Source organism: Sporosarcina ureae DSM 2281 (assembly GCF_000425545.1).
GTDB lineage: Bacteria > Bacillota > Bacilli > Bacillales_A > Planococcaceae > Sporosarcina > Sporosarcina ureae.
Window position 1 is genome coordinate 173,015 of the sequence record NZ_AUDQ01000001.1, and the last position, 57,671, is coordinate 230,685.

Annotated in this window: 57 protein-coding genes and 1 other annotated feature (2 of these 58 running past the window's edge); of the genes, 14 read left to right on the forward strand and 43 right to left on the reverse strand. The window is 42.9% G+C overall.

The genetic code is table 11. From position 1 onward, the window contains the following. Positions 1-349, reverse strand: the start of a protein-coding gene (locus H605_RS0100860) for a TAXI family TRAP transporter solute-binding subunit (RefSeq protein ID WP_029052456.1). Its footprint begins 653 nt before the window's first position; 349 of the gene's 1,002 nt are visible here — the first part of the coding sequence; the start codon lies at positions 347-349; its stop codon lies beyond the left edge, outside the window. 623 nt (positions 350-972) lie between these two features. On the opposite strand from H605_RS0100860, the gene H605_RS19175 reads away from it, so the two are divergent. Continuing rightward, positions 973-1,191 (forward strand): hypothetical protein, encoded by a 219-nt coding sequence (locus tag H605_RS19175; RefSeq protein ID WP_211225420.1) that lies wholly within the window; start codon positions 973-975, stop codon positions 1,189-1,191. 18 nt (positions 1,192-1,209) lie between these two features. Here H605_RS19175 and H605_RS0100865 read toward each other — a convergent pair whose 3' ends face one another. Further along, a complete protein-coding gene (locus H605_RS0100865; protein ID WP_029052457.1) occupies positions 1,210-1,761 on the reverse strand; it encodes a phosphatidylglycerophosphatase A family protein in 552 nt (183 codons plus the stop codon). A gap of 106 nt (positions 1,762-1,867) precedes the next feature. Here H605_RS0100865 and H605_RS0100870 point away from each other — a divergent pair, with 106 nt between their 5' ends. The 3 genes from H605_RS0100870 (at position 1,868) to H605_RS0100880 (ending at position 3,639) form a co-directional block, all read left to right on the forward strand. Beyond that, on the forward strand, positions 1,868-2,590 hold the full coding sequence (locus tag H605_RS0100870; protein WP_029052458.1) for an alpha/beta hydrolase: 723 nt from the start codon (positions 1,868-1,870) through the stop codon (positions 2,588-2,590). An 88-nt stretch (positions 2,591-2,678) separates the two neighbouring features. Continuing rightward, positions 2,679-3,194, forward strand: coding sequence for a YjcG family protein (locus H605_RS0100875; protein WP_029052459.1), 516 nt, complete (start codon positions 2,679-2,681; stop codon positions 3,192-3,194). Continuing rightward, positions 3,184-3,639: a GNAT family N-acetyltransferase gene (locus H605_RS0100880; RefSeq protein ID WP_248681190.1), complete on the forward strand. Its 456-nt coding sequence runs from the start codon at positions 3,184-3,186 to the stop codon at positions 3,637-3,639. The genes H605_RS0100875 and H605_RS0100880 overlap by 11 nt, the downstream gene beginning before the upstream one ends. A 55-nt stretch (positions 3,640-3,694) precedes the next feature. Here H605_RS0100880 and H605_RS0100885 read toward each other — a convergent pair whose 3' ends face one another. The 7 genes from H605_RS0100885 to H605_RS0100915 all read right to left on the reverse strand — a co-directional run bounded on the left by H605_RS0100885 (position 3,695) and on the right by H605_RS0100915 (position 6,789). Continuing rightward, the gene (locus H605_RS0100885; protein ID WP_029052461.1) at positions 3,695-4,003 is read right to left on the reverse strand and encodes a hypothetical protein; all 309 of its coding nucleotides are present in this window, start codon (positions 4,001-4,003) and stop codon (positions 3,695-3,697) included. A gap of 84 nt (positions 4,004-4,087) precedes the next feature. After that, complete coding sequence (locus H605_RS0100890; protein WP_029052462.1) at positions 4,088-4,342, reverse strand: stage VI sporulation protein F; 255 nt, start codon at positions 4,340-4,342, stop codon at positions 4,088-4,090. A 15-nt stretch (positions 4,343-4,357) separates the two neighbouring features. Continuing rightward, complete coding sequence (locus H605_RS19525; RefSeq protein ID WP_081657799.1) at positions 4,358-4,498, reverse strand: YjcZ family sporulation protein; 141 nt, start codon at positions 4,496-4,498, stop codon at positions 4,358-4,360. 71 nt (positions 4,499-4,569) lie between these two features. Continuing rightward, positions 4,570-4,932: a stage V sporulation protein AE gene (gene spoVAE, locus H605_RS0100900; protein ID WP_029052463.1), complete on the reverse strand. Its 363-nt coding sequence runs from the start codon at positions 4,930-4,932 to the stop codon at positions 4,570-4,572. Continuing rightward, positions 4,929-5,948 (reverse strand): beta-ketoacyl-[acyl-carrier-protein] synthase family protein, encoded by a 1,020-nt coding sequence (locus H605_RS0100905; protein WP_029052464.1) that lies wholly within the window; start codon positions 5,946-5,948, stop codon positions 4,929-4,931. The genes spoVAE and H605_RS0100905 overlap by 4 nt, the downstream gene beginning before the upstream one ends. After that, complete coding sequence (spoVAC, locus tag H605_RS0100910; protein WP_029052465.1) at positions 5,942-6,397, reverse strand: stage V sporulation protein AC; 456 nt, start codon at positions 6,395-6,397, stop codon at positions 5,942-5,944. Before spoVAC ends, H605_RS0100905 begins: the two co-directional genes overlap by 7 nt. Continuing rightward, positions 6,397-6,789, reverse strand: a complete 393-nt coding sequence (locus tag H605_RS0100915; protein WP_029052466.1) for a hypothetical protein — start codon at positions 6,787-6,789, stop codon at positions 6,397-6,399. The genes spoVAC and H605_RS0100915 overlap by 1 nt, the downstream gene beginning before the upstream one ends. Positions 6,790-6,917: 128 nt before the next feature. Here H605_RS0100915 and H605_RS0100920 point away from each other — a divergent pair, with 128 nt between their 5' ends. Further along, positions 6,918-7,490, forward strand: a complete 573-nt coding sequence (locus tag H605_RS0100920; protein WP_029052467.1) for a CotY/CotZ family spore coat protein — start codon at positions 6,918-6,920, stop codon at positions 7,488-7,490. Positions 7,491-7,610: 120 nt separating this feature from the next. Here the strand turns inward: H605_RS0100920 and H605_RS0100925 are convergent, their stop codons facing one another. The 5 genes from H605_RS0100925 to H605_RS0100945 all read right to left on the reverse strand — a co-directional run bounded on the left by H605_RS0100925 (position 7,611) and on the right by H605_RS0100945 (position 11,756). Further along, complete coding sequence (locus H605_RS0100925; RefSeq protein ID WP_029052468.1) at positions 7,611-8,027, reverse strand: hypothetical protein; 417 nt, start codon at positions 8,025-8,027, stop codon at positions 7,611-7,613. 77 nt (positions 8,028-8,104) lie between these two features. After that, the gene (gene mgtE / locus H605_RS0100930; RefSeq protein ID WP_099692197.1) at positions 8,105-9,481 is read right to left on the reverse strand and encodes a magnesium transporter; all 1,377 of its coding nucleotides are present in this window, start codon (positions 9,479-9,481) and stop codon (positions 8,105-8,107) included. Between the two features lie 84 nt (positions 9,482-9,565). Further along, on the reverse strand, positions 9,566-10,516 hold the full coding sequence (locus tag H605_RS0100935; RefSeq protein WP_051210442.1) for an RluA family pseudouridine synthase: 951 nt from the start codon (positions 10,514-10,516) through the stop codon (positions 9,566-9,568). After that, complete coding sequence (locus tag H605_RS0100940; RefSeq protein ID WP_029052471.1) at positions 10,497-11,330, reverse strand: NAD kinase; 834 nt, start codon at positions 11,328-11,330, stop codon at positions 10,497-10,499. Before H605_RS0100940 ends, H605_RS0100935 begins: the two co-directional genes overlap by 20 nt. Before the next feature lie 42 nt (positions 11,331-11,372). Next, positions 11,373-11,756 (reverse strand): UPF0738 family protein, encoded by a 384-nt coding sequence (locus tag H605_RS0100945; RefSeq protein WP_029052472.1) that lies wholly within the window; start codon positions 11,754-11,756, stop codon positions 11,373-11,375. 159 nt (positions 11,757-11,915) lie between these two features. Here H605_RS0100945 and H605_RS0100950 point away from each other — a divergent pair, with 159 nt between their 5' ends. The 3 genes from H605_RS0100950 (at position 11,916) to H605_RS0100960 (ending at position 14,159) form a co-directional block, all read left to right on the forward strand. Beyond that, complete coding sequence (locus H605_RS0100950) at positions 11,916-12,575, forward strand: lytic transglycosylase domain-containing protein (protein WP_029052473.1); 660 nt, start codon at positions 11,916-11,918, stop codon at positions 12,573-12,575. Positions 12,576-12,945: 370 nt separating this feature from the next. Further along, positions 12,946-13,338: a globin domain-containing protein gene (locus H605_RS0100955; protein WP_029052474.1), complete on the forward strand. Its 393-nt coding sequence runs from the start codon at positions 12,946-12,948 to the stop codon at positions 13,336-13,338. After that, a complete protein-coding gene (locus H605_RS0100960; protein WP_029052475.1) occupies positions 13,335-14,159 on the forward strand; it encodes a DsbA family protein in 825 nt (274 codons plus the stop codon). Before H605_RS0100955 ends, H605_RS0100960 begins: the two co-directional genes overlap by 4 nt. 283 nt (positions 14,160-14,442) lie before the next feature. On the opposite strand, the gene pepF is transcribed toward H605_RS0100960, so the two are convergent. The 4 genes from pepF to spxA form a co-directional block, all read right to left on the reverse strand. Then, on the reverse strand, positions 14,443-16,260 hold the full coding sequence (gene pepF / locus H605_RS0100965) for an oligoendopeptidase F (protein WP_029052476.1): 1,818 nt from the start codon (positions 16,258-16,260) through the stop codon (positions 14,443-14,445). Between the two features lie 49 nt (positions 16,261-16,309). Further along, entirely contained in the window at positions 16,310-17,467 is a 1,158-nt protein-coding gene (locus tag H605_RS17145) for a competence protein CoiA (protein ID WP_051210418.1), read from the reverse strand. A gap of 1,020 nt (positions 17,468-18,487) precedes the next feature. Continuing rightward, positions 18,488-19,138: an adaptor protein MecA gene (gene mecA / locus H605_RS0100975; protein WP_029052477.1), complete on the reverse strand. Its 651-nt coding sequence runs from the start codon at positions 19,136-19,138 to the stop codon at positions 18,488-18,490. A 238-nt stretch (positions 19,139-19,376) separates the two neighbouring features. Beyond that, entirely contained in the window at positions 19,377-19,775 is a 399-nt protein-coding gene (spxA, locus tag H605_RS0100980; protein ID WP_009765721.1) for a transcriptional regulator SpxA, read from the reverse strand. A 435-nt stretch (positions 19,776-20,210) separates the two neighbouring features. Continuing rightward, positions 20,211-20,423: a binding site (T-box leader), on the forward strand. 93 nt (positions 20,424-20,516) lie between these two features. Between spxA and trpS the strand changes: the two genes are divergently transcribed. Further along, positions 20,517-21,503, forward strand: a complete 987-nt coding sequence (trpS, locus tag H605_RS0100985; RefSeq protein WP_029052478.1) for a tryptophan--tRNA ligase — start codon at positions 20,517-20,519, stop codon at positions 21,501-21,503. A 616-nt stretch (positions 21,504-22,119) separates the two neighbouring features. Here trpS and fabF read toward each other — a convergent pair. Beyond that, positions 22,120-23,355: a beta-ketoacyl-ACP synthase II gene (gene fabF, locus H605_RS0100990; RefSeq protein WP_029052479.1), complete on the reverse strand. Its 1,236-nt coding sequence runs from the start codon at positions 23,353-23,355 to the stop codon at positions 22,120-22,122. Between the two features lie 44 nt (positions 23,356-23,399). After that, positions 23,400-24,332 (reverse strand): beta-ketoacyl-ACP synthase III, encoded by a 933-nt coding sequence (locus H605_RS0100995; RefSeq protein ID WP_029052480.1) that lies wholly within the window; start codon positions 24,330-24,332, stop codon positions 23,400-23,402. Positions 24,333-24,522: 190 nt separating this feature from the next. On the opposite strand from H605_RS0100995, the gene H605_RS0101000 reads away from it, so the two are divergent. Continuing rightward, complete coding sequence (locus tag H605_RS0101000; RefSeq protein ID WP_233208487.1) at positions 24,523-24,693, forward strand: DUF2929 family protein; 171 nt, start codon at positions 24,523-24,525, stop codon at positions 24,691-24,693. Between the two features lie 57 nt (positions 24,694-24,750). Here the strand turns inward: H605_RS0101000 and H605_RS17150 are convergent, their stop codons facing one another. From H605_RS17150 to H605_RS0101020, 4 genes are all read right to left on the reverse strand, one after another. Further along, positions 24,751-26,889 carry an ATP-dependent Clp protease ATP-binding subunit gene (locus tag H605_RS17150; RefSeq protein WP_418347014.1) on the reverse strand — a complete coding sequence of 713 codons (2,139 nt, stop codon included), beginning with the start codon at positions 26,887-26,889 and terminating at the stop codon, positions 24,751-24,753. Positions 26,890-27,043: 154 nt separating this feature from the next. Further along, positions 27,044-27,523, reverse strand: a complete 480-nt coding sequence (gene rraA / locus H605_RS0101010) for a ribonuclease E activity regulator RraA (protein WP_029052482.1) — start codon at positions 27,521-27,523, stop codon at positions 27,044-27,046. A 642-nt stretch (positions 27,524-28,165) separates the two neighbouring features. Continuing rightward, positions 28,166-28,480: a metal-sulfur cluster assembly factor gene (locus H605_RS0101015; RefSeq protein ID WP_029052483.1), complete on the reverse strand. Its 315-nt coding sequence runs from the start codon at positions 28,478-28,480 to the stop codon at positions 28,166-28,168. A gap of 46 nt (positions 28,481-28,526) precedes the next feature. Further along, complete coding sequence (locus H605_RS0101020; protein ID WP_029052484.1) at positions 28,527-29,303, reverse strand: prolyl oligopeptidase family serine peptidase; 777 nt, start codon at positions 29,301-29,303, stop codon at positions 28,527-28,529. A gap of 172 nt (positions 29,304-29,475) precedes the next feature. Here H605_RS0101020 and H605_RS0101025 point away from each other — a divergent pair, with 172 nt between their 5' ends. Next, positions 29,476-30,300, forward strand: a complete 825-nt coding sequence (locus H605_RS0101025) for a Cof-type HAD-IIB family hydrolase (protein WP_029052485.1) — start codon at positions 29,476-29,478, stop codon at positions 30,298-30,300. Positions 30,301-30,312: 12 nt separating this feature from the next. Further along, entirely contained in the window at positions 30,313-31,170 is an 858-nt protein-coding gene (locus tag H605_RS0101030; protein WP_029052486.1) for a DegV family protein, read from the forward strand. Positions 31,171-31,495: 325 nt separating this feature from the next. On the opposite strand, the gene H605_RS0101040 is transcribed toward H605_RS0101030, so the two are convergent. From H605_RS0101040 to H605_RS0101080, 8 genes are all read right to left on the reverse strand, one after another. Next, positions 31,496-32,866, reverse strand: a complete 1,371-nt coding sequence (locus tag H605_RS0101040) for an alpha-amylase family glycosyl hydrolase (RefSeq protein WP_029052487.1) — start codon at positions 32,864-32,866, stop codon at positions 31,496-31,498. A gap of 180 nt (positions 32,867-33,046) precedes the next feature. Next, the gene (locus H605_RS19325; protein WP_233201620.1) at positions 33,047-33,178 is read right to left on the reverse strand and encodes a resistance to Congo red protein; all 132 of its coding nucleotides are present in this window, start codon (positions 33,176-33,178) and stop codon (positions 33,047-33,049) included. Between the two features lie 30 nt (positions 33,179-33,208). Then, positions 33,209-33,583, reverse strand: a complete 375-nt coding sequence (locus H605_RS0101050) for a YisL family protein (RefSeq protein ID WP_029052488.1) — start codon at positions 33,581-33,583, stop codon at positions 33,209-33,211. A 92-nt stretch (positions 33,584-33,675) separates the two neighbouring features. After that, positions 33,676-34,572, reverse strand: a complete 897-nt coding sequence (locus H605_RS0101055) for a fumarylacetoacetate hydrolase family protein (protein ID WP_029052489.1) — start codon at positions 34,570-34,572, stop codon at positions 33,676-33,678. A gap of 55 nt (positions 34,573-34,627) precedes the next feature. After that, on the reverse strand, positions 34,628-35,815 hold the full coding sequence (locus H605_RS0101060) for a DUF418 domain-containing protein (RefSeq protein ID WP_029052490.1): 1,188 nt from the start codon (positions 35,813-35,815) through the stop codon (positions 34,628-34,630). Then, on the reverse strand, positions 35,812-39,516 hold the full coding sequence (addA, locus tag H605_RS0101065; protein WP_029052491.1) for a helicase-exonuclease AddAB subunit AddA: 3,705 nt from the start codon (positions 39,514-39,516) through the stop codon (positions 35,812-35,814). Before addA ends, H605_RS0101060 begins: the two co-directional genes overlap by 4 nt. Beyond that, positions 39,500-42,991 (reverse strand): helicase-exonuclease AddAB subunit AddB, encoded by a 3,492-nt coding sequence (addB, locus tag H605_RS0101070; protein ID WP_029052492.1) that lies wholly within the window; start codon positions 42,989-42,991, stop codon positions 39,500-39,502. Before addB ends, addA begins: the two co-directional genes overlap by 17 nt. A 974-nt stretch (positions 42,992-43,965) precedes the next feature. Next, positions 43,966-44,598, reverse strand: a complete 633-nt coding sequence (locus H605_RS0101080; RefSeq protein WP_029052494.1) for a TVP38/TMEM64 family protein — start codon at positions 44,596-44,598, stop codon at positions 43,966-43,968. Positions 44,599-44,705: 107 nt separating this feature from the next. On the opposite strand from H605_RS0101080, the gene H605_RS0101085 reads away from it, so the two are divergent. Then, positions 44,706-45,428: an AzlC family ABC transporter permease gene (locus H605_RS0101085; RefSeq protein WP_029052495.1), complete on the forward strand. Its 723-nt coding sequence runs from the start codon at positions 44,706-44,708 to the stop codon at positions 45,426-45,428. Beyond that, the gene (locus tag H605_RS0101090; RefSeq protein ID WP_029052496.1) at positions 45,428-45,730 is read left to right on the forward strand and encodes an AzlD domain-containing protein; all 303 of its coding nucleotides are present in this window, start codon (positions 45,428-45,430) and stop codon (positions 45,728-45,730) included. Before H605_RS0101085 ends, H605_RS0101090 begins: the two co-directional genes overlap by 1 nt. Positions 45,731-45,842: 112 nt before the next feature. Here H605_RS0101090 and H605_RS0101095 read toward each other — a convergent pair whose 3' ends face one another. From H605_RS0101095 to secA, 11 genes are all read right to left on the reverse strand, one after another. Beyond that, on the reverse strand, positions 45,843-46,094 hold the full coding sequence (locus H605_RS0101095) for a CsbA family protein (RefSeq protein ID WP_029052497.1): 252 nt from the start codon (positions 46,092-46,094) through the stop codon (positions 45,843-45,845). Between the two features lie 14 nt (positions 46,095-46,108). Further along, the gene (locus tag H605_RS0101100; RefSeq protein ID WP_029052498.1) at positions 46,109-47,281 is read right to left on the reverse strand and encodes a PDZ domain-containing protein; all 1,173 of its coding nucleotides are present in this window, start codon (positions 47,279-47,281) and stop codon (positions 46,109-46,111) included. Between the two features lie 174 nt (positions 47,282-47,455). Next, positions 47,456-48,883 (reverse strand): S41 family peptidase, encoded by a 1,428-nt coding sequence (locus H605_RS0101105; RefSeq protein WP_029052499.1) that lies wholly within the window; start codon positions 48,881-48,883, stop codon positions 47,456-47,458. Positions 48,884-48,953: 70 nt separating this feature from the next. Next, positions 48,954-49,541 (reverse strand): redoxin domain-containing protein, encoded by a 588-nt coding sequence (locus H605_RS0101110; protein ID WP_029052500.1) that lies wholly within the window; start codon positions 49,539-49,541, stop codon positions 48,954-48,956. Then, on the reverse strand, positions 49,538-50,191 hold the full coding sequence (locus H605_RS17155) for a hypothetical protein (protein ID WP_051210419.1): 654 nt from the start codon (positions 50,189-50,191) through the stop codon (positions 49,538-49,540). Before H605_RS17155 ends, H605_RS0101110 begins: the two co-directional genes overlap by 4 nt. Before the next feature lie 73 nt (positions 50,192-50,264). Next, positions 50,265-51,593 (reverse strand): murein hydrolase activator EnvC family protein, encoded by a 1,329-nt coding sequence (locus tag H605_RS0101120; RefSeq protein ID WP_232321210.1) that lies wholly within the window; start codon positions 51,591-51,593, stop codon positions 50,265-50,267. A gap of 25 nt (positions 51,594-51,618) precedes the next feature. Continuing rightward, positions 51,619-52,503, reverse strand: coding sequence for a permease-like cell division protein FtsX (ftsX, locus tag H605_RS0101125; RefSeq protein ID WP_029052502.1), 885 nt, complete (start codon positions 52,501-52,503; stop codon positions 51,619-51,621). After that, positions 52,493-53,179, reverse strand: a complete 687-nt coding sequence (gene ftsE / locus H605_RS0101130; protein ID WP_029052503.1) for a cell division ATP-binding protein FtsE — start codon at positions 53,177-53,179, stop codon at positions 52,493-52,495. The genes ftsX and ftsE overlap by 11 nt, the downstream gene beginning before the upstream one ends. A 195-nt stretch (positions 53,180-53,374) precedes the next feature. Continuing rightward, positions 53,375-53,716, reverse strand: coding sequence for a cytochrome c551 (gene cccB, locus H605_RS0101135; protein ID WP_029052504.1), 342 nt, complete (start codon positions 53,714-53,716; stop codon positions 53,375-53,377). A 1,052-nt stretch (positions 53,717-54,768) separates the two neighbouring features. Continuing rightward, a protein-coding gene (prfB, locus tag H605_RS0101140) for a peptide chain release factor 2 (RefSeq protein ID WP_099671640.1) occupies positions 54,769-55,870 on the reverse strand; the annotation gives its coding sequence in 2 pieces (ribosomal slippage) (positions 54,769-55,797 and positions 55,799-55,870; 1,101 coding nt in all). 33 nt (positions 55,871-55,903) lie between these two features. Continuing rightward, positions 55,904-57,671 carry the 3' portion of a preprotein translocase subunit SecA gene (gene secA / locus H605_RS0101145; RefSeq protein WP_029052506.1) on the reverse strand. 731 nt of this gene lie beyond the right edge of the window, so the window shows 1,768 of its 2,499 coding nt (coding positions 732-2,499); the start codon falls outside the window, past its right edge; its stop codon occupies positions 55,904-55,906.

Genomic DNA, 57,671 nt, shown 5'->3' on the forward strand with positions numbered 1-57,671 from the left:
CTTTAGAAGCGTAGTATGCGATGTCTGTTTGTACGAATGCAATGTTTGCATCACCATCTTTAAGCGCTGTCATGTTCGCAGCAGATGCTTGAGATACTTCAGCAGTCGTCTTGATTCCTGTCTCTTGGGTAATGAATTCAGCAAATGATCCACCTAGTGGATAATAAGTTCCTTGTGTTCCCCCAGTAAGTAAGCTTAAGAATTTGTAGTCTTGCTCTGCCTTACCTTCTTCTTTGTTTCCGTCTGCGTCTTTGTTGCCATCAGCTTTTTCGTCGTTACCGCAAGCTGCGAGCACAAGAAGCGCGAGCATGGAAACTAACGCCAGTAGGCGAAGTGAGTTTTTCTTCATGTGACCATCTCCCCTTTACAATTTGTAGTCATAGACATTACCATTCTACCATGAAAGCGCTTTAACTTGTCAATATAATAATATATATAATTTTTATGTACCATTCATGCTATTCATCCTTGTCAGTATAATGCTTTTACCACATGTCGGATACCCTGAATTAGTATCTTTCAGTCTTTTGGATTCATTTAGGTGAGAACAGTAAATTCATATAGTACCCGACGAACAAACGCGTTTGATAGAACGACTATGTGGCTGCGTGTCTTTATCACTTTTTGTTGGAGTCGTTGCTCGACTGGTTGTTGGGCACTGGTGCCACCGAGTGTCTGCTTTCTGGACCCGCGCAGGCACGTGGGGGATTGCCTACAGCCATGAGCCAGCTGGCGGTGGTGCTGCCAGTTGTCTCATGGCCACGGCCTACCCCGCAGTTGTGCCTGCGCTACTGAGTGCTGTTTATTTTGGTTGTGGTTCTAATAGGAAGAAGATCTGCGACTTGGTGATACTGATTTTCTGCTTTTGAAAAAGATGAATATGAACTGCCTTGCACACAATCCAACGAAGGCGACTGCTGTGATAGGCGTAGCAAGAAGACAGAGACAGGCGACTTTCCTGTCTGCGGCTCATTGCGAAAGCTTTCCACCAGCGTCGTAGCGGGGCCAATGAACTCTCCACTAACATTGGCGGCAAAACAGCAAACTTCTGACCATGCACAAATAGAAAAAGTACGTGCAAACGTCACAATCCAACACCCCTTAATTCGCACTACTAACAGAACCGTATTCAAACAAGCACTCAACAACTTCACTTTAAACAAAAAACTGCCGCTAGAAATAATGATCTAGGGCAGTTCGATTCCGATATTAGCTCTTGCCATTCTGCACATCTTTAAACGTTAGGCCTGCTTCTTGCAGATCACGAGTTCTGTGCGCGATTCTTGACGCTGCACACGCCGCCACACTTGCTACCAAATCATCTAAGAACGTGTGAATACCAATTCCTTTTTTGGTATCCAAATCGTTAATGATGCCCACTTTGTTCTTATCTAAGTGACCAAATGTAGTCACCGCGATTGAACCATACGTGTATACCGCACCCAACGCGATCGTTTCATCGACTCCGAATAGACCCTCGTCTGATTCAACGATTTGTTGAAGTGGTTCCGATAACTGACCTCTTTCAGCCATTTCATCCAATTCAACCCCGACCAAAATGGCGTGCTGCAATTCACGTTTGCGAAGAACGCTTTCTACTGAGTCAACACACTGTTCCAGTGACAAACCTTTGTTATAGGGTACTTGCAGTTCATAAACAATTTTTGCGATATCTTGAATTGTAACCCCACGACGGATCAGCGCGTCTTTTGTTGCTGCTGTCACGACGTCCGAATGAACAATATTTTTACCTTCATCCATATTATTTCTCCTCTCTCTTCATACATAATAGTTTTCACTAGCTTTACACTGTTATTTATCGGTATGATATTTACTAAGTGTACATTAATTATGGAGGTCCTACAAAATGAATCCAGGAAAAATTGAAGAAATCCGTTTTTACAGCAATGAACTACAGGAAGAAATGGAACTGTTAATATATTTACCAACACGCTACTCCCCTTTGTACAAACACAATGTCATGCTTGTATCTGATGGCAAAGACTATTTTCAATACGGACGGATTGGCCGAATTGCCGATGAATTAATGGAAGAAGAAATCATAGAACCTGTCATCATTGTAGGTATTCCATACAAAACGGTACAAGAACGCAGACGTATGTATCACCCAGAAGGCGATCGACACAAAGCGTATATCCGCTTTTTAGCACACGAGTTAATTCAGTATATTGATGAAACCTACCCAACATACCAAATGGGCTCTTCAAGAATGCTAATGGGTGATTCATTGGCAGCATCCATCTCCTTATTGACCGCTTTAAAATATCCAAATTGCTTCGGAAAAGTAGTGTTGCATTCACCATTCGTTAATGAGCAAGTACTTGAATCAGTGAAAGCCAATCAAAACCCAGCCAACCTTTCTATTTATCATGTGATCGGTGATAAAGAAACTTATGTACCCACAACCGCTGACGGCAGATTGGATTTTCTAACACCTAATCGTGAATTGCATAAAGTCATAAAAGAAAAAAGATTTCCTTACTATTATGAAGAGCTGGACGGAGATCATACATGGAAGTCATGGCAGCCTGATATTCGTCGCGCGCTGATCGAAATAAATAGCCTTTAGTAATAGAAGGAGACACGTTGGACTATTTTCTGATATACTTAAAGAGATGTACCTAAAATTCAGTCAATTCACAAGGAGGCAATCTTAAATGAAATACGGTATTGTTGCATTCCCTTCAAAAAAACTTCAAGATTTAGCAAATGGCTATCGGAAGAGGTATGATCCCCATTATGCGCTGATCACACCTCATATGACGCTGAAAGATCCATTCGAAGCGAATGATAAGGAAATTGAAGAAGTAGCAAATGCGTTAAAAGAAATTACAATTAAAAACAGCCCTTTTGAGTTGAACGTTACAAAAGTCGGCTCATTCGCGCCGACTACGAACACTATTTACTTTAAAGTTGTACCAAACGACGAAATTCTCGCGTTACACAAGGATTTAAATGTAAACTTCTATCATGATGAAAATAATTATGCTTTTGTTCCGCATGTTACAATTGCGCAAAACCTGACTTCTGGTGAACATGATGATGTCATTAACCAAATGAAAATGGTAGGTGTTGACCATTCGGAAGTCATCGATCGTATTCATTTACTTTATCAACTAGAAGACGGGTCGTGGACAGTGTACGAGACATTCCGTCTTGATCGTGAGTCTTGATTTGCAGATCACTGTAAAAATCGTCTCAGATGAAATAGGACAGCAGGATGCATATACTGTCCGCAAGAAAGTATTTGTGGAAGAACAAGGCGTCCCGCTGATTCTTGAGTTGGACGAACACGATCAGGAGGCTATCCACTTCGTCGTCTATGATGAAGTGGATCAACCAATCGGCGCCGGCCGAATGAGGGGTCTAGTAAATGCACACGGTAAGATAGAGAGAATTTGTATTTTACCTGAACATCGCGGTAAACATCTTGGGTTTTTGATTATGAACACATTAGAAGAACATGCTCTAAAAAACTCCATGAAGAAACTTGTTCTGAATGCACAGTCCTATGCTGTGCCCTTTTACGAAAAACTAGGCTATGTTGTAACATCCCCTGAGTTTATGGATGCGGATATTCCTCATCGCGCCATGGAAAAAAGTTTGAAAAACGACTAATTGCGCAAAAAATCCCCTTCGCCGCTTAAAAGTGGTGAAGGGGATTTTTACTGTATCAGACGTATTTGTTAATCGCTCGGCCCTTTCCTACTACATCTGCAATTTCAGGCGAGAATTGGGCTGGATTTGGAGCAATGAATCCTTTTTTCACTAAAGGTTGAGGTGCGCGCTTTTTTCGCTGCTCCATTTGTTCTTCACGACGTCTTGCTTCATCTGCTAGAACGTCTTCCCAATAGCTCGATTCCTCATTTTTCAGACGCACAGGATTTACTCGTCCGATATAAGCAAAATTATGCCGTTCGTTATTCATACGTTCTGCATACTGCTGCGCTTGATAGTTTTGTATTGGTAGTATATAACCCATAACGCACACCTCTCTCTCCACTATATCATCATTACTAGTTTATCCACTTAGCAAGCATCCTAAACATCTTTTAGTAAATTTATTTTACTTACCGCCAAGCATTTGTGAAATATCGTTCAAATTCAATCCTTTACCACTTGTTATGATAGAGTTGACTAATTCATCTTCTACTGATTGCGGCACGTCTTTGTTTGCTACTTGACTTACTTTTTTAATTATTTTTCTTACTTGTTTTTCGTCTTTGAAATCGGCGTATTGGATGGCATTCGCTAATGCAAAGACTTCTTCCATTGGCACACCCGTTTTAGATTCTATTTTTTTAAAGAATGAATCGTTCATATTCAGTTCTCCTCCTTAGAAATAGCTTCTGCCTACGATGATCAATAAAATAAACAGAACTACAATCAAGACGAATGAAGAACCGCCATATCTTTCACCGCATCCTCCGCCGTATCCGTAACCGCCGAAACCTTGAGATGGATAACATCCGTACATGAAAAACCCCTCCTTCCTATCTCCTCTACTATATGCAGAGAAGAATGAATTGGAGAGGGCGTTTGAGTAGTTTAGACATTTCCTTTTGAAGTAAAGAGCAATGCACCTATTAGTCCGAAAATGATTGCCGCACTGATTCCTGAACTTGTCACTTCAAACATTCCAGTTACCACACCGATCAGACCATGTTTCTCTGCTTCCGCCATTGCGCCGTGTGTCAACGCGTTACCGAACGACGTAATGGGAATCGTAGCGCCCGCACCAGCGAAATCAATAAATGGTTCATACCAGCCAATGCCGTCCAGCACCGACCCTGCCACAACCAACGAAACTAATGTATGGGCAGGCGTTAATTTGGCGACATCCATTAGTAATTGTCCAATGACACAAATCAAGCCACCTACTATAAACGCAGTGATGTATATAGATATCATTCTGCCGTCACCTCATCCATGGATAATTCAATCGCGTGAGCAATACACGGAATTGTATCCCCTTGTTGAAATGACAAAGGAGATAGCAACGCACCAGTTGCCAACAATAAAACCCGCTTATACTCTCCCGTCAGCATTTTTTGATAGACGTCCGAAAGAAACACCGCTGCTGAACAACCAGATCCACTTGCTCCCGCTTTGAAGGACGGATCATTTCCATAAAACTCTTCTCCGGCATCCCGAAAGTTTTTCGTATGTGGTAAACCATTTTCATTTGCCAACGCTTTAAGTATTTTGAAACCATTACTCCCTAGATCTCCAGTGATAATCGTGTCATAGTCATCGATCGTCCTATCATGTCCTGTTAAATGATTCATCAATGTATCACAGGCAGCTGGGGCCATCGCAGATCCCATATTCAAAGGATCTGTCATTCCCATGTCTATCACTTTACCTACAGTAGCGCAGGTAATAACTGGAGTCCCCTGTTTATGTTGTCCAATCAATACTGCACCAGCTGCCGTGACCGTCCACTGTGCGGTTGCTTTTTTTTGCGATCCATACTCCAGCGGATATCGAAACTGTCGTTCGATTGCGTTATGTTGACTAGATGAACCTGCCATGATCCAGTTCGCTTGCTTAGCATCCGCGAGTAATGCCGCAGTGATCATAGAAGAGACTGAAGTAGCGCATGCAGAAAACAGACCGATATATGGAATAGCTAGTGCATGGGCTGTAAAATTTGAAGGGGTCATTTGATTAACCAAATCACCAGTTAAGAAAAAGTCGATTTTCTCCGGCTGTTTCTTTGCTTTACTGAGTGCAATCAATACGGCATCATACATTAACTGCTTATGACCGTCTTCGTTGGTCGGTAAATCACAACGCTCATCTTCGTATAATTTATCGAATTGCTGTGCAAATACGCTTTTCTTATTTTCCAATGGACCTGCTGTTACGCCTGTTGCGTAAATACTTGGCTTGGAATGAAAGGTTAACACGCCTCGTTTTACCATGAGACCACACCAAATTTCACTAAGATGGTCTTGATCAGCGCTACAACGAAGGCAGAAAAAACACCGAATAAAATAACTGAACCCGCTAATTTAAACATATTCCCGCCAACACCTAGTACATATCCTTCTGACTTATGTTCTATAGCAGCCGAGACGACGGCATTACCGAATCCTGTAATCGGTACCGCTGCCCCTGCTCCACCAAATTGAGAAATCTTTTTATATAATCCAAAACCCGTTAACAACATCGCAATGAAAATCATTGTGGCAACAGTCGGATTACTCGCGGTCCGTTCCGTAAAGTCAAAGTACGTAATATAAAAGAGTGCAATGAACTGTCCAACTAAACAAATCAAACCACCTGTCAAGAAAGCTCTAATTACATTTTTCAAAATGGGAGGTTTAGGTGATAACTCTTTCTCTATTTGGGCATACTTTTCTTGTTGCATTAGGTTTGCTCCTTTTCGATTGATTTGATTTTATCTATTTTCTTTTGATAATCTTTTTCCCCTTTTTTACGGATCAACTTCTCCGTTTCCAACAGAATTTTACTATCTGCTGAAACCGTAATTTTTAAATCAGGATACTCTTTTTCCAACTTTTTCTTAATGTCAGTAGCAATAGATTTCTTTTGAAATCGGGAAAACGTATTGACACGAATACCTGCCAGCAATTCATCTTCAAATAACAGTACCTTTGCTAGCTTCACATGTTCATTATTCATTATGACTTTCTCTACCGAATTCTCATCCTGCGAAGTTGTATTTTTAATATACGTTCCTTTTTCACTGCAACCAGTAAGTAGACCAAGAATAATTAACAATATACTCAGCTTCTTCAAATGCAACGCCTCCCTTCTGTCTAGCATGTATCTTTTATGTCGGATTTATGCATATTGAGGAATGCGCCCTGTCATGTCGATTACCCATGCATAAAGTATAGAGAACGACAAACAGGAGGTGGACAGTAGTGGGATGTGAAAAGAAAGACAACAAACATGATGGTTGTCATAAGTCGAATTGTATTTGTGAAGTAGTACGCTTTATCCAACGCGTCCAGAATACGTGTCCGGAAGTGGATTGTGTAGAGTGTGATACAGATTGTTTCATGGCACCACTTGGCAGTTTGGTTAGCCCAGTTAGAGGCCGTGTCAACACACGCGTGTTCAGTTTACTGACGGGTAACGGGGACTATTTCAAGGCAGTATTCCGAGGTGGAAAACGTAAGTATTATCCTAAAATGATGGCAGAGGAGTCATTAGCTGATCACAAGTCAACACCTCATAAGCATACGAGCTGTGTTTCCGTATTTTTCCGCGTACAGACAGTGTTTGATTCTTGCTGTGCTACCATTCAAGTATTGCAACCTTTATATAACGGATTGCCGTTTGATATTACTACGGACGGAAAGATCTGTTATGAAAAAATTTGTAAGGTGAATGGTTTCGGACCTACGAATACGTGTTTGACGGTTGACTTGAGTTGTTTCTGCGGTATTCAGTGTATCGATGATGTGTATATCGATTTCTGCGACGAAGATTGATTTGTTACTTGCAATGCTAAATGGCGAATCCTATATTCATAGGGTTCGTCCTTTTTTAGGTATAGAAAAGAATAAAAAGACGAACCCATTTTTATAGGTTCGCCTTTTAAGTAGTAAGAATTAAATAGTAAATGATTGCTGTTTCCAGAGGATATCTAAGATTTCTTCAATACGGATTGACGTTATTTCTTTGTTCGAGTTGATCCAGACAATTTCGTTTTCTAGATTGTGCAGCTTGCCTTTAATGACACCGTTCTCGGTGATGATTTCTAATGGAGCGTATAATTCTTTGCGGAATGGGTGTTGTAAGTATTCTAATCTTTCACGGAATAGTTGAGTAGCTTCTAATTCTTGTTGTATCATTGGTGACTCTTGTGCCAATGAGTTTTCAGAAACGGTTAAATCGTTGATACGTTCCACTGCTCTTGTGTTCTCCGGTTGGAAAACGGACGTGCTTTCTTCTTCTGTAATAGGCGTAAACCGATATTTTCTAATAATCGGGCTTGAGATGAACAGTAACGGCTTTTCATGACGCATTTTCATCACTTCCTTTTAGTTAGCATATGTGAGCTAAACGCCTAACGTTCCGAAATAAAAAAAACAATATTCCCAGTTCATAAAGAACTAAGGAATACTGTTGCAAGTCCTAGATAAATGACGACACTGATCACGTCGTTAAGAGTTGTAATAAATGGTCCTGAGGCAACAGCCGGGTCCACTTTGAGTTTATGCATAAATAATGGAATAAATGATCCTGAAATGGTTGCAACGAAAATAGAGACCATCATCGCTGCTCCTACAAGTAAAGCAATAACTAATTCATGCTTCCAGATAAAGATTAATAGGACGACGAATATCGCACAAATCACACCTGTAATAATCCCAGTGCCCGCTTCTCGTATGAGTAACTTTATCTTACTTTCATCCTCAATATCACGCGTTGCAATACCACGAACCGCAACAGCCAGTGACTGTGTCCCACTATTTCCGGCAGTTCCGGCGATTAAAGGGATAAACGCTGCTAATAGTGCGACTTGGGAAATCGTTTCAGTAAATAGGTCAATTAAGTTGGCTGTTAACATTCCAAGAATTAATAAAATTAGCAACCAGGGAATCCGTTTTTTTGCAGCAGAGAACGGGTTCTTATCAAATGTATCCATTGTCGAGACACCAGCAAGCTTAGAATAGTCATCCGATGCTTCTTCATCGATAACATCGATAATGTCATCAACTGTGATAATCCCCAAAATATGTTGCTGGAAGTCAACAACAGGCACAGCCAAGAAATCATAGTCCTGAATCGTGCGAGCAACGTCTTCCTGATCATCGGAAACAGATACGCTAACGACGCGATCACTCATAATGGAACGAATTAATGTATCTTCATCCGCAATAATTAAGTCACGTAACGAAACGACCCCTGTTAAACGTTGAAAGTCATCTACAACGAAAATATAGTAAATCGTCTCGGCGCTTGGTGCTTCACTACGCAAAATGGTCATAGCGGAACGAACAGTTGAATTCTCAGAAACCGTAACGAATTCTGTCGTCATGATCGAACCGGCTGTATATTCCTCATAGTGTAGTAATGCTTTAATTTGAATCGCAGCTTCTTTATCCATCAACGTTAGATAGCTGACGACTTTCTTTTTATCTAGTTCTTTCAGGACATCTACCGCATTATCCACAAACATGTATGAAATCATCTCTGCGGCATATGTCGCGTCCATCTCCTCAAGGAACTCTTCGTATTCATCTTCTTCAATTTCACTTGTTTCAAATATTTCCGCAAGTTCTTTTGGTGATAGATAAAAATACATTAATTCCCGAAGCTCTGCACCAACTTCTTCATAAAAAGTCGCTCGATCATATGGATGAAGTGCAAGATATTCCTGTCTGAACGAATGGATGTCTTCGTTGTTCAGCAATTCTCGCAACTTATCTATATCCAAAACAATTTCACTTTTCATTTGTTCTGGTTGAGTAGTCATGATTTCACACCTTCCCTTCTGCACATACAGTACGCTCTCACGTACTAGTAAGTTCCTATACACCGTACATGTTTTTTTACATTTTCAGAGTTGTTGCTGTTGAGAGAATCCGCACACTTGCTGACTTTTCCGTAAGTAGTATTTCATATCTTCTGGCAACGGACTAGTAAAATGCATTCTCTTCCTCGTGATTGGGTGAAGTAAACTGACGCCCGAGCAATGCAATGCTTGGCGTGGGAATACATCTAGGTTCGCACCGTATAAATCGTCACCCACAAGCGGATGACCGAGCCATTGCATATGCACACGTATTTGATGCGTACGGCCTGTGTGCAACGTCAAGTCTATGACGGAGAAACAGTCTTCTGCATTACGATAATGCGCCTTTACTGAAACATCCGTTTTTGAATACTGACCATCTTGCCGTACAATTCTTTCAATGATACTACCTTCTTTTCTGCCAATCGGTTGTTCGATCGTCACGAATGGTGTAGTAATGATACCTTGTGCGAATGCAGTATATTGGCGTTGAAACAAATCCTGCGCCATCTGCTTGCTCAACAGATGATGGATATGGCGGTTTTTCGCCACACAAATAATTCCTGATGTATCCGTATCAAGGCGTGTCACCATATGAGCAGTTGAAAGAATACCTTCTCTTTCAAATTTTCCACAGACAAAATTCGCAAGCGTTCCAGAAGGATGATTGCGAGAAGGTATCGTGCTCTGTCCAGCTGGTTTATCAAGCACCAGAAGGGTTTCATCTTCATACAAAATGGATAAAGCACCCTCTTGTGGAGTCAACCCATCACTCACCTGTTCTGGAGGGAACAATACTGTCACTTGATCATATGGCTGCAACTTATGACGCACGTTTTGAGACTGTCCATTCACCAGAATCTCTCCGCCGCGATATTTAATAGCCGTTAACGTCGTTTTGGAAATTTCATGCTGTGCCAAAAATTCACGAAGCAGTCCACTTTCCTTCACAACGAATTGTAATTGAAACAACGTATTATTTTTTCTTTTCATCATCTTCACGTTCATAGATTAAATCACTCGCTACGAATGATTCTTCTACACGTTTCCAGAATGGGAAAGGACGGAAGCGTGCAAAGCCCATTTTTTCATTGGATACTTTGTATTCAATGGATTTAACATCTTTATGAAGGAGCTGCAAATGATCGACTGTTACCATGAAATCAGGGCCTTTTACAGGCGTCAATGTACAGATGTGATGATCCGGTAAAATGAGTGGAGATCCGACTGTACGGAATACACGATTATTAATCGATGCCATTTCTGTCAATTGCATGGATGGCAATGAAGGATGGATAATCGCACCACCAAGAGATTTACTGTAAGCAGTTGAACCAGACGGTGTTGACATGCAAAGTCCATCTCCCCTAAAGCGTTCAAAGTGTTCTCCATTTAACTCAACATCCATCACCAAAGTAACTTCAGGTGACTTAACTGTGGATTCATTCAACGCTAAATAAGATGCACTTTTTTCAGAATGACGATAATTAATCGTTACTTCGATCAAAGGATACTCGATGACTTCGTACTCTTGTCTTGCGATCAAGATCACCAATTTTTCTATTTCAGATGGTTTCCAGTCTGCATAAAACCCTAAGTGTCCCGTATGAATCCCCACAAACGATGTCTTATCTAAGCGGTGTATGTATTTATGGAAAGCATGTAATAGCGTTCCATCCCCACCGATGGACAAAACAATATCCGGTTCTTCCTCATCGTATTTCAAACCGAAATCGCGTAAATACACACGTGCTTCTTTCATTAACTTATTGGATATCTCGTCATTTCGCGACTGAATTGTGAATTTCATTACGTCACTTCCATTCTTTTTGTGAATTTGTTTCGCCATATATCAATTCACCTTTTCCAGCACCGGCCTGAATATTTCTTCGACAGCTGTACTGAATTCCTCGCCATAGTTATCATTACCCTCAATATTGAAAATCAACGCCTGCAATTCGTCTGCAGCACCTGTTAATAATATTTTCTCGTCTTGCCAAACCAACACGGGTTCAGCTTGTTGTAACAGCATATCCACTAGTCCGTTCCAGCTGTCTTTTGTGAAATATGCATAACGATAGCCGGTCTCGTGATCAAATATATATACAAAGGATTGACGATCTGTGTCTGTCAACATTGTTCCAGTTGGGGAACCTAACGGCCACTCTGCCTCAGGATTCAATATAAATTGAATTTCATTATCGTTTTGACTTGTTTCAATGATCACATTTTTCATATCCAAGACATTCACTTCCTTAATTAAAGACTTTACGTTTAGTCTACCATATGACACACGTAGTTGCATTTCGTTACTGTGCATTATGGTAAGAAAGTTGGTATAATAGATATAATAAATGAATTTATTTAATACCTTTACTAAACAGGAGGAAAAAGTATGAATCTTGACCCAATTAACACTCGGTTACTCCTTGAAATCAATACGCTACAAACTCTTGGAGCGGTCCAGTCCTTTAGTAACAATCCACCGACTAGCTCCAATGAATTTCAAATGATGCTTACACAATTAATGGAAGGCAATCAATTGAGCCCTGAACTTGCAAAACAATCGGAACAACTATTTAGCCAAGGAAGCAACGTAATACCGTTTGGCATATCCACAAACCCAGTTGAAGAATTTACCGCTACATCACCCGCCACCTCGTCACCAGGAACGAACAATCCATATGCAGACATCATCAAACAAGCTGCCGACAAATATCAACTACCGGAAAAACTAATTGCCGCCGTCATCAAACAAGAATCCAACTTTAAAAGCAACGCAAAAAGTCATGCAGGCGCAGCCGGACTCATGCAACTAATGCCAGGCACAGCCAAATACCTTGGTGTATCCAACCCCATGGATCCAAAACAAAACATCATGGGCGGAGCCAAATACTTGCGCAACATGCTTAACCAATTCGGCTCAAACGAAATGGCACTAGCAGCATACAACGCTGGACCGGGGAACGTAAAAAAATACGGAGGCATCCCTCCCTTCAAAGAAACCCAGAACTACGTAAAAAAAGTCATGAACTACTACCAGCAAATGGTTTAATATTCTGTATTATATCAATAATTCCGCATACTATTTCTAAAAAGCTAAACAGTTGAACGGAGTGCAAGGCGACTCCAGGAAAAACGAGAGCTGAAAGCCCCGCAGGAAGAGCCGTTGCAAAGTACGGCTTATGCGAGTAAAAGCGAAGCGTTAGGAGCACATCTTTGTACTCGAAGCGGACAAGGAGATTGAAGCCGTGCCCGCGGAACGCAGGTCAACGGCGTCCATCGAATCACTAGTACCAATGGTTTATCCGACTCCAAACAGTAAATCTGCTATATAACAAGAAATAAAATAAGTTCTTTTATTTGTATAGAAATTCGTTCGTTGATAGAATACAGATACAGATGAACGAAGGGGTGTGAATTCAATGACTCGAAAACCTGTCATCCCTTTTGAGGAGATCGGCGAGAAAAAGTTACACGAACTAATTGAAACATTTTACGCAAAAGTGGCTGTTCACCCAGACCTCATTCCAATATTCCCTGATGATTTATCCGAAACCATTAGGAAGCAAAAACAATTTCAAACACAATATCTAGGTGGACCCAACCTGTTCACTGAAGAACATGGACATCCTATGATGAAAGCCCGACATAACCCTTTCCCTATCACACCTACACGCGCGGAAGCATGGCTAGCTTGCATGGCTGAGGCAATGGACGACGTAGGACTGGAGGGTCCACTTCGGGAAGTCTACTATAAGCGCCTTGTCTTAACAGCCAACCATATGGTAAATAGGAACGAGGAGGAAGATCAGTGAACTATCTAACTGTTATTGATGATACGTTACACTACTCTGCTTCAGTAAAGCCCATTGAACTCTATGTATTTCTAGATCCTTATTGTAAGGATTGTTGGTCACTGCAACCATTGCTACGTAAAATGCAAGTCCAATACGATCATTATTTTACGTTACGCATCGCGTTGAGAACGCCTATGACAAAACTGAATCCACCTTCTTTAATAGATCCGAACGATGCCAAGTCAACGAAGCGGTCAAATCCTTGTTTTCCTAATATTGCAGTAAAAGCTGCTGAGTTCCAAGGTAAGAGAGCTGGATTCCGTTACTTGTCCTGTTTACTTGAGTATTCCTTTTTGAAAAAGCGTGACGTCGCATCCTATTCAGTACTCATTGAAATTGCTGCACGCATTAATTTAGACGTAGATGAATTTATTGCAGATTTTACTTCTGAAGAAACATCACGTGCTTTGCAAGTCGATATGTATTTAGGTAACGAAATGGAAGTGGATGAAGCTCCAACTTTCGTCTTCTTCAATAGCAACATTGAAGACGAAGGATTGAAAGTGAGCGGTCTCTATGACTATGCAATCTACGAACAGATTTTAGAAGAACTAGTCGGAGGACAACTTCTACCAGAGATGCCCCCTTCTATTGATTCTTTGTTCAATCGCTTCGATCTACTCACCACGACAGAAATTGCAGAAATGGGTCATGTGACAGAAAAAGAAGCTGAACGCGAATTAAAGAAACGCTTACTGAAACAGGAAATCGAACGGATTCCATTTCAAGATCGTACGTTATGGCGCAAAAAGCAACCTAATTGTTCACTAATTAAATAGCCCTTATACTTGTCGAAGCCCACCAATTACTTGGGGGCTTCGACTTTTTACTATGAAAATAACATAAAGAAAAGAGCATCCGCTCCTGGGGGGGAGTGAATGCTCTTCTTCAAAGGGAATGGGAGAAATGTTCACGTTCAAACAAAAGGGGTGTATGTTTGGTATGTGATTTATTCCACATTAACACCATATCATAAATGACTTATGACTTCAACAAATTATAACAGCTTTCATTTAAATGTCACGGTATTCGCAGATGTCTGTCGAAACACGGAATCGAAAATTACCCTCTTTTTGCTAATAAACGTTCCAGCTCATCTAATCGCGCTTCAAATACTCGGCAAGCTTCTTCGATCGGTTTTTCAGATGTCATATCGACACCCGCTTTTTTCAGTACTTCGATAGGATAATCCGATGATCCCGCCTTCAAGAAGTTCGTAATATAACGTTCTACTGCAGGCTCTCCCTCTTCTAGAATCTGCTTACTGAGTGCTACAGCTGCACTATATCCTGTCGCGTATTGATAGACATAATAATTCATATAGAAGTGAGGAATACGTGCCCATTCTAAACCGATTTCCTCGTCACTAACAATCGCGTCACCATAATACTTTTTATTTAACGCATAATATTCCTCTGTTAACTTTTCAGCCGTTAATGGCACACCTTCTTGATCCAGCTTATGGATTAAGTGTTCGTATTCCGCAAACATGGTCTGGCGGAACACCGTCGCACGGAATCCATCTAGCCAATAGTTCAACAAGTAGATTCGCTGATCTTCGTCTGTCGTCACTTTCAATAAGTGATCATTCAGCAATGCTTCATTGACTGTCGACGCCACTTCGGCCACAAATATAGAATAACCACTATAAATGAATGGTTGATACTTACGTGAATAATAACTGTGTACACTATGTCCGAACTCATGTGCTAGCGTAAATAGATTGTTCACATTGTCTTGCCAGTTCATTAAGATGTATGGGTTTGTTCCATAAGAACCTGAGGAATACGCGCCTGAACGTTTCCCTTTATTTTCACGAACATCAACCCAGCGATTATCAAGACCTTCTTTTACAACAGCCTGATAATCTTTACCGAGCGGATGGAAGCTCTCAAGCATAGTTTCTTTCGCTTCCTCGTATGTGTATTTCATCTCTGTATCTTCCACTAGTGGCGTGTAGATATCCCACATATGAAGCGTATCTACTTTCAATATTTTTTTACGCAATGCTACATAGCGATGCAATAAACCAAGATTCTTATTTATAGTAGACAACAGGTTTTCATATACTTGCTCGGGAATATGGTTATTGGATAATGCTGCCTCTCTTGCTGAACTATAATTTCTAATTCTTGCATTCACATTATGCCCTTTTACGTTACCGCTTAACGTCGAAGCAAATGTATTTTTGAACTCTCCATATCTTGAATACATTTCTTTAAATGCCGCTTCGCGAACTTTTGGATCTTTGCTCTCTAGGAATTGTGAATAACGACCATGTGTTAATTGCACGTCATTGCCGTCTTCGTCTTTGACCAAACCGAAAGTTAGATCCGCGTTGTTCAACATACTGAATGTTTCAGAAGATTTTCCTGTTACTTCAGACAACTGCGCGATTAATTGTTCCTGTTCTGAGGACAAGACGTGAGCACGTTCTGCATTCAACTCTTCAAATTCCTGTTTATATAAACGCAAGCCTTCATGTGACTCAATTGTTTCATTCAATTGCTTTTCATCGATGGAAAGTAACTCTGGAGTGAAATAAGATAACGCTGTAGATATTTTTACAACTAACGTTCGAATTCGGCCATCCATTGCCTGATAAAAGCTGTTCGTTGTATCTTGATCTGTTTTCAGATGCGCATACGTATACAATCTACGTAGTCGTTCTGCCAATTTATCACGATAGGTTAACGCTTCAAAAAGTGGACGAGCGCCATTGCCAAGAGTGCCTTTATACTGTTCTGCATCTTTAGCCATCTCTTCAATTTTGCTGTATTCTTTATCCCATTCTTCATCAGAAGAAAATATATCTTCCAAGCGCCATGTTTCCTCTTCCGATACCTCATCGCGCGTCAGTACTTTGTTATCATTCGTCAATCCAATTCCTCCTTCTGCATTTACCGTTATTTGATTCTATTGTATTTTCTCAATTCCTAGCATGCATTGCAAGAAATCGCCCTGAAAGTATTTCCAGTACAAAATCTCTCCTCATAAATTTATCCATCCGATAAATATCTATGCGTTGCTCTCTCAAGAAATCCACATAGTTTTGACAAGCTTCCAACTGTAGGCTTGAATCCCCTTCAAATGTTTTGACAAATGAATGAAGAGTGGAGCGATTTAATTGAAAGGGCGTACATCTCGTTTGTCGGATAGCCGCAATCAGTAGTAATTGCCATTCACAATCAGACTCTGTAAATGCCGCTTGTCCAAATGTCGGAACACCAATCCATGCGGGTAATTGAATGGGCTGCATACGCATTTCATAACACGCACGCAAAAAGCGATGATGGATACCTCTTTGATTATACCCAATTACCGACCGAAGATACTTTCGGCGTGCAGATTGATATTGACGCGTCAGGTCTTCTATATCTTTTCTGGAAGGAGTAGCAGGAATAGCAAACGGAATCGTTTGATGTTTGATTCGCATAACGGAGTGACACATCGCAAACGCGGTGCCGCGAAGATGAATGAAGTGACTGAGATAGTGAAATTGTTGCTTTGACGGATTGTACGTTAAGAAAACTGACAATTTTTCTTTAGTACTTGAATGAATGTGGCGGATAAAGTGTTGTTGGAATTGCGTCAATTGATAGGCAAGAACAAATGCCGAAGAGTCTTGGATTTTTGGTGGCGTTAAGACGATCCATATAGGGAGCATATTTACGGTATGGTACCCTGCATTACGCTCGAGGATACGTGCAATGGGAATCGTACTGCATTGGAATTCGATCGGAATTTGTTCGTTTTGCCATGTTACTAGCAGATCGGGACGTTGCCGAATAGCGGGCAGATATGGCTCCATTTTAGTTTGTAGGTGTAGTTGTGAAAATAGTTCATAGAGTTGGATTTTACCGAGCAGATGGGTTGGGGACTCCCCTTCTGAAAAGCTGTCCCGGCAGGTGGTTTGCTTCAGATGAGCAAAGTGTGGGATGACAATGTCGCCGACTTTCAGGAGTACTTGTTCTTTGCATTGAGGACAATAATAGGTTTCGTTTTTACGCCACTCTCGTAAGCTGGTCAGGGATGACTGCCGTGTTAGCACGACTTGCTTCCCGCCACTTGTAAGAGCTGTTAACAAGGCTTTCACACTCCTTCTCTTTTATACTACGAATTTTCTGATTAGTTGGCAAGGGGCAAGTTTTATATTTTTTCGATTTTGACTAGGTTAGTCAGTTGAGGAGTTGCCTATATTCCCCAACTTAGAATCTTGGTTGGCGTAAAGACTAGGCGGCTGCGGGGCTTTGTTACTATTTGTTGGGGGCGTAGCTCGACTGGTTGTTGGGGATGGAAGTTAGTAAGTGTCTGCTTTCTGGACCCGCGCAGGCACGTGGGGGATTGCCTACAGCCAGGAGCCAGCTGGCGGTGGTGCTGCCAGTTGTCTCCTGGCCACGGCTTACCCCGCAGTTGTGCCTGTGCTACTGAGTGATGTTTATTTTGGTTGTGGTTCTTAGAATATTCAATTGCTTACCTTACCCAACCTGCAAGCGCGGTTGACAGAGAGACTAGGCGGCTTCGGGTCTCTGGCACTTTTGGTTGGGGGCGTAGCTCGACTGGTCGTTGAGGATTGAAGTGGCTGAGTGTTCGTTTTCTGAACCCGCACAGGCACGTGGGGGATTGCCTACAGCCAGGAGCCAGCTGGCGGTAGTGCTGCCAGTTGTCTCATGGCCACGGCCTACCCCGCAGTTGTGCCTGTGCTACTGAGGGGTAGTTATTTTCGTTGTGGTTCTAATAGTAAAAAATATCAGCTACATCATGATATCTCGTATGTATTGCTTGCGAAAGAAGTCTACGAACTGCCCTACACTCGACGCAACGAAGGCGCCTGCTGTGGCGGCTCATCGCGAGAGCCGTCCACCAGCGCCGAAGTGGCGGCAATGAAGTTGCCACTTCGATTGCCAGCTAAACTACAACCCCTAATTGAATAGGAAAAAGAAAAGTACGTGGCAGAACCACAAGCCAACTTCGATTATTAGGCCTGCTAAATAGAAATGTAATCCAACAAGTACTTGAACTAGCCCCATATACTACCAAACGAAAAAGCTAGCGTTGGTTGGCAAAACAAAAAAGGCTACCAAGTTACTGGTAGCCTTTTAGAGTATTATGAGAAATATTTATTTACTTGTTCAAATACGTCAGATCCCATGACTTCCTTGCCGTACTCACCTATACGATGAATAGACATCTTAGACACTGCACCGTATTCTGTTACCATGCTGGCAATGTCCTTCGCACGTTTCTTCTCAATGAGAGAATAGTCGAAGCGTAAGTTGAGATAATAACGATCCTCGAATGCATATAGTTGCGAATCAAATTCGTCTTCGAGTGAAATCATTTTGCTGGCCAATGGTATGATCTGGTCAAACTCATTGAAAACAAATAATCTATCTGTAACTTGTAACTCTTCTTCACTTTCCTCTTCAGACTCAGTAATCGCATCGAAAATTGGGTCGAATAATTCTTCTGGATCTTCAATTCCAAAAGGAAACTGTGATGATTCTGCGTTCTTCGGAAGATGTGCGCGAGTTACAATCACTTCAATGCCTTCATTCATAGCGTTGACTTGAATCCAAAGCGGTCCTTCTACTTCAAATTCCGTATCATCACCAAGTTCATCCATCATATCCCAAAAAAGCTCTTCGCTTTTATCGCGGTTATACCAGACGTCTTCTTTACTAAAACCACGGGCTTCAATATCTCCATAGGATAAATTAAACTTTACCGTGTTTTCATTAATGCGCTCTATTTCCATCCCTTATCTCTCCCTTCTGTAGAACAGGCCCTCCCCTGTCATATACTAATACACACTTGCAATGCTTATTACTACTATATGTCGGCTCCGACGTTTTCGTAAGGGTTAATTGTATTTCATTTTACCGATGTTTGCATTGAAGTGGCTCATCTAGAGGAATACAAGGGAATATCAATTCAAAAAAGCTGATAGGCACAATTGTATCCCGTGTCATCCCTATCAGCTTTTGTTATTAAGATTAGTTTACCATCCGCCGCGCTTCGAGCAGCTGATAGGCTCTAACTTTTCTCGGTAGGAAACGACGAATCTCATCTTCATTATACCCTACTTGGAGTCTTTTTTCATCTAGAATGATTGGTCTTCTTAAAAGACCAGGATGTTCTTGTATCAATTCATATAGTCTTTGAAGCGGAAGACTTTCTACGTCAACATTTAGCTTTTGAAATATTTTGGATCGTGTTGAAATAATTTCGTCAGTACCATCTTCCGTCATGCGAAGAATTTGTTTGATTTCTTGAATATTTAATGGCTCAGAGAAGATGTTACGCTCTGTATAAGGAATCTCATGTTCCTCCAACCATGCTTTTGCTTTTCTACAAGATGTACAACTAGGCGATGTATAAAGTGTGACACCCATTTATTGACACGTCCTTTCTCACGGCTTACGCTCATTAGTTTTAGTATATTTGCAATTCGTGTAATTCACTTTAGAATTATTATAATTAATGTCTATACTGTTCATTATACACATAATCATTCTCAATTAATATAGTTTTTTGAAAAAACTTTTCTGGAATACACAATTTCTTATTTTTCAACATTCCAGTAGAGAATCATGCATTTTTCTGCGATAAATGAACATCTTCTTCTTTTATACCCAGCGCAGAAATGTTTTAAACATTGCATTTGTAAATAAATGCATTCTCATTTAGAAAATACTTCTACTAATTATTCCCTCTCTGTATAGTACGTACAGGTGTACTAAAAGGTTTCATGTTGTGCAAATCTTTTTCTTTTCATCCAATCAAAGTTGCATTCTTTACAAGGTATCGATATAATCTTAAGCAATAAGTGAATGGCATTGAAGGAATAAGTATTTTTGTGGTGGTTTTTGTAGAGAGCTTGTATAAGGTGAAAACAAGTAAAACCTTACAAAAAGAATGGGCTCCTGAGCTTGATGGATGAAAACAGTACTCCATCACGTCTTCCCACGTTACGGGAATTGAGTGGCTATTAGTAGCAATTCGGGTGGTACCACGGTTACCTTTCATCAATCGTCCCTATTTACAGGGGATGACTGATGTTTTTTTATGCCATTTTTCACGTATGATACAGACTGTTTCGTTCCAGTCGACAATTAAAAGGAGGAAACATTATTATGAAAACTATTTTTTCGGGCGTACAACCAACAGGTGTCATCACATTAGGGAACTACATTGGCGCATTCCGTCAATTCGTTGAACTACAAAACGACGAGGATTGTATTTTTTGTATCGTAGATCAGCACGCAATCACAGTACAACAAAATCCAGATGACCTTAAACAAGCGATTCGTTCATTAGCTGCAACGTATATCGCAAGTGGCATTGATCCAAATAAATCCACATTGTTTATCCAATCAGAAGTTCCAGCTCATGCACAAGCTGGATGGATCATGCAATGCATATCGTACATTGGTGAACTCGAACGTATGACACAGTTTAAAGACAAATCAGATGGAGCAGAAGGTGTATCTGCCGCACTTCTTACCTACCCTCCATTAATGGCTGCGGACATTTTATTGTATAATACGGATATTGTGCCTGTCGGGGAAGATCAGAAGCAACATTTAGAGCTAACTAGAGATCTAGCAGAGCGTTTCAATAGCCGATATGGAAAAGTATTGACCATTCCAGCCGTTCGTATTCCTAAAAATGGTGCTCGTATAAAATCTTTACAAGATCCTCTGAAGAAAATGAGTAAATCTGATCCAAATAAAAAAGCGACGATTACGATTTTAGACACACCAAAAGAAATCGAAAAGAAAGTCAAAAGTGCTGTAACGGATTCTGAAGGTATCGTGAAATTTGACGTAGAAAATAAACCAGGTGTCTCCAATTTATTGATTATTGAATCTTCACTAAGTGGTTTGTCGATCGAAGAATTAGAAGTAAAATACGAAGGCCAAGGCTACGGGGCATTTAAGGCCGGTGTCGCTGAAGCTATCAACCAACACTTAGCTGGAATCCAAGAACGTTATCACGAACTAATCAACTCTCCTGAACTCGATGCAATCCTCGACCAAGGAGCAGAAAAAGCAAACACCATCGCTTCCGCCACACTCAAAAAGATGGAGGCCGCGATGGGCTTGGGACGTACACGGTAAGCAGCAATAAAATAATTGCACCTACCAACATCATAAAATCCGTCGACTGCAATATGAAAATCAAAATCTGTCGATAGTTATAACCAAGCGCAGAATAATTCAAGTAAAACAACAAATTAGCTAACGTCACGACAATCACACAATAACTACAAACAAACACAAAAAAACGCGTCACAGACATCTCGTCCTTTACCCTTTTCTTTCATCCTATGTTCAGACCAGGTGTAATTAGACGAGTCCCGTCGCCCACAACCAAAAAGACTGAAAACATCTCCCGAAAAACCTTCCATGGAGCATGTCTTCAGTCTTTTTTATTATAAATTGGTTTTATTTGGTTTCGGCTTTGGCTTCAAGTTTTAATGCGCCGATGTTCACTTGATAGAACAACACACTAGTTGACCGTAAGTGGAAGGCGGCGACTCCCGATGGATCAGCCCGATCAGGTGAGACAACTATAGGGAGCTTGCGACCTAGTTGGCTCACCGCGGGCCCATGGGAAAGCGTCCGCCTGGAACGTCGGTCTACGGCGCTATCCACCTTGAGCATGGCCTTTGACCTTGAATTTCTTCCATAAAAAAAAACGGAAAGGAGTCTAAACGACCCTTTCCGTCCATCTTTATATCTTCTTAAACACCAACGAAGCATTATGCCCGCCAAAGCCTAGCGAATTACTCATAGCATACGTAATATCTGCTTTACGCGCCTCATTCACTACATAATCCAAATCACACTCTGGATCCGGCGTCTCGTAATTCATCGTAGGAGGTAAAATCCCTTCCTGCAACGCCTTCACAGTAAAGATCGCCTCAATACCGCCAGCCGCACCAAGCAAATGACCCGTCATCGATTTAGTCGAACTCATTGCCAACTTATACGCATGATCACCAAACACAGTCTTCGCTGCCAACGTCTCAAATAAATCATTATACGGCGTGCTCGTGCCGTGCGCATTAATATAATCCACTTGCGTAGGTTCAACGCCCGCTTTTGCTAATGCCTGTTGCATCGCACGCGCTCCACCTTCTCCGCCTGGTGCAGGTGCTGTAATATGGTGTGCATCTCCAGTGGAACCGTATCCAACGATTTCTGCATAGATCTTCGCGCCACGGGCAACCGCATGCTCATATTCTTCCAAAATCATAATTCCTGCACCTTCACCCATTACGAAACCATCACGATTTTTATCGAACGGACGGGAAGCTTTTGTAGGATCATCATTTAAAGATAATGCTGTGCTTGCGATAAAGCCTGCTACTGCAAGTGACGTGATAGGTGCTTCAGTTCCACCTGTAATCATCACGTCTGCATCTCCACGCAGGATCACTTCAAATGCATCCCCGATAGAGTTTGTACCAGATGCACAAGCTGTTACCGAACAAGAGTTGATTCCTTTAGCACCTGTGAAAATGGATACTTGTCCTGCAGCCATATCGGGAATCATCATAGGAACGAAAAATGGACTGACACGTCGATAACCTTTTTCAAGGAATGTATTAAATTGTGTCTCGTGTGATTCCATTCCGCCGATTCCAGAACCGATCCAAACTCCTGTACGTAGCGCTAAGTCGCCTTCAAGTTCCAGGTTCGCATCTTTCATTGCCATCATCGAAGACGCGACTGCATAGTGCGTGAACCGATCCATTTTACGGGCATCTTTGCGGGAAACGTATTCCTCGATATTGAAACCTTTAACTTCTGCCATCACACTGACTGGGAATTTTTCTTGATCTAGTCTTGTCATGACGTCAATTCCAGATTTTCCTTCTAACACTGCTTTCCAAGATTCTTCAGCCGAGTTACCGACTGGCGAGATTCCACCGATACCCGTTACTACTACACGTCGTTTTTCCAATTTCAAACTTCCTTTCTATTATCAACTTTTGTTTTCCAGGCTAATTACTTACCCCATTTTATACATAAGCCGCCCCATGTCAAGCCGCCACCGAATCCTACCAGAACAATCACATCATCATCTTTCACTCGACCTTCAGCTAAATCGTCCGTCAATGAAATTGGTATAGATGCGGCCGATGTATTCCCGTACTTATGAACCGTTTTCGACATCTTCTCAACCGGCAAGCCTAAACGCTCACGCGACGCTTCCATAATACGGATATTCGCTTGGTGCGGCACAAGATAGTCCACTTCGTCTGTCTTCAAACCAGCTTTTTCCGCAACGTTGACTGCTGTTTCTCCCATTTGGCGGACCGCAAACTTGAATACTTCACGGCCGTTCATTTCTAGATATTTATCGTGATGGAGATGTTTTCCACCCGAACCGTCTGCTCCCAATTCAAATGATAGGATTCCTCTTCCTTCACTGACTTTACCAACGACTGTTGCTCCAGCACCGTCACCGAACAGGACAGCGGTATTACGATCTTCCCAGTCAACGATTTTTGATAACTTTTCCACGCCTACTACGAGGACATAATCATATGTGCCTGACTCAACAAATTGCTTCGCTGTTACGATACCATAGATGAACCCTGCACATGCTGCAGAAATATCCATCGCCGCTGCGTTTTTAGCACCTAAACGTTCTTGGATCATCGTTGCGACAGACGGGAAAATCTTATCTGGCGTAACTGTAGCTACCAAAATGAGACCGATTTGATCGGCACGAATATCTGCTGACTGTAATGCGTCTTTCGCTGCTTCAAACGCCATGTCCGATGTATCAATAGTATCTTCTGCGATTCGACGCTCTTCTATTCCCGTACGCGTGCGAATCCATTCGTCTGATGTGTCTAAACGTTTTTCTAAATCATGGTTTGTTAAAACAGTTGGTGGAACATATTTCCCCATTCCTAAAAGTCCAGCTCTCATCTCATCTACCCCGTTCCTTATCATCTAATATTAGTACCTGGTAGTAATTATAGAAGAAAAAACATGCTTTTTCAAGACGAGGACACTTTTCCGTCAAATATAATGTGTAATTTCATTTCAACGTTTTAGCTTACTATGGTATGATGTACTATGAAATAGACTAGTCGAGGTGAAAATCATGCACTATATTATGACATTTGTTTGGTCGTTCCTCTTGGTAGCTATGTTAAACTATGTTGCTGGCTCCATTGGGGGCAATGCATTTGACTTCATGGCGGGCGTTACCGTCTCAATCGTTTTGGCTATCCTTGTATTGATTATCACTACAATCATTCCAGACGAATCACCAGCAGACGTTTGATTTACGACCAAAAAGCGTAAGAACTGTTCAACAGTTCTTACGCTTTTTATTTTGATCTCATCGGACAACTTCCACAACCAATTCTCCTTCTTGCATGGACAATTTGATTTGCTGTCCTTCCACAAGACCGCCTCGTATAACCTCTTTCGCAACTTTTGTTTCCACATGTCGCTGAATGAATCGTTTCAATGGTCGCGCACCAAAGTCCGCATCTGCCCCTTCTCGAACAATCCAGTCGAGTACCTCATCATCATAGACGAGCAATAAATCTTGCTCTTCCAGACGCTCAACCAAATCACCAAGCATCTTGTTGGTAATTGCTTTAAATGAATCAGTGGTCAATGAATGGAAGATAATAATATCATCCATTCGGTTCAATAACTCCGGTTTGAAATGACTACGAAGTGCTGCCATGATCAAATCTTCTTTGGCATGCTCTGTATCTTCTAAATCATTCTCGAGTAAATAAGCTGACCCGATATTCGATGTCATGATGATGACAGTGTTCGTAAAGTTTACTAAACGCCCTTGACTATCAGTAATACGACCGTCATCTAAAATTTGCAGTAAAATATTCGCTACATCAGGATGCGCTTTTTCAATTTCATCCAATAATACAACAGCATATGGATTGCGTCGTACCGCTTCCGTTAACTGACCGCCTTCTTCATAGCCGATGTATCCTGGAGGTGCGCCGACTAGACGTGACACACTATGTTTCTCCATATACTCAGACATATCGATTCGTACGAAGTGATCTTCCGAATCAAATAACGTCGCTGCCAATGTTTTCGCAAGCTCTGTCTTCCCTACGCCAGTCGGTCCAAGGAATAAGAACGACCCAATAGGCTTATTTGGATCTTGAATCCCAGCACGCGCACGCCAGACAGCTTCTGTGACAAGTTGTACTGCATTGTCTTGTCCAATGACGCGTTCTTTCAATGTTTCATGCAAGCGCAATAACTTCTCACGCTCTCCTTCAACTAGTTTCGTTACCGGAATACCTGTCCAACGAGCAACGATTGAAGCGATCTCTTCTTCCGTCACTTCTTCACGTAACAGACGTATATCCTTCGTTCCTTCTAACGGACTTTCCAATGCTTTCAATTCTTTTTCCAACGCGGGAATTTTACCGTACTGTAATTCAGCGGCTTTGTTCAAATCAAAACTACCTTGCGCCTCTTCAAGTTCTCTACGGTAACGATCCAGTTCTTCACGTTTACTTTGAATAATTTTCAATGCAGCTTTTTCTTCATCCCACTGCTCCCGCATACCTTTTGATGAATCTTTCAAGTCTTCTAACTCTTCTCGTAAAGTTTGTAGACGCGACTGACTCATCGTATCTTTCTCTTTACGCAATGCTTGCTCTTCAATCTCAAGTTGCATGATTCTACGAGTCACCGCATCCAGCTCGGATGGCATTGAATCAATTTCCGTACGAATCATCGCACTCGCTTCATCGATTAAATCAATTGCTTTATCGGGCATGAAGCGTTCAGTTAAATAACGATCAGATAATGTTGCAGCGGCAACTATTGCACGGTCATGAATACGCACACCATGGTGCAATTCAAAACGTTCTTTTAGTCCACGCAAAATAGATACCGTATCTTCAACAGATGGTTCACGCACCATTACTTGCTGGAATCGTCTTTCAAGTGCCGCATCCTTCTCGATATACATCCGGTATTCATCGAGTGTAGTCGCACCAATACAATACAATTCACCGCGTGCAAGCATCGGCTTCAACATATTCCCCGCGTCCATCGCACCTTCTGTTTTCCCAGCTCCAACTATCGTATGAATCTCATCAATGAACATAATGATTTCGCCATCGCTATCTTTCACTTGCTTCAAAACACTTTTCAGACGCTCTTCAAACTCTCCGCGATACTTCGCACCCGCAATCAGTGCACTCATATCCAGCTCGAAAATCTGACGGTCTTTCAATCCTTCTGGCACATCCCCTTTTACAATACGCTGCGCCAATCCTTCCACAATTGCAGTTTTACCAACGCCAGGCTCCCCGATGAGAACAGGATTGTTTTTGGTCTTTCTTGATAATATTCGGATTACATTTCGAATTTCTTCATCCCGGCCAATAACCGGATCCATTTTTCCGTTTTTCACTTCTTCTACAAGATTACGACCGAATTGCTCTAGTGGTGAGCGCTGATCTTCTTGCATTCCGTCCATACGCATATACATCCGCCTCTCGTTTATTTGACTTTGACTATCTTTGATTAATTTAATTATAGAATATTTTTTGTCTGAAGTAAAAGATTAACACTCGAATTAGCCAACTATTTCAGACATAAAAAGTCGCCCGCAAGTATGCGAGCGACGTGTATTACACTAGTTGGCGTGGCGCAACGACTACCCCATCTTCGTCTGCGTAGACATAGTGACCTGGTGTCCATTCAACGTTTCCGAAGCGCAGAACTTCGTCTTTCTGCCCTTCGCCACGTTTGATACTCTTGACCGGCATGCTACCGATCGCCATGACACCAATTTCCTGTGTGCCAAGATCCGCAGTGTCGCGTGCACAGCCATAGATAATGACGCCTGCGAGTTTACGGTCTTGTGCGATTTCGCCGAGCATGTCCCCCATGAGTGCGCAGCGCTTTGAACCCCCGCCGTCTACAACCAATACATGGCCTTCTGGAATCGTTTGAAGCGCTTCTTTGACCAGCACATTGTCTTCAAAGACTTTCACTGTCGAGATCGGCCCCGAGAATCTCTTGTGTTTTCCGTAAGATTTGAACTCCACTGTACATACTTGCAGTTCGTCGATGAAGTCATCGCAAAGGTCTGCTGTTTTAACTGACATTTCCCATTCCCCCTAGTACATTCTGTTTGACGCTACCCTATTCCTATTCGACAAAATCCTGCATTTCCTTTTTTAAATCTATATATAGTCATAGAAGTTACAGATATTTGCTAAGAATAATTACAGGGCGTCCGTAAGGGGATTGAAGCTCCAGCTGGCGGACGCTTTCCCATGGGCGTGGCCTTGAGCCTCCTCGTGCGCTTCGCTTCTGCGGGGTCTCAAGGCGCACGCTGATCCATCGGGAGTCGCCGCCAGCTTCCGCTTCAATCCTAGTTACAAAGTGGTGGTAACTAGATTACATACTGTGAATAGAAAGTGAATGATTGTTGTGGTTCCATTAGTTCAAGTTTAAATCAGTCCAGATTATAAAACGATTACAAGCCAAATTTCACTGAATAACAGAAAATGTCACCCACTCAGCTTATAAGGGATTGGCGCGTAGGAGGGGCGACTCCTAGAGGATCAGCTCGACAGGTGATACAACCAATAGAGAGCTCGCGACCTGGTTGGCTCACCGCGAGCCCTCAGGAAAGCGTCCCCTCCGAAGCGCCAATCCCTATCCCAACAGCCTGACAGCCTAACCACCTTTTCCAATCCATAAAAAACCACACCGCTTGAAAACGGTGTGGTTTGTATGATCTATTAACGTACGCCTAGTGCAATCTTGGCATAACGTGACATGTTATCGCGGGACCATGGTGGATTCCAAATGATATCTACCACTGTATCCTTCACCTCTGGGAGTTCCATTAGCTCTTGCTCAATATTCGCTACAATCTGTGGACCCATTGGGCAACCCATTGACGTCAGCGTCATCGTAACTTTCGCGACTCCTTCGTCAAGCAACTCTGCATTGTACACCAATCCAAGATTGACGATATCAATACCCAATTCAGGGTCGATGACGTTTTCCAACGCACCAAATAAATACTGCTTAATCTCTTCTTCTGTGTTCATTGAAATGCTCCTCTCTGCTGTGTAGTAATCTTATCTTACCAACATACTACCTTGCACGCAAATGCAGTGCAAGCCAATCGACTGCTGCAAGCATTCCCGGACGTGAAACAGTGTGCCCGGCATTTTCATCAGGCATCCATTTCAATAGCTCCGGCTCGTCTTCGTAATCCTCTTGAATTTCTTCGTAAAATTCTTTCGTAAACTCAAATGGCACCATCGTATCTTGTTCCCCGTGCCAAATGAAAAGTGGACGATGATGCAATCTGCCTGGATTTTGTGATAGATCCACTTGGTCAAGGGCTGCGAATAGTTGCTGCCGTTCTTCTTGAGACACTGGAATTTCCCTACCACCACGCTCTGCGTAAGAAATTTGTCCTTTGGCTAGGCGCGTGAATGCAGGTGAACCCATCATCACGGAAGTTGCGTCGATCCAATCATAATTCGCAAGGCAGCCGAATGTCGTGATTCCGCCCATTGAGGTGCCCCCCATGCCAATTAGTGTATCATCATCAATCAATTGTTTTTCATAAAGTTCAGCATGTAAAACATCTGCTTCTTTAATAGAAGTCAGCACGATGTCCCAAAAGCTTAATGCTAATTGAAATTCATCTAAGGATTCCGAGCGATCACCATGCAGTTTGGCTTCGGGTAAGATGACACGAATTCCTAGTTTAGCTAGGTTATATGCGTAGTGTAAATTATGTTCTTTCGCACTAGTGAATCCATGAAAAAATAGTACAACAGGAATGCGTTCTTTCTCTTTTGACTCTTCTACGATGTGAAGTACCGGGATCTCTTGCCATCTTTCTGAACGAATTAACATGACGATTCCTCTTTTCCTACAATCATTTACTGTTATGTTAGAATAGCAACATATACCAGATAATACAAAACCTTCACCTCATTGCTCATTCTTTTGACTTACTTACACGGTTAACGATAAACTATAAAGACATAACACTCTGGTAGTATAAGCTGTAATAGGAGAGGATTTCTTGAAGCCACATTTGATAGTAGTAGACTTAGATGGAACGTTATTAACGGATGAAAAAGTAATTTCACCCAAAACAGAACAGACACTTCGCACAGCTGTGTCACAAGGACACCATGTGATGATTGCGACAGGAAGACCATACCGTGCTAGTGAAATATATTACCAACAGCTTGGTCTGACGACACCAATCGTCAACTTTAACGGCGCTTTTGTCCACCACCCTACGGACCGTTCATGGCAAACGATTCATGAAACGATTGCGTTGCCAGTCGTCAATGAAGTAGTAGATGCTATGCAGAACTTCTCGGTGGAAAATATTATCGCGGAAGTGATGGATGACGTCTATGCGCACTATCATGATGAGCGCTTTTTGGATATTTTAAACTTTGGCAACCCACTCATCACATCGGGAGACATTCGGAATTCATTAAAAACCGAACCAACTAGCTTGTTAATCCAAGCCGATTCTCTAACAGTTGATCCGATTCGACAGCATCTAGAAGACATACATGCGGAAGTCATCGATCACCGCCGTTGGGGGGCTCCATTTAATATTGTGGAAATAGTGCGTCACGGCCTCAACAAAGCAGTAGGTATTGATGCGGTTTCGAAATGGATGAATGTGCCGAAAGATCGCATCATCGCCTTTGGAGACGAAGACAACGATCTCGAAATGATTGACTATGCGGGTACAGGTGTCGCAATGGGGAATGCCATCGACCGTTTAAAATCCATCGCAGACGAAATAACAGGCACGAATAATGAAGACGGAATTTCACGTATACTGGAAGAACGATTATCCTTACAGAAAAACATCGTCGTATAAGGGGGAAAAGAAATGAAGATTTTTGCGGATAGCGCATGTGATTTACCTTTAGACTTCTTTGAAGAAAACGAAGTTGAACTATTCCCATTAAGCGTTCTTCTAGACGGCAAAGAATACGAAGATATCGTCGAGATCAACTCTAAGGAAGTTTTCGATGCGATCCGTCAAGGGCAGCAACCAAAAACTTCCCAAGCTTCACCCGATCAAATGATGACAACTTGGAAAGACCTTGCAGCATCCGGAGAAGACGGTATCTATATCGCCTTCTCTTCCCAACTGTCAGGAACATACCAAACGGCAGTCATGACGAGTGATCAAGTGAAAGAAGACAACCCTTCTATGAACTTGGCAGTCATCGATACACATTGCGCTTCACTTGGCTATGGTCTACTCGTCAAAGAAGCCGTACGCTTGCGCAATGAAGGCATCGGCATGCGAGAAATCGAACAAGAAATTCGCACAATGGCCACACATATGGAACACCTTTTCACAGTAGAAGACCTAGACTACTTGGCCAAAGGCGGACGCGTATCCAAAGCAAGCGCATTTTTCGGCGGACTACTTAACATTAAACCGCTACTTCACGTAGAAGACGGAAAACTCGTGCCAATTGAAAAACACCGTGGACGCAAAAAAGTTCTACGGCGCATGATCGAAATGATGGAAGAACGCGGCAGCAACCTACAAGAACAAACCATCGCCATCAGCCACGGCGACGATCTAACCACTGCCAAAGAGTTCCAAGAAATGATCCAAGAAGTCATCCAACCAAAAGCAATCGAAATCCACCAAATAGGCTCCGTCATCGGCTCCCACGCCGGCCCCGGAACCATCGCCCTATTCTTCCTCAACAACACAAAAAGCGAATAAAAAAACAGCCCGCATAAACCGCAGACTGTCAAAGACTCAAGAAGAATTCCAATGTTAGGAACTCATCTTGAGTCTTTATTTTCTATTAATTTAACTTTGTAATTTCAATAAAATATGATAGTTAATCGTAAGTGGAAGGCGGCGAGTGCCAAGATGTGCTCCTAACGCTACGCTTTTACTCGCAAAAGCCGTTCTTCGTAACGGCTCTTCCCGATGGATAAGCGTGCGCCTTGAGACCCCGCAGAAGCGAAGCGCACGAGGAGGCTTAAGGCCACGCCCATGGGAAAGCGTCCGCCTGGAACGTTGATCAACAGTGCCTTACCCCTTACTTCTTCTCTCTAACAACTTCTTCAGTCCGTCCCTGCTTGCCCTTCCGTATAACCATATACAAAAACAACGCAAACAGAACAACTACCATAATAGAAGCTATTAGATAAGGCGTATTAAATCCTTTATCCTCTTCAATGATATAAACTTCCGCTAACTCACGATCAAGTACGACATGATACTTATTATCCTTCGTCTCCTTAATCAAATCCTGACCTATTACACCGCGAAGCTTCTTTTTCTCCCCAATCACCGAAGGATCCAGCTCAAAGCTCTGCACTTCCGACGTATTATTGAGCGCAATAATCCACGTCTCCTCTTCAGAAGAACGTTCAAACACAACAAATCCATCTTCATTATGCAGGAACTTGAAATCTCCTGTACGAAGAGTTTCCGAGTCATTACGAAGAGTGTTCAGATCTCCAATCCACTCGTGTAACTCCATATCTGTCTTAAAGTTAAAGAACGGATGGGTTTCTGGTGCCTCTTTACCATTCACTGCAATTTCTGTTGCATAGGGAACTAATGGAACGCCCGGGAGCATGAATTGTGCAACCGTCGCTACTTTCCAACGTGTCGGTGGGAATTGACGAAGTTCCACCATTTTATATGTAAAACGTGGTCCAGTTAAATCATCATACTGCAGTAATTTCCCTGCGTCTTCATTGCTAAACTGATCTAGTGAAGACGTATCCGGGTCTACTTGCACAAATGATTCTTGGATCGCTGCACTTCGTTTTTCAGCCGGCATACTGTCAAATGATGCATCACTCTGTTCATTTGTAATTACGTACAGACCTTCGTTCGCATCTTTCACTGCTTCGATCATTTTATTCAGGAACTCCGTATCCGCATCATTAAGCAATGTTAAACGAAGCCCGTCCAATTCATAATCCGAAACAAATTGCACAGCGAATTCCAGCAGTTCTTGCTGTACAGCAGGATCGCTTACTTCACCTACTAGTGGGAAATCTGCCATGATTTTCAAGTCGCTCGCATGCATTTCTTCAATTAACGCGGTGAACTCTTCCGCTGTACCGAAGTGCGGTTCAATCTCTTGATAATCAAGAACTTCATTTCCATCATACGAAGCCGTTTTAAAAACCGGTCCGACAGAAATCATCGTAAAGTGCATATCGATCAAGTGTTGCAATCGATTGCTGATTCCTGCAAAGTCGCCACCGTTAAAAATAGCTGGATTTTTTGCGTCGGCATCAAAATCATTAGATTCAATCCCATTATTGAAACGGTCGACAAGTAAATCATAGATACTTTCATCGCTGAAAGATCGATCGGTATCTGCAAAAGCGGGTTGTGCTATCGATAGGGCAAGCATACAGGTTGCCAGTAGTCCGATTATTCGTTTCACTTTAGTAAATCCTCCTCATACAAACTCTTCTTTTAGTTTATCAAACGGTAGCAAGCCATGCTATTCTTTCTTATGAAAACTATTGACGCGTTCTGTAAATACGGCAATCTTGTGAAAGTATGATGCCCATGTCAATTTAAAAAAGCAGTGGAGGAAAAACCCTCCACTGCTTGCGCATAGTCATTCGTTATCGTTTTCAGTAAAGAAATTCGGATCCCGCTGTCTACGCGCACTAACTACAACGGAGACCGCAAACAACGCGATCAGCAACAGGATTACCATCAAAAATATCCAGCCGGCCTGTGTTGCCATTTGCTCATCTCCTCTAGTAGTCAGTAGTTATTAGGCGAAAAAGTTGAAGCCCATTGGTAATTTGAAACCTATGAACATCGTAGCAAGTAACGCGATGATGAAGAGAATCCACATAAGCCCCGTGTTCTTCCCTTTATTTCCACGAACAAGAACCATTTCCATAAATCCGATTGTCAAAATACCGAGGACAAATTTGATGCCATATAGCATGGAATCAATAGTCATATGCTTAAAGAATAACGCAGCTCCTGTGATGATGATCAAGACATAGAACAGTCGTAAAATCATATGTGTAATCTTTTTTCCTTTTGTTCCATTTGCCATACTTGCCGCTACTAAAAATAGTACAATACCTACTACCCATGTAAAAATATGCATGTGGGTTGTATCAGTTAAAAATCCCATTACTTCCACCTCATCATTAGTATAGTCGATTGATATTCTACCATATCTTTCAAACTACGACTATTCTGTTGCTTATTTCATAGACCTGCGTATTATTCGAAACGGTTAACTAGTGTTCCGATTCCTTCGATGGATACTTTTACTGTATCGCCTTTTTTCAAGTACGTTGGGGGTGTCATACCTTTACCAACACCCGCTGGCGTACCTGTTAAGATTACATCACCCGGCTCTAATGTGACGTACTTAGAGATTTCAGCGATCAATTCATCTATTTTAAAAATCATATTGGAAGTATTGCCGTTTTGGCGCACTTCATCATTCACTTTTGTTACGACGGATAAATTTTGCGGGTTTGGAATTTCGTCTTTTGTCACCACATAAGGCCCCATCGGACAAGAGTCGTCTAAACTTTTACCTAAGAAGAACTGTTTGTGCTCCGTCTGGATATTGCGTGCTGTAATATCATTACCAATCGTGTAACCAAATACGTAATCATATGCCAGTTGCTTTGGAATGTTTTTGCCTGTCTTGCTGATCACGACAGCCAATTCTCCTTCATAATCCAATGAATCCGTCACTTCACTATGGATCGATAACGTTTGCTCGTCCCCTGCGATGGCTGTTGGAGATTTGGTAAATAGCATCAATTTCTCGGGTGCTTTTGATCCAAGTTCCTCCGCATGGTCAAGATAGTTCTTACCCACACATAACACGTTTTTAGGTGTGCGTGGAATTGGAGACAACCATTCGATGTCAGTAAACGCACGCTTAAACTCCTCTACGTTTCCTTCAGCTTCAGTTTTCTCTACCAATTTCCGAACTTCCTCTAAAAAATCCATACCATGGGAAACGCCTTCAATCATCGTTTTCGGGAAATCAGTTTGTTCCAACGCTTCAGCCATTGCGAGTAAATCCCATACAGCTTCCTCACGTTTAACTTTTGGTCCGAATAAAGTCTGTCCTTCGTAACGGAATGACAATAATTTCATTTCAATACCCAACCCTTTCCATGTGAATTCACATATTCCTATGTTACGACAAAATCTACTTTTTTTCCTCTTTAACGACGAAATTCTTTCCGTAAGACCACTTCCGCCACACAGCTTCAAGTGGTCCCATTCGGAATTTCGTTAACCAAACCTGCGCTACAATGAGCTGAATCGCAAAAATTCCGATTGCCAACCATGTGCCGGTCACTATATCTACTTTACCATATAGACCGACTCCATATGAATAAAATACCATCGTCGCAATCACTGACTGCATAATATACGTTGTAAATGCCATTCTACCAACATTTACAAAAGGTTGCGTAATATTCTTTAAAAATGGAATTTGAAACAGTAATAAAAATAATGCCCCATATCCAAGCGTCAAAATTGGTCCACCAAATATGGATTGAACGAGTAAGATATTTTCGAATTTCGGACCGTCCCAACTCGGGATGTTCTTCAATACGACGCCAATCGGAATGAATACTAGCATGGCCAGTAGCAACTTCCCTTTCAGCGCATACATACGCTCGATGACTTTGAATTTCGATAATGCAGCACCGAACATAATCAACGGTAAAATGATAAAGACCGCTGTGATCGACCCGATGATTTCAAACGTGAAAAATTCATTCAAACGGAAAGCGAAAATATCACCGAACGCACCGTTTGCATAAGCAGCAATCGCTCGTTCGATTTGCTGAACATCTTCAAATCCATCCAACATATTTGATGAAGTTGCACTACGAGTAAGTGCCAAAATACTGTATAACAATAATGTCGGCACAAAATAAATAACGAACGAAAGTGCCAGTAACCATTTCTTCGGAATTCGAATCACCGCAATCATGATGAATCCCATGAGCGCATACGTAAACAAAATGTCACCTGACCAAATGAGTACCGCATGCAACACGCCAAAGATCAGTAGAATTCCCATGCGTCGTGCCATGAATGGTGCGAACTGTGTATTGTTTTTCAATGATTTTTCATACTGCATATTCACACCATAGCCAAATAACATGGCGAATAGTGGATAGAAACTAGCTTCTATAAACACATCGATAAAATGAAACATCGACTGCTCATGCGGAACGGTAAACCACGAATATGGATCCATATACGCATACGGCGAATGGAAATGTAGCATATTCGCAATCAAAATCCCGAGTAACGCAATTCCTCTCAAGTAATCGAGTGCTTCCACCCGTTCAGTTAGAGGTGTAGGAGTCAATTTCAAACGAATTCCTCCTGTAAGCTAATTATTTTTGCTTCGCTGAATAAATAGAGCAACATTTCTTTAATCTCAATCGAAAGAATGGATTCCAGTACGTTTTTATACAAATTCAACTGCGTACCATAACGGACTTGCATTTCTTTTGCAATCGCCTGATCAGAATGAAACTTACTCATATCATCCGTTTTATAATCAACAAGTACCCACTCGCCGTCTTCATGGAACAGACAGTCGGCAATACCTTGTAGCAACTGGAACTCGCCTTCAACAGCAGGAAGTGCATAGGTGAACGGTGTTTCCCGCAACACTTGATCGGCTTGCTTCATCCGTTTGCCAAGTGTCGTTTGGAAAAATGCCACAATCGCTTGAATATCAATCGCAGCCGCTTCTTCTTTCGTCAGCAGTTCACGTCTTTCGAGCTGCTTAACAAATTCCGTTGCACTCGCATGATCTAGTTCCGCCTTCAAATCAAGATGCTGCATGACAGTATGCATCGCCGTTCCAATTTCTGCTTTCGTTAATGAACGCTTCTGCAGAAACGATGGCCGTGAATGAAGGTTCGAGATACGTTTTGTGACGTCAGGTTCCATTTCTTCAAACGGATCGGCATCTCCTCGTTCAATCTCCAGCAACGCAATCCGTTTCAACTCACTGACGGATTGTTTGGAAGACAGTTCCACTGCAAAGTCAAACGGATAATGTGCATCAAAACGACTTTGCACTTCTTCCACCAACTTCGGATCCGCCACGGCTGTTTCTTGATCGACAGGTATCCAGTCCTCAATCTCCACTTCATTCGTACTGTGGAAAGCAGAAAACGGGTAGGCATTTACTTCCCATGATGACGGATCATCCATCAGTGCTCCACCAGTCGTCTTACCAAACTTACCAAAATCCATGTGGCGCGCAACGGCTGGACCTATCCAGTCGAGATAACCGGTTGCCCGTGAACGTGTGTATTCCGGCAGTGGTTCATTTTCATCCAACAACTGTGCTTCTTGCCACTTGTTCATCGTCTTTTCAATGTCTTTAACGGAAGCAATCAATTCCAAATGCTCTTTAGCACGTGTCATCGCTACGTAGAGCACGCGCATTTCCTCTGCCCGCATCTCTAGTTCCTTTTTTTCTTTAATCGCTAGGAACGGCAGCGACGTGAACATAATTCGTTTATCCGGATCGATCGCTTTGACAGCGAGTCCGAAATGCTGATCAAATAAATACGGATTATGGAAGTCCATTTTATTGAACGGACGTCCCATTCCCGCTAAAAATACATACGGGAACTCCAACCCTTTTGATGAGTGAATGGTCATGATCCGCACGACGTTTTCCTTTTCGCTCATGAACCGTGCTTCCCCGAGATCATCGCCGCGTTTACGCATGCGGTCGATAAAGCGAAGGAAACGGAACAATCCACGGAAAGACGTCTTTTCATAAGCCATCGCCCGGTCATGTAACGCACGTAGATTGGCTTGGCGCTGTTTACCGTTCGGCAAGATTCCAACCATTTCATAATAATGCGTATCTTGATATACTTGCCAGATCAATTCGGATAACGAACCGTGCCGCGCCATATTCCGCCAGTCTTCAAGTAATAGGAAAAAGCGTTGAAGTTTTTCCTGTGTAGCAGGGTTCACTCCTGCACCACCTGTCTGCATGAATAATTGCAGTGCTTCATAAAACGTGGCATTACGATTGACGAGACGAATTTGCGCTAACTCATTTTCGGTCATGCCTACGAATGGCGCACGTAACACCGACACAAGCGGAATATCTTGGTATGGATTATCGACGACACGCAATGTATTGAGCATAATCATCACTTCAATAGCGTCAAAATAACCCGAAGATAAGGAGACATAAACAGGTATCCCAGCGGCTTTTAGTTCATCCGCAATTTCACTCGACCATGTCATCGAGCGCATGAGTATGACAATATCCCTGTATTCGAGTGGACGTTGCTTACCGCTGAATGCATCTGCCACCTGCGCCTGCTCATCTTTCCACGCCTTAATCTTCTGTGCAATACATCGCGCTTCTACTTGAGACTTCTTCAGCTCTTGCTGTGCTTCTTGCTCTTCAGACATGTCCTCTTCTTCATTTTCATACAAAATCGTCAATCCAGCTGAAACGTCTTTTTCGGGATATTGCGCACCGTACTTTAGCGCAGCCGCATCGTCATATTCAATTTCTCCAACACGTGTCCCCATGATCTGCCTAAAAATAAAGTTCGTTGCATCGAGCACTTCTTTACGGCTACGGAAGTTGGCATTTAAGTCGATTTTCAATCCTTGATCCCCTACATCTGATGTAAACCGATCATACTTTCCTAAAAACAAGCCGGGCTCTGCCAGACGGAATCGGTAAATTGACTGCTTGACGTCCCCTACCATGAATAAATTGCCGTCTGTTTCTCCGCCTTGCTTCACTAACTGCAATATCGCTTCCTGCAAGAAGTTCGTATCTTGATACTCATCCACCAATACTTCTGCAAATCGATTTCGGTAATCGTTCGCAATATCAGAAGGAACGCGCTCACCGTCTACTTCTTCGGATAAAATCTGTAACGCATAATGCTCGAGATCCGAGAAGTCCACTAAGCCGCGCTCTTCTTTCAATGCTTGGTAACGCGTGGTGAAATCTTCTACCAATCCGACAAGCGTGTGCATAAGTGGCGCCATCAAACGGATTTCTTCTAATAATCTTGCAGGCGTTCGAGTAAAGTAGGTATCTTTCAATGCATTGACGATTTTCTTCACTTGATCACGCATCGATTTACCACGCGCAGCCAAATCTTCGTCACATGAATCTTTACGAATCGTACCTGCCTTGACCCACTTCAACGTCTGGAAGTATGCAAAGGCATCTTCCCATTTGCCGTGAAGCATATAGTCAAGTGCTCCATCAATCCACGCTTCATCGGCTTTCGCAGTTTCAAGCAAAGGTAGCGGTCCATCATTCATTTCCGCCACTCGTTGTAAATCACGCGTAACCGTTTTCGCCTCTTCAAGCGTATGCTGGATCGATACTTTCAGCGAATCGATGAACGATAAGCCGTCGATCGTCGCATCATCTCCAATTTCATATTGTTGCGGGATGAGCTCTAGCCACTGTGATGGATTCGGATGTACACGGGAGTAATCATAAAGTTTATCAATCAGCGTCTCGATCGCCTGGTCATTACGGTCTGCAGTGAAACTATCACTTAGACGATAAATTGCTTCGGGATCCGGCTGACTGTAGGCATCTTCCAAAACAAGTGCAATCGTATCATCACGTAAAATCGCTGCCTCGGTTGCATCGGCAATACGGAACCCAGGATCTATATCGAGAACATACGAATACTGCCGAACAACTTGCAGACAAAATGAGTGCAAGGAAGAAATCTGTGCTTTATTTAGTAGATTCAACTGTCTGCGCAAATGGACGGAAGAAGGATCTTGAACGATCGCTTCCTCGAGCGCACTGGCCATACGATGACGCATTTCGGCCGCTGCCGCATTTGTGAACGTCACAACGAGTAACTGATCCACATCTATCGGCTGTTCCGTGTTCAATACTTTTTCAATCATCCGCGTGATGAGGACTTTTGTTTTCCCTGAACCTGCCGCAGCAGATACGAGAATATCTTTCCCGGACGCGTGGATGGCTTTCCATTGATCGTCCGTAAAGGTCTCATGTGGCGGCTTATCTGGAATTCGCATCTGGATCGATCTCCTTCCTCATCTTTTCTAATGAATCTTCCGGCTTATAGGCCGTATAGTTTCGTGTAGGCTGTGTCGGATCAGTGCTGTCAAACTGACAAATCGACTGATACGAACAGAACGTGCACGGCATATGTTCTTTCAGGCGGTACGGATAGACTCGTGTATCACCTGACAGCATGCCGTCCCCTGCCTGCTGATGTTTCTTACGGACATATGAACGCAAAATATTAATATCTTCAGGAGGTACGACTTTTGAACTCGAATAAAACGAGCCGTCTTTCTTTAAGCGCGCTGGAATAATTAATGACTCACTTTCGATGTTGTCATCCATTGCCAACGCAACGTCTGCATCTTCCAGTATATAACCTTGCATTTTATAGGATTTCAATAATTCTTTTTCCACAGCATCTTCGTTCAACTCTTTCGTCAAACGCAGCATCGGATTGTGAACGTACATATACAACACACCAGCGGGATTTGCGTAGACGCCAAGCCAATCTTCCGCATGCTCAAGTGCAACGTCTAAATACGTCAGCATTTGCAACGATAAGCCGTAATACACTTCGGTCAAGTCAAGTGCACGAGCCGACGATTTATAATCGACTACTCGCAAATACGTTTGTTCGTCTTTTTTCATCGTATCAATTCGGTCGATTCGCCCTCGAATATGCATCTGTTGACCATTTTTTAGATTGATTTCAAGCGGTGCAATTTCTTCATCCGGACCAAAACCTGCTTCGATCGCAATTGGCGTGAAGCTTGAATTACGCGCCTGCGACTGTAAGGCACGGATCGTCCGTTGAATGATTTGCATCAACTTTCGTTGAATATATGCATAGCGTTGACTCGACAATAAAATTCGATGGAAGAACTTCGGCGCGAGTGCATCGATCGCTTCACGGCCTAACTGCCAGCACTGTTCTTTCGTTAACGCAGCCCAAGACAAACCTTGGCGCATGACTTCATCGGAAACCCACTTCAATGCCGCATGGAATAAATCCCCGATATCCGGTGCTTCAAGCTGGAATTCAAAGCGCTCTTGCAAATTCAGTCCATACGTCGTGAAATGTTGGAACGGACAACTGTAATACGATTCTATTCTAGAAACACTCGTTGTAAAGGACGATCCGTATAAACCTGCCGTCAGTTCTGTATCGAGCAATTCGGTCTTCTGTCGCTTCAATGCTGGTTGTACGATTGACTCTATAACCGAAGACCATAGTGGATCTTCTTTATAATACGCAAGAACCGCTTGCCATTCAGGTGCGATTTCTTCATGAGTTGACGCTTGTCGCATAATACGAATTGCATAAGATAGAGCTACATCAGGATGTTCGATATAGGCAAGCTTGTCTTCTACTTCGGACAATTCCGTTGGCTCCATGACAGCGATCTCGGTAGGTATATTCGATACAATCTGCTGTAATCTAGGAATGTAAAGAGAGGGAATCAACGCTTTCCCTTCCTCATCCGCAATGGGATAGCTAACAGTCAAACGCGCACTCGCTCCGGTAAACGCACGATATGCCATATATGATTCGCGCATGAGCTGAAGCTTTGTCGTAGGCGCAAGCGTAATGCCAATTTCACTAAACAACTCTCGGTCACTGTCCGACAGCAACCCTTCGTGATCATTGCGCAGTGGTAATACCCCTTCATTCGCACCAAGTACAAACACTGCTTCAACACCCATCGAATTAAATAACTCCATAGTTGTCACAGTGACTTGATCGAGCGAAGGCGGAATCAATTTGAATTCAAGTGTATCGAAACCTTCATCCAATATTTTAATCGCTTCTGCAATCGGTAGTTGCTTCTCTCCAAACATCAGGACAAACTGATCCAACACATTAATCCAACTCGTCCACGCTTGTTCATGTTCCGCTGCTGCTTGCAAACGATTATTCGTATGTTCTGTTTGTTGTAATTCTATAATCTTATCGTAGATACGAAGAGACTCTATTGTGTAAAACAATGCTTCCGCCACGTCCCGACCAGTACGAGCAGACTGTAACTTCTGCTGCAATTGCTCGATCGGCTCGCGAATCATATTGCGCGTCTCAGCAAACTCCGCTTGTGTCGCCAGTTCTTCATCTGTCTGTACAGTACGGACTTTTTCCAGCCCTCTATAGCGACTAACTTTCCAACGCTCTTCATCTTGCCAGCGAGATTTGCCATGAATTCCTTTAGCCAATACGAAATTCTCCAAGCGGTCTGCCCGCTCTCTCCATACTTGCTTGCTTTCATTTACAGGGAAAAACAGGTCGGTCTTCACTGCTCTAAACACCGCTTCATATGACCAATCGGTACGCACCGCCTCAAGTAATGAACGCACAAATTCGATCAATGGATGATGAAGCATCGGTTTCTTCTGACTAATGAACACCGGAATAGCATATTGCGTGAATATGTTCTGAATCAATTCGTTATAGACATCCGGTTGTCGGTTTAACACCGTCATCCCTCGGTACCGCTTGCCTTCACGCATCATCTTGCGAATCGAACGCGCTACTGCATGAACTTCCGCACGGCGATTCGACGCTTCGATGATCTGGATCGCCCCTTCCGATTCAAACGATTCAGGAGGATAGTGATCAAACTGCTCTTCCAAATGCGCCAATTCTTGATTCGAAAAGCGCTGCAACTCCGTCAAATGAACGCGTTCTTCACGATCGACAGACTCACTGTATGCTAGTTGCTGAAGCGTTTCGTACTGTTGCTGCGCAGTATGGAATAATTCATGCGCCCCGTTATGCACTTTTTCCTCCATTGGCAACACGACCGTCACACGTTTCGTATATTTCATTAATTGCGTAATAATCGTATATTCCTGAGTCGTGAAATCACCGAAGCCGTCTATGTAGATCGATGCATCTTGTAGCCACTCCGAATGTGCCAACTGATCTGCTAGCGCATTGAGTTGCCCTTCGCTGTCCATATTGGTCGTGCCAAGACGTTCTTCAATTTTCTCTAGCAACAACTGCAAGTCATGCGCCTTATCCTGCAAAATCCGTGGTGCTTGCTTATCCGCAAGTGACGCCTTCAGTTCACTAAACGCTTGCTGATCGATACAATATTTACTGAATTCCTTCATGACGTCACTAATCTGCTCAGCGAATCCATGCTTCGAAGCCGCTTGTTTAAATAACTTGAACGAGTCTTTATTGTCTTCAAGCACACTGCGGACGAGCATGCGATAGCCGAAGCTGTCTACTTCTTCGCGCGTGATGCCACCCACTTCTTGCAGAACCCGCCACGCCAGTCGTTTGAATGTCAGGACTTGGGCACGAATCATGCCGGACAGTCCAGATTTGACGGACAGGCTATATTCCATAGAATAAGATAACTGATCGGGTACGATGACGATAATAGGCGCCCCCATCGGTCGTTCTTTCAATTCTTGCGCGATTTCTCGCTCAATAAAAGTCGTTTTCCCTGTTCCGGAGCGACCGGTAATAAAGCGAAGCGTCATGTTTCTCTCCCCTTTCGTTGGATGTTGGATTTATATAAGGTTTTTAAAGTAATTAGTTGTTTTAATCGTCCAAGTGCTTTTGTATTCCGTTTCTATTTAACCTGCCTAATAAGCGGCGTTCAGTTGTGGTTCTTGCACGTGCTTTTCTTTTTCCTGTTCAATTAGGAGGTTGTGGTTTAGCTAGCGATCTAAGTGGCAAATTCATTGTACCCACTTCGGCGCTGGTGGATGGCTTTCGCGATGAGCCACAGACAGGAAGTTCGCCTATCTCTGTCTCATCGCTACGCCTACCACAGCAGGCGCCTTCGTTGCATCGGGTGTAGGGCAGTTCGTATACTTCTTTTTCAAAAATAGAAGATCAGTATCACTAAGTCACTGATTTTATTCTTGTTAGAACCACAATCAAAATTAAAACTACTCAGTAGCACAGGCACAACTGCGGGGTAGGCCGTGGCCAGGAGACAACTGGCAGCTCCACCGCCAGCTGGCTCCTGGCTGTAGGCAATCCCCCACGTGCCTGTGCGGGTCCAGAAAGCAAACACTCAGCGACTTCAGCCTCCAACAACCAGTCGAGCAACGACCCCAACACCATATATCTTTATATTCACTTGAACTTTCTATAAGAAGATAATTTTCCAAAACACAATGACCAAAACCACCCTGTAGTTGATCTGCGTGGAAGGCGGCGACTCCCGCGGGAATAGCAATCACTTCTGCGATTAAAAGCGAAGCGTTATGAGCATGAGCCTTGAGACCCCGGACAGATGCCTTAATTTCTGCAAGTACACAGAAATACGGCAAAGCGAACCCTTCGCTGTTCGCTTGGCTCAAGCCATGCCCGCAGGAAAGCGTCCGCCTGGAACGAAGATCAACGGTGCCTCCCCCATCACTCCTCTTTATTTCAGAAAGCAAAAAATCCTGCCACTCTTTCTTCCATTGTACCGAAAGAAAAGAGAGACAGGAACCGTTAACCTCTATTCTTTTTCACCATTACCATGCACACTAGAAAAACTCCTAAAATCGTCCTCCACCTTCCGCGTCAACCTACGCTCAAACCATTTCCCTACCAACCACAGCAAGAAAATCACAACGAACATAATCAACGTCCGGATCGGCTGCGTAACGAGCGCTCGCACATCATAGCCGATAAACGTAATCATCATAATCATCACGAGCTTACCAAGCATCAACACGAACAAATAATTCTTCTTATTCATATTCGACAAGCCCGCCACGAGATTCACCAAAGCAGAAGGAGTAAACGGAAAACAAATTAAGACAAACAACGGACCAAAGCCATTACGCTCGACCCAATGAATAAGCTGTTGTACTTTTTTAGGACGCGTCAGGAACGAGAAGAACTTGTTGCCGCCAAATCTACGGACGAGCAAGAACACGACATACGAACCCGCTACGGTTCCCGCCCAGGAAAGTGCAAAGCCTAGCCAAAAACCGAACGCGATGGCATTGGCAATGACAAATACGAAGAGCGGCAGGAACGGTAGGAATGCTTCCAAAAACGTTGGAATTAACCCCATCAAAAAACCTAGCGCCTCATACTCCTCTGCCAAATCTTCCACTTTATCAATTGTTAGCCATTCATTCATCGCTGACACCCTCACTGGTTTTCATAATTTTTAGTCATAATGCTGTAGAATATGTTGAATTATAGTATACTAGCTCCTAGATTGGTAAAAGAAAGATGGGCTGCCTAGTGAATACAACCTTTTCTCATGGCCTGAAGGCAGGATTGAGCATTGCAATCGGCTATTTTCCCGTTGCGCTGACGTTCGGACTGCTCGCTAAAACGACCGGCCTCTCTATTATGGAAGCAACTGCAATGAGTCTATTCGTCTACGCAGGAGCGGCTCAGTATATGGCGCTTAGTTTACTTGCGACTGGCGTTGCTCCGTGGCTCATCGTGACGAATACATTTATCGTCAATATCCGGCACTTCCTCATGACGGCTGCTCTAAGTGAAAAAGTGGAACCCGCACCGAAATGGAAGAAGGCTATTTATGCTTTCGGCATCACCGACGAAACATTTTCCGTTCTCGCCACACAACAGAATCGACAGATCACGACCGCCTTCGCATTCGGTGTGGCTTTGATCGCTTATAGCAGTTGGGTGATCTTCACAGCGGTAGGTCACGTCATTGGGGCCAACTTGCCGCAATTTCTACAACAAGCCATGTCTGTTGCGCTGTATGCAATGTTCATCGGCTTGCTCGTCCCATCTATGAAAGGCAATCGCAAAGTGGTGTTGCTCGCAGCGATAGCAGCAGCCATTCATTGCGTGCTCTATTACACGCATCTATTGTCTACTGGATGGTCGATATTGGTCGCGACGCTCGCTTCCGCTATCTTCGTTGAGATTCTATATGTAAAGAGTAATAAAAACGTCGAACGCTTTACTGAACAAAAGGAGGAAAACTGATGGGCTCTACTTATTGGTGGATGTTGCTCGGCATGGCTATCGCCACATACGTGCCTCGAATGATTCCGCTGACCATTCTCGATGGCAAGGAATTGCCGCCAATTGTTAGCGGCGTGTTACGCAACATTCCCTATGCAGTACTCGGTGCACTTATTTTCCCTGCTATTTTACATATCCAAGATGATATTCTCTTTGGCATAATAGGTGCTGTTACAGCATTCGCTTTAGCGTTCATCGGCCTCGACGTAATGTTTGTCGTGATTGGTACAATTGCCACGCTAGCTGTCTACAGTTTATTTTAACTCGTACTCTCACTATTCCCCACAGTGCAGACAATTAAAACAGCTACTAGCTAGTATTCGTAACAAAAAAGCGGTTCTCAAAGCATATATGCTCTTTGAAAACCGCTTTTCTTCATTCCTCGGCTTGATTCAGTCGCGCATTCTTCACCATGCGCGACGCAAACCAAAAACCTACTGTCAATGACACAGCATCCGCCACATACAACATCCAGTTATGCGTATAGCCTGCATAGACGGAAGCTGCAATGAGAGATACTGTCAAAATTAATCCAACGACGTGATGAAATGTCACGCGCGTAAAAAATACAACTAAAATCCCTGGCAACAACATCGCAAACATCAACTTCGTTTCGAAATCATGCATATTGTTCTCCCCTTTTATCGTACAACCACAATACCTAGACGGAAGTGGTCATGACGGAACAGCACTTGTTGCTTCAGTCGTACCTCTTGATCGCGGCCGATTACTTGTAAACGACAATGTGCAGCGTTGACTTGGATGGCATCATACAGTTGATCTTCATTATGAATCGAGATCCCGTTCACCGACTTGATCAAATCACCTGGAACAATGCCCATTTTCTCTGCTGGTGAATCGGCAAGAACGGCTACTACATATACACCTTCCGATTGAGGCACTAACAACACTTGCTTGTTGCGTTCTGATAGTGAAATCATAGCGCTCAACAAGATACGGCATAGAACACCCGCAATTAATGCAGCCCAACCAAGTACTGGCATCCAGATCGCACCAATACCTACAAGCACGACAGCTACACCAAGCCAAGCGATTGCTTTTCCCATCTTAGGAAGCAGCACGTCTGGGAACGTAGAACGTACCAGTTGCGAAAATCCAATCACTAGAGGTACCGGAATGAATGAAAATTGCTCTGAACCTAATGTGAATTGTGGCCAGTATGGAGCATATTCCGCCACCATATGTCCAGGTACTAAAAATACAACAGGCACGAGCCAAAGTAACTTCGATTGATAAATTGCCCCACGCATTCCGCGCTGAGTCGGAACGAATGTTGGAGACGTATGACGCGCCGCGTGACGACGAACCAATAAGCCTTCCGAAATTAACAACAACCCTGCAATAATCGGTACCGTTATGGCTAATGTACCGAAGAAGTCCAGATCTTCTAGAACGAACCATGTGCCGATTGAAAAATCTCCTGCAAAACGATCCAATGCCCATAGCGCAAAAAATGCGAGAGTAACATAGTAGATCGGTGATGCTAGTTTATAAGAGAATGAGACAATAACGAGCAACATGATAACGGATAAAATGATGATCCAGTTAAAGTCGACGATCAACCCTACACCTGCGATTAGAATCGACAGGACGAGACCGTGCAACCAACCTACTGAAAGAATGTGTTTCATTTCAGTGGAACCTTTGTTTATGCCTACATTGAAATCTGTTCGTTCGCGGCTTACCCGTTTACTGCCCAGCATATAGGCAGCCACTAAAGCGATTAGCCAGACTGGATTCAGAAAAAAGTAAAGTACTGCTTCTTGTAAATTGAGTAATAGTTCGCTAGACATCTTCTGTCACCTTTCTCGCTTATCTTTACAGCTCTTTTCTTCATTGTACAAAAAAAGAAAGAAAATAGCGAGAGAGTTCTTAAGGAAGTTCCAATTTAAGCTAAATTGCACAACAAAAAAAGAGGCTGTCCGCGAGTGTCCTGTTGCCAAGACCTTGCCGAACCGCCTCTACTATTATTTTTCCAGTTCATTGACGAGGAAATCGACCGCCATTCGCAACTGTTTGTCGTTCTTTCGTTCTGCTCGATATTCTTCTGCAGCTGTTTTCAATGCAGTAAAGAATTCTCTGTCCATATCATAGCCTTCCTTGATTTCATACTCCGCACGGAATGCTTGCACAGCTTCTGCCGTTTCACGATCGAAATAGCCATCCGTTCTACCTGGACGGTGATCAAACGCTTTGAGCATGCGTTGCGCATAAGCTACTTGATCATTGAAATGCCCTTCTTTCATCGTGTCCGTCACCATCTGCAAGTGCTCTGTGAATAACGTGTGCTGTTTTACTTCAATATCCGCTGTGACCCCTTTACCATGAATCCATTTCTCTTTAGGCGTCAACCACTTACTCGTCGACAGCTTCAATTCTCCGCCATTGGATAATTCCATCGTTTCCTGCACCGTTCCTTTTCCGAAACTTGTTGTGCCGATGATCTCACCACGTTTTAGATCTTTGATTGCTGCACTTAACACTTCACTTGCCGACGCGCTGCCGACGTCTTGTATGACGACAACCGGAATTTGTTTCAACCGTTCATTGAATGAAAGCTTCTCGTCTTTCTCCGTTGAGACAGGCGTCAAATTCCCCTGTGCATCTTGCATCACGACGAACGTTCGATCTTCTTCTAATAGACTACTGGAAATTTCAGATACTGCCTTCAAATAGCCGCCTGGATTACCTCGGAGATCGATGATGATAGCTTGGGCACCTTTTTTGATGACGTCAGACGTAGCCTTTTGCCACTCTTTTGCAGTCTCTTCACCAAACATGCTTAGCGCTATGTACCCCAGCTTAGCATCCCGTTCTTTAATCAGCTGATGCGACACAGACTGCACGGGCATATGATCGCGTGTGATCGTGTATTCCATATGCTTATCCGCTTCAGGTCGAAAAATCGTCAATTTTACTTCTGTTCCTTTATCGCCGCGTATCATATTCACTACATCGCGTAATGTTTCATTGGCCAAACGTTCCCCATTGACACGCACAATTTCATCATACGGCAGTAATCCTGCCTTTTCTGCTGGCCCCCCTTTAATTGGGGCTACGATAACATACTTGCCGTTCGTCCGTGTCATTTCCGCACCGATCCCTACACGTGATCCTGCGAGTGATTCCCGATGAGACTCCGCTTCCTGCCCGGTCAGATACGTCGAATACGGATCGCCGATTGTATCGGTCATACCACGCAATGCCCCTTCAATCAGCTCGTCCTTCTTGACCGGGTATACGGCTCTCTCCTGAATCTTTTCAAACACCTCATCCACTACAGGCAACTTACTGATCGACTCATTCTTTGCAGCTTCTTCCTTACCACATCCATTTAGCCATATGACGCCGATTAGTAATAACACCCCCACCAAAAAAAGCCTGCTCTTACGCATTCATAACCTCCTCCTCTCTTCACTATATGAAGGGAGACAAGAAGTTACGACACGAGAACAGACTCTTTTTTCAGTCCATGGAATCGACTAATTCATTCAATGCTTTTTCATCTAATGGCCCAATGACTTTTTGTGCAATGCGCCCTTGCGTATCAATCATATACGTTGTAGGCATCGACATCACACCATATGTATGTGTGACTTCCGCTTTTTTATCTAGCGGTATCGGGAAGCTTAATTCATAAGAATTCACAAACGTTTCCACTTCCCCTAAACCACGCCTCTCGGATTCCGTAACGTTGACAGCGATGAGTTCTACTTGGTCTTCATCCGTTAGTTTCGAATAAAAACTCTCCATATGCGGCATTTCTGCTTTACACGGAGGACACCACGTTGCCCAGAAGTTCAAAATAACTTTCTTGCCTTTCAACTCGGAAAGCGTCACCGTTTCGCCAGCAAGTGTTTCAAGTGTAAAGTCTGGTGCAGCTGAATATTGCTCCAATCCTTCCTCTTCCCCTTGCAATGCATCTTCAGGATGTACTTGTGTAATCGGTGCTTCCACCGGATCTTTCTGTCCAACTGTATTTTGTACCATGATGAAGATTAATGCACCGATAATTAATGCCGTGATGATATACCCAAGCGTTTTCTTACTCACTCTACCTCTTCCTTTCCGCTAATCGGTTGTGCTTCAACTCTCTCTATTCTCCACAGGAACAATCCGATGAAAATAGTCGTGATGAATGCTGTATTCAGTAGATTTCCTTGAATGGCGGATACGAGAAAATGAACCGCTATTAAAACACTAGCAAGTTCGCTCACTGTATTGACTTTCTTTCGTTCACTCCACCATGCCAACACAAAGATGGCGACAAACAATACAATCGTTGCGCTTTTCACTACCAGACTGCCTTCATTTAGAAAGGCCATAGCGATTTGATAGACAGCTTGCCAGCAAATCAATGCGAGCAATAGCGACCATTTATCGATACGCTTCCACTTCTCTTTATATACTTGCCTGAGCATCCATAAACCAGCTACGACGAGCCCGAGTATCCAGCCAAACGTTCCCCCGTGAAAATAAAGAATAGAGAGTGGATTTTTTATGACCATAGAGAAATCTGTTAAAATCACTGATAATTTCCAGATGATTACAACATTGAAAAATAGATCACCAATTCGTGCACCATGTACTTTCCCAAAGTATAAGCGAATGAGTAGATAGGTAACTATAAAACCCACAATGAACGCAATCCATGACGAAGGCATTGTAATGGAACCGATTGGATAATACTGCGTAACCGGCATCGTCAATCCTCCTATTCTTTCTATGAACGTATGAAAACCCACCTTTTCAGGCAGGTTTTCATTTCATGCTATATTAAAAAGAAACGTAATGCAAAGGGTTGACTGCACTCGGACCTGTCGCAGAGAAGTTTCCTACGTGCACTTCAAAGTGCAAATGTGGACCTGTAGAGTAACCTGTCGAACCAACTGCTCCAATTAACTGACCTTTATCGACAGATTGTCCTGAGCTTGTACCAATCGTTGAGAGGTGACCATAGACCGTCGTCAAAATTTGACCTTTCATGGAGTGCGTGATCATAACCACGTTACCGAATCCTTCCATAGTGCCCGCGTATGATACGACGCCATCTCCTGCTGCTACAACCGGAGTTCCTGTAGGGGCGCTAATATCCATTCCACGGTGTTGTTTTTTCACTTTCGATATCGGATGAGTCCGCCAGCCGAATCCTGAACTGAATCTACCCGTTGTCGGTTTTGTCCACGATCCGCTGGAGACGGGCGGAGCGGCACTTGAACTTGAAGAAGCACCTGAACGGCTATTTGCTGCAGCCGCTGCTTGTGCAGCCAATCTTTCTTGCTGCAACTTTTGCTTTCTCGCTTGCTCTTTACGAGCGATTTCCGCTAAACGATTTTGTTCTGCGATAATTTTCTTTTCGAGTTTTGAACTGAATGCTACCGTATCGCTATATTCTTCTTCCAATGCGCCTTTTTCACTTGATAGTTTTTCCTGACTCTTTTCAAGCTCATTGACAACATCTCTTTTTTCGAGCTTTTGTTTATCCAATTCGTCTTTCATTGCTTGAATTTTTTGCTTGCGTTCTTCTTGTTCAGCTAACTTCTGCTCTACAAGTTTCTTTTCTTCTTCAAGCAACGCCATATCTTCTTCTTGCTGTTGTATGATTTTTCGATCTGCATCCATCAATGTAGATACTGCCGAGAAACGATCAATGAAATCCGCGAAACTGTTAGCACCAAGAAGTACGTCCAAATAACTGACTTTATTCCCCTTGACTTGCATAACGCGAACACGCTCACGCAATACTTCGTCTCGTTGTTCGATCCGATTCTCTAATTCTTTAATAGACGCTTGAAGTTCATCAATTTCAATTTTGGTCTGATTCATTTCTGCAATGATTCGATCCAAGTTTTGATTGGTTTCTTCAATCTTGTCATTCAGTTTTTTGATTTGAGTGATCAGCACATCGACTTTTGACTGCTTCTCCTGTATTTGAATCTCTTTCTTTTGGATAGTCGAATCTAAGTTTTTCTTCTTCATTTCTGCTGCATTTTTTTCATTTTGCAAATCTTTCAGAGAGTCCGCGAATACGTCTGCACTTCCAACCGTTGTAGTAAGCAAACAAACCGCAAGGACACTTGAAATGATTCTATGTCTTTTTATCAAATCCGTGTTCTCCCCTTAGTAAAAATTACGATTTTAAGAATTTCCTAACTGACATGAAACTACCCCAGACGCCAATAAAGACGGCGACGAATAGTAGTAAAAAGTTTAATTGTAATAGGAACGGGTTAGGATCGAGCAAATGGAATAACTGATTTTGCAAACGACCCTCCCAGAAATCATACAATTTCGAATAAAATATTGTCATGAGAGTCATCGGAAGAACCGCACCAAAAATTCCAAGCCACACCCCTTCGAGCATGAAAGGAATCCGCACGAAACTATCTGTTGCACCGACCAGTTTCATAATATCGATTTCTGTCCGCCTCGCTACAATGGTGAGTCGAATCGTGTTCGATATGAGGAACATGGCAGTAAACAGCAAGGCCAATATTAAGCCTAGTCCGACGTTTCGTCCTATTTTTAAGACGTTGAAAAGTTTTTCTACTTTACCTTCACCGTACTCCACGTCAAAAGTATACGTGTACGTTGAGATTTCATTGGCGATGGATGCCGTGTTTTTCGGATCATCCGCTTTAACATATAATGCATCACCGAGGGGATTGTCTTGTTTGTAGAGCGCTAACTCATCACCGAATGATTGAATCATTCGCTCCAATTCCTGTTTGCGTGAGGAATACTTGACTTCGGCAACACCTGGGGTTTCTTTGACTTCCTTCAATAGTTCCTGGACTTCTACTTCACTCGCTCCTGGTTCCGCGACGACTTTGATCTCCACATCGTTTTCGATGTTATCGGCCAGTTGATTTAAGTTCATCATAATGACGATGAATACGCCAATCAATAATAAAGTCACGGTCACAGCGCTAACTGATGCAAAGGTCATCCAGCCGTTTCGACTAAGACTTTTGAAACTTTCCCGAATATGACGTCGTACTGTTCTAGATTTCATTGGAGTATTCTCCTTCGTGCTCATCTCGTGTGATGAGTCCGCCTTCAATCTGTATCACGCGATGTGGTTGATTATCCACAATATCTTTATTATGTGTAGCCATAATGATCGTTGTGCCTTGTGCATTTATCCGTTCAAAAATCTTCATGATTTCCCATGAAGTCTCTGGATCTAAATTCCCTGTCGGTTCGTCGGCAATGACAAGCTTCGGTTGATTGACGATCGATCGTGCAATCGACACGCGTTGCTGTTCTCCACCTGACAGTTCATTTGGAAACATTCTAGTTTTTCTGGTGAGCCCTACTAATTTCAGCACCTCTGTCACTTTTTGACGTATGACGCTCGGTGATTCTTCAATTACCTCTAGCGCATACGCAATATTTTCGTAGACAGTCAGCTTCGGCAGTAGTTTAAAATCTTGAAATACCACGCCAATTTGTCTTCTCAAATAAGGGACGTCTTTTCTATGCATTTTTGTCAGTTCCGTATTGTTGAAGTAAATCAGTCCACTAGACGGGACTTCTTCACGATACATCATTTTAATGAACGTGGATTTACCTGCCCCACTCGGCCCGACAACATATACAAATTCCCCTTTTTCGATTTCGACATGAATTCCGTTAGAGGCTACAACACCATTCGGGTACTTTTTGTATACATTTTTCATTACAATCATACATCATAACCACCTGAATTTTGTTTTTCTCTCATATTCGCCATTTTAATTATAGCATGGGCTTTCCTCTACCAAGTATTACAATTATGTATCAATTGATCAAGCAAGCATAATAGTAAAAAATAGTGTGTTTTACGGATTTATGTACAAAAAAAGATCGTCCCAAGAAAATCTTGGAGACGATCGGAATTCTCATTATTTCTTTTCAGCTAACCAAGCAGCAACTGCGTCTGCTTCTTCGCCTTGAATAATACCAGGAGGCATAGCGCCTTTACCGTTAATGATAATATCATGGATTTCTTCTTCAGAGTGTGTAGCTCCAGCTTTGTCTAGTGCTGGACCTGCTCCACCTTCTAAGTTTCCTCCGTGACATGACGCACAGCTTTGTTGTACAACTGCTTCTGCATCTACATCAGTAGTAGCTGCACCATTGTCGTTTGCAGCGTCATCTTTTGGGGCAGCGTTATCGTCGCCTCCACCACAAGCGCCGAGAACTAGTGCTGCTCCGAAGAGTGTAGCTAATAGTTTGTTCTTCATGTAATATCCTCCCTTTTACTTAAATTTTTCTAACACAACAAGTAGTATACCAAATAACAACCGAATTATGGTGAAAATAGATGACAAAGTTACAAACTATCCAGGACAATTGTGTTCCCCTTCTATTTCACGCCATAAAAAGCCCTTTTGGTAGTTAATACATATATAGTATTGACCAAACATCAGATTCTTAAACATAATATCTTGTTAAATGGTGAAAATAGAGAATACATTCAGCATCCACGAGGAGATTTCCACGGCAGCTGGAGTCTCTTTCCACAAAATTCTACAGAAAAATTAGTTCAATGTAGATCGTTCTTTGTCACAATCTGTAATATTGTAACCTCTTTGTAATATTTAAAACGCAAATGTGACAAAAACTCACATACCTATACAAAAACAAAACAAGTTTTCACTATTCATTTACACTTGAAACAAAAAAAACATTCCATGAACTCTTTTACAAGTATCAGCACAACGCTAAAGGTATACTATTCCCTAAATCCTTAACTCAATACGCATGTAACTTCTTTTAACTATGAACAGCCAAGCCAGATTATGATGGATTGTAGGGATTGGAGCGGCAGGCGGCGACTCCCGGAGGATCAGCGTGTGCCTTGAGACCCTGGACAGGTGCCTTAATTTCTTCAAAGTACGCAGAAATACGGCAAAGCGAACCCTTCGCTGTTCGCTTGGCTCAAGCCACGCCCTCGGGAAAGCGTCCGCCTAGAGCGCAAATCCCCCACCCCAACAGCCAAGCGAACGAATAATGAACCGCACGAATTGCTACCCACTTACATTGTAGGGATTTACGCGTAGGAGGGGCGACTCCCAGAGGATCAGCTCGACAGGTGAGACAACCAAGAGGGAGCTCGCGACCTGGTTGGCTCACCGCGAGCCCTCAGGAAAGCGTCCCCTCCGTAGCGTAAATCCTCACCCCAACAGCCATTCAGCCTCTCTACCTCCAAACCCACAATGAACCTACCCAAATTAATTAAAAAACAGCCGCAACAAGTCATTAAAAAATGACCTGCCCGGCTGCCTTAGTATACTTAAGAAATTCTCGAACGCAAATACGCATTGATAAACTGATCGATCTCGCCATCCATCACAGAACTAACGTTACCCGTCTCCTCATTCGTACGATGATCTTTGACCATCGAATACGGATGGAACACATATGAACGAATTTGACTGCCCCAACCGATTTCCTTCTGCTCGCCACGGATATCCGCCAAGCGCGCTTCCTCTTCCTCCACGCGAATCTGGTAAATCTTCGCCTTCAAAAGATTCATCGCACGCTCACGGTTCTTGATCTGGGAACGTTCCGTCTGACACGTAACAATTGCACCCGTTGGAATGTGAGTCATACGCACAGCAGAGTCCGTCGTGTTAACGTGCTGTCCGCCGGCACCGCTTGAACGATACGTATCAATTTTGATATCTTCCGTCTTCAGATCCAATTCGATGTCGCCATCAAATTCCGGCATGACTTCAATAGAAGAGAATGACGTATGGCGTCTGCCTGAAGAGTCAAATGGTGAAATCCGAACGAGTCGGTGCACACCTTTCTCTGCTTTCAAGTAGCCATATGCATTATGCCCTTTGATGCCAAGTGTGACAGACTTCACGCCGGCCTCGTCACCTGCTTGATAATCAAGAGTTTCGACTTTAAAGCCATGGTGTTCAGCCCATCGAGTGTACATGCGAAGCAACATCGACGCCCAGTCTTGGGACTCGGTGCCGCCTGCGCCTGAGTGTATTTCAACTACTGCACTATTTTTATCAAATTCATCGCTCAATAACATTTGAAGATCAAATTGCTCCATCTTCTTTTTGAACTCTTTTAATTCGGAAATAAGATCCTCTTGTAACTCTGCGTCTGCTTCTTCTCGCAGAAGTTCAAGCGTCATCTCTAAATTCTCTTGTATTTCGTTCAATTCGTTATATTCGCCTACAATATCTTTCAATGCATTCGATTGTGAAATAACTTTCTGCGCTGCGTCCTGGTCATCCCAGAACCCTGGCTCCATCATCATTTCTTCTAATTCCTGCATGCTAGCCTCTTTGTTTTCTAAGTCAAAGAGACCCCCTAAAGTCCGCTAATTTCTTAGCTGTTTTGTCGAGATCGTTACGAACATCGGATAATTCTATCATAATTGTTTCCTCCTGAGTGGTTGTTTCTCTTTATGCTTTACCGTGGCAGTTTTTGTACTTCTTGCCGCTACCACACGGACAAGGTTCGTTACGTCCGATATTGACCGTACGTCGGATCGGCTTTTTAGCAACCGGCGCGCCGTCTTCCTTCGGATTGTTTGCTTGACCTTTTGCTACTTCTTCGCGCTCCAAATTATTGCGAATTTCTGCCTTCATGACATACTTTGTCGCATCGTTTTCAATGGCCAGTAGCATATCTTCAAACATTGCAAATCCTTCTGCTTGGTATTCACGAAGTGGGTCACTCTGTCCATAGGCACGTAAATGAATTCCGTTACGAAGCTGATCCATCGCATCGATATGATCCATCCACTTGGTATCAATCGCACGCAACAAGACCACTTTCTCAAATTCACGCATACGCTCTTCGGACATTTCTTGCTCTTTCTCATTATAGCGCGCAATGACCAATTCGTGAATAAATGTTTGCAACTCTTCTGGTGTTTTACTTTCTAAGTCTTCGATCGTTACCGTATCTTCAGCTAGTAAGTTTGCTTCCAGATAGTCTTTCAAGCCTTTTGAATACACCGTATTGTCTGCAGTGTGGGTTGCCACTACGCGTTCAATCACGGAATGTAACATATTTTCAAGAACGGGGCGAATGTTTTCTGAACCAAGTACTTCATTACGCTCTTTGTAAATCACTTCACGTTGTTGACGAAGTACATCGTCATATTGCAACAAGCGTTTCCGTGAATCAAAGTTATTCCCCTCTACCCGTTTCTGAGCAGACTCAACTGAACGTGACACCATTTTTGATTGGATCGGCGTTTCATCGTCCATACCGAGTTTAGTCATCATCGACTTCATTTGCTCAGAACCGAAACGTCGCATTAATTCATCTTCTAATGAAAGATAAAACTGCGTAACACCTGGGTCACCTTGACGTCCTGAACGTCCACGGAGCTGATTATCAATTCGTCGTGACTCATGTCGCTCTGTACCGATGACCGCTAAACCGCCTACGTCTTGGACTTCTTCACCCAGTTTAATATCCGTACCACGACCGGCCATATTAGTTGCGATCGTTACAGCACCTTTTTTACCAGCTTCTTGAATGATTTCGGCTTCTCGCTCGTGATTCTTCGCGTTCAAGACATTATGCGGAATACCGTATTTTTTCAAGAATGCTGAAATAATTTCTGATGTCTCAATTGCAACCGTACCGACTAGCACCGGTTGGCCCTTTTTGTGTCGATCTCTAATATCTTCCGCTACTGCTTTATACTTTCCATCCATCGATGCAAAGATCAAGTCCGGACGGTCATCACGAGCAATCGGTCGATTGGTCGGAATCGCAATCACGTTCATATTATAGATGTTGCGGAACTCTTCTTCCTCAGTTTTCGCTGTACCCGTCATGCCGGACAGCTTTTCATACATACGGAAATAGTTCTGGAACGTAATCGTCGCAAGTGTCATCGACTCGTTCTGAACTTCAAGTCCTTCCTTGGCTTCAATCGCTTGGTGCAATCCGTCGCTGTAACGACGTCCTTTCATCAAACGACCCGTGAAGGAGTCAACGATGACCACTTCGCCTTCTTCCACCACATAGTCTACGTCATTATGCATACTTACATGCGCTTTCAATGACTGATTGATTGCGTGGTTGAGCGTTACGTGTTGTAGATCGAATAAGTTATCGATACTAAACGCTTTCTCAGCCGCTTCGATACCTTGTTCTGTCAACACTACACCTTTAGTCGATTCATCGAATGAATAATCTTCTTCCTTTTTC

Excerpts from the sequence above, each read along its gene's own strand:
- H605_RS0100865 (WP_029052457.1), bottom strand. The coding sequence starts at position 1,761 with ATGGATGAAGGTAAAAATATTGTTCATTCGGACGTCGTGACAGCAGCA.
- H605_RS0100870 (WP_029052458.1), top strand. The coding sequence starts at position 1,868 with ATGAATCCAGGAAAAATTGAAGAAATCCGTTTTTACAGCAATGAACTA.
- H605_RS0100875 (WP_029052459.1), top strand. The coding sequence starts at position 2,679 with ATGAAATACGGTATTGTTGCATTCCCTTCAAAAAAACTTCAAGATTTA.
- H605_RS0100885 (WP_029052461.1), bottom strand. The coding sequence starts at position 4,003 with ATGGGTTATATACTACCAATACAAAACTATCAAGCGCAGCAGTATGCA.
- H605_RS0100890 (WP_029052462.1), bottom strand. The coding sequence starts at position 4,342 with ATGAACGATTCATTCTTTAAAAAAATAGAATCTAAAACGGGTGTGCCA.
- H605_RS19525 (WP_081657799.1), bottom strand. The coding sequence starts at position 4,498 with ATGTACGGATGTTATCCATCTCAAGGTTTCGGCGGTTACGGATACGGC.
- spoVAE (WP_029052463.1), bottom strand. The coding sequence starts at position 4,932 with ATGATATCTATATACATCACTGCGTTTATAGTAGGTGGCTTGATTTGT.
- H605_RS0100905 (WP_029052464.1), bottom strand. The coding sequence starts at position 5,948 with ATGGTAAAACGAGGCGTGTTAACCTTTCATTCCAAGCCAAGTATTTAC.
- spoVAC (WP_029052465.1), bottom strand. The coding sequence starts at position 6,397 with ATGCAACAAGAAAAGTATGCCCAAATAGAGAAAGAGTTATCACCTAAA.
- H605_RS0100925 (WP_029052468.1), bottom strand. The coding sequence starts at position 8,027 with ATGCGTCATGAAAAGCCGTTACTGTTCATCTCAAGCCCGATTATTAGA.
- mgtE (WP_099692197.1), bottom strand. The coding sequence starts at position 9,481 with ATGACTACTCAACCAGAACAAATGAAAAGTGAAATTGTTTTGGATATA.
- H605_RS0100935 (WP_051210442.1), bottom strand. The coding sequence starts at position 10,516 with ATGATGAAAAGAAAAAATAATACGTTGTTTCAATTACAATTCGTTGTG.
- H605_RS0100940 (WP_029052471.1), bottom strand. The coding sequence starts at position 11,330 with ATGAAATTCACAATTCAGTCGCGAAATGACGAGATATCCAATAAGTTA.
- H605_RS0100945 (WP_029052472.1), bottom strand. The coding sequence starts at position 11,756 with ATGAAAAATGTGATCATTGAAACAAGTCAAAACGATAATGAAATTCAA.
- H605_RS0100950 (WP_029052473.1), top strand. The coding sequence starts at position 11,916 with ATGAATCTTGACCCAATTAACACTCGGTTACTCCTTGAAATCAATACG.
- H605_RS0100955 (WP_029052474.1), top strand. The coding sequence starts at position 12,946 with ATGACTCGAAAACCTGTCATCCCTTTTGAGGAGATCGGCGAGAAAAAG.
- mecA (WP_029052477.1), bottom strand. The coding sequence starts at position 19,138 with ATGGAAATAGAGCGCATTAATGAAAACACGGTAAAGTTTAATTTATCC.
- spxA (WP_009765721.1), bottom strand. The coding sequence starts at position 19,775 with ATGGGTGTCACACTTTATACATCGCCTAGTTGTACATCTTGTAGAAAA.
- trpS (WP_029052478.1), top strand. The coding sequence starts at position 20,517 with ATGAAAACTATTTTTTCGGGCGTACAACCAACAGGTGTCATCACATTA.
- H605_RS0100995 (WP_029052480.1), bottom strand. The coding sequence starts at position 24,332 with ATGAGAGCTGGACTTTTAGGAATGGGGAAATATGTTCCACCAACTGTT.
- H605_RS0101000 (WP_233208487.1), top strand. The coding sequence starts at position 24,523 with ATGACATTTGTTTGGTCGTTCCTCTTGGTAGCTATGTTAAACTATGTT.
- H605_RS17150 (WP_418347014.1), bottom strand. The coding sequence starts at position 26,889 with ATGGACGGAATGCAAGAAGATCAGCGCTCACCACTAGAGCAATTCGGT.
- rraA (WP_029052482.1), bottom strand. The coding sequence starts at position 27,523 with ATGTCAGTTAAAACAGCAGACCTTTGCGATGACTTCATCGACGAACTG.
- H605_RS0101015 (WP_029052483.1), bottom strand. The coding sequence starts at position 28,480 with ATGAACACAGAAGAAGAGATTAAGCAGTATTTATTTGGTGCGTTGGAA.
- H605_RS0101020 (WP_029052484.1), bottom strand. The coding sequence starts at position 29,303 with ATGTTAATTCGTTCAGAAAGATGGCAAGAGATCCCGGTACTTCACATC.
- H605_RS0101030 (WP_029052486.1), top strand. The coding sequence starts at position 30,313 with ATGAAGATTTTTGCGGATAGCGCATGTGATTTACCTTTAGACTTCTTT.
- H605_RS19325 (WP_233201620.1), bottom strand. The coding sequence starts at position 33,178 with ATGGCAACACAGGCCGGCTGGATATTTTTGATGGTAATCCTGTTGCTG.
- H605_RS0101050 (WP_029052488.1), bottom strand. The coding sequence starts at position 33,583 with ATGGGATTTTTAACTGATACAACCCACATGCATATTTTTACATGGGTA.
- H605_RS0101055 (WP_029052489.1), bottom strand. The coding sequence starts at position 34,572 with ATGAAATTATTGTCATTCCGTTACGAAGGACAGACTTTATTCGGACCA.
- addA (WP_029052491.1), bottom strand. The coding sequence starts at position 39,516 with ATGCGAATTCCAGATAAGCCGCCACATGAGACCTTTACGGACGATCAA.
- addB (WP_029052492.1), bottom strand. The coding sequence starts at position 42,991 with ATGACGCTTCGCTTTATTACCGGTCGCTCCGGAACAGGGAAAACGACT.
- H605_RS0101080 (WP_029052494.1), bottom strand. The coding sequence starts at position 44,598 with ATGAATGAATGGCTAACAATTGATAAAGTGGAAGATTTGGCAGAGGAG.
- H605_RS0101090 (WP_029052496.1), top strand. The coding sequence starts at position 45,428 with ATGGGCTCTACTTATTGGTGGATGTTGCTCGGCATGGCTATCGCCACA.
- H605_RS0101095 (WP_029052497.1), bottom strand. The coding sequence starts at position 46,094 with ATGCATGATTTCGAAACGAAGTTGATGTTTGCGATGTTGTTGCCAGGG.
- H605_RS0101100 (WP_029052498.1), bottom strand. The coding sequence starts at position 47,281 with ATGTCTAGCGAACTATTACTCAATTTACAAGAAGCAGTACTTTACTTT.
- H605_RS0101105 (WP_029052499.1), bottom strand. The coding sequence starts at position 48,883 with ATGCGTAAGAGCAGGCTTTTTTTGGTGGGGGTGTTATTACTAATCGGC.
- H605_RS17155 (WP_051210419.1), bottom strand. The coding sequence starts at position 50,191 with ATGCCGGTTACGCAGTATTATCCAATCGGTTCCATTACAATGCCTTCG.
- ftsX (WP_029052502.1), bottom strand. The coding sequence starts at position 52,503 with ATGAAATCTAGAACAGTACGACGTCATATTCGGGAAAGTTTCAAAAGT.
- ftsE (WP_029052503.1), bottom strand. The coding sequence starts at position 53,179 with ATGATTGTAATGAAAAATGTATACAAAAAGTACCCGAATGGTGTTGTA.
- cccB (WP_029052504.1), bottom strand. The coding sequence starts at position 53,716 with ATGAAGAACAAACTATTAGCTACACTCTTCGGAGCAGCACTAGTTCTC.